Annotated in this window: 46 protein-coding genes and 2 tRNA genes (2 of these 48 cut by a window edge); 21 read left to right on the forward strand and 27 right to left on the reverse strand. The window is 61.8% G+C overall.

Annotated elements, in window-relative coordinates:
• Positions 1 to 513 carry the beginning of a glucan biosynthesis protein G gene (locus BTW07_RS09370; RefSeq protein WP_244158340.1) on the reverse strand. The gene continues 1,071 nt to the left of window position 1, outside the view, so 513 of the gene's 1,584 nt are visible here — the first part of the coding sequence; its start codon is at positions 511 to 513; its stop codon lies off the left edge, out of view.
• A gap of 313 nt (positions 514 to 826) precedes the next feature.
• Between BTW07_RS09370 and BTW07_RS09375 the strand changes: the two genes are divergently transcribed.
• The 4 genes from BTW07_RS09375 to BTW07_RS09390 all read left to right on the forward strand — a co-directional run bounded on the left by BTW07_RS09375 (position 827) and on the right by BTW07_RS09390 (position 6,800).
• On the forward strand, positions 827 to 2,383 hold the full coding sequence (locus tag BTW07_RS09375) for a glucosyltransferase domain-containing protein (RefSeq protein WP_075569915.1): 1,557 nt from the start codon (positions 827 to 829) through the stop codon (positions 2,381 to 2,383).
• A gap of 262 nt (positions 2,384 to 2,645) precedes the next feature.
• Positions 2,646 to 4,241 (forward strand): solute:sodium symporter family transporter, encoded by a 1,596-nt coding sequence (locus BTW07_RS09380; RefSeq protein WP_075569916.1) that lies wholly within the window; start codon positions 2,646 to 2,648, stop codon positions 4,239 to 4,241.
• A 130-nt stretch (positions 4,242 to 4,371) separates the two neighbouring features.
• Positions 4,372 to 5,763: a YcjX family GTP-binding protein gene (locus BTW07_RS09385; protein WP_075569917.1), complete on the forward strand. Its 1,392-nt coding sequence runs from the start codon at positions 4,372 to 4,374 to the stop codon at positions 5,761 to 5,763.
• Entirely contained in the window at positions 5,760 to 6,800 is a 1,041-nt protein-coding gene (locus BTW07_RS09390) for a YcjF family protein (protein WP_075569918.1), read from the forward strand. Before BTW07_RS09385 ends, BTW07_RS09390 begins: the two co-directional genes overlap by 4 nt.
• Before the next feature lie 43 nt (positions 6,801 to 6,843).
• Here the strand turns inward: BTW07_RS09390 and BTW07_RS09395 are convergent, their stop codons facing one another.
• The 6 genes from BTW07_RS09395 to BTW07_RS09420 form a co-directional block, all read right to left on the reverse strand.
• Positions 6,844 to 7,683: a Cof-type HAD-IIB family hydrolase gene (locus BTW07_RS09395; RefSeq protein ID WP_244158341.1), complete on the reverse strand. Its 840-nt coding sequence runs from the start codon at positions 7,681 to 7,683 to the stop codon at positions 6,844 to 6,846.
• A 238-nt stretch (positions 7,684 to 7,921) separates the two neighbouring features.
• The gene (gene nagE / locus BTW07_RS09400; protein WP_075569920.1) at positions 7,922 to 9,598 is read right to left on the reverse strand and encodes an N-acetylglucosamine-specific PTS transporter subunit IIBC; all 1,677 of its coding nucleotides are present in this window, start codon (positions 9,596 to 9,598) and stop codon (positions 7,922 to 7,924) included.
• Between the two features lie 10 nt (positions 9,599 to 9,608).
• Positions 9,609 to 12,395, reverse strand: a complete 2,787-nt coding sequence (gene ptsP / locus BTW07_RS09405) for a phosphoenolpyruvate--protein phosphotransferase (RefSeq protein WP_075569921.1) — start codon at positions 12,393 to 12,395, stop codon at positions 9,609 to 9,611.
• 105 nt (positions 12,396 to 12,500) lie between these two features.
• On the reverse strand, positions 12,501 to 13,520 hold the full coding sequence (locus BTW07_RS09410; protein ID WP_110661500.1) for an SIS domain-containing protein: 1,020 nt from the start codon (positions 13,518 to 13,520) through the stop codon (positions 12,501 to 12,503).
• Positions 13,520 to 14,698 (reverse strand): N-acetylglucosamine-6-phosphate deacetylase, encoded by a 1,179-nt coding sequence (nagA, locus tag BTW07_RS09415; RefSeq protein ID WP_083941726.1) that lies wholly within the window; start codon positions 14,696 to 14,698, stop codon positions 13,520 to 13,522. The genes BTW07_RS09410 and nagA overlap by 1 nt, the downstream gene beginning before the upstream one ends.
• Positions 14,699 to 14,720: 22 nt before the next feature.
• Positions 14,721 to 15,455, reverse strand: coding sequence for a GntR family transcriptional regulator (locus BTW07_RS09420; RefSeq protein ID WP_075569922.1), 735 nt, complete (start codon positions 15,453 to 15,455; stop codon positions 14,721 to 14,723).
• Positions 15,456 to 15,702: 247 nt separating this feature from the next.
• Here BTW07_RS09420 and BTW07_RS09425 point away from each other — a divergent pair, with 247 nt between their 5' ends.
• The 4 genes from BTW07_RS09425 (at position 15,703) to gpgF (ending at position 20,782) form a co-directional block, all read left to right on the forward strand.
• The gene (locus tag BTW07_RS09425; RefSeq protein ID WP_075569923.1) at positions 15,703 to 17,643 is read left to right on the forward strand and encodes an exoribonuclease II; all 1,941 of its coding nucleotides are present in this window, start codon (positions 15,703 to 15,705) and stop codon (positions 17,641 to 17,643) included.
• 193 nt (positions 17,644 to 17,836) lie between these two features.
• The gene (gpgS, locus tag BTW07_RS09430) at positions 17,837 to 18,970 is read left to right on the forward strand and encodes an N-acetylglucosaminyl phosphatidylglycerol synthase (RefSeq protein ID WP_075569924.1); all 1,134 of its coding nucleotides are present in this window, start codon (positions 17,837 to 17,839) and stop codon (positions 18,968 to 18,970) included.
• Complete coding sequence (gpgD, locus tag BTW07_RS09435; protein WP_075569925.1) at positions 18,963 to 19,778, forward strand: N-acetylglucosaminyl phosphatidylglycerol deacetylase; 816 nt, start codon at positions 18,963 to 18,965, stop codon at positions 19,776 to 19,778. Before gpgS ends, gpgD begins: the two co-directional genes overlap by 8 nt.
• Entirely contained in the window at positions 19,775 to 20,782 is a 1,008-nt protein-coding gene (gpgF, locus tag BTW07_RS09440) for a glucosaminyl phosphatidylglycerol flippase (protein ID WP_075569926.1), read from the forward strand. The genes gpgD and gpgF overlap by 4 nt, the downstream gene beginning before the upstream one ends.
• A gap of 169 nt (positions 20,783 to 20,951) precedes the next feature.
• Here the strand turns inward: gpgF and sucD are convergent, their stop codons facing one another.
• From sucD to sdhC, 9 genes are all read right to left on the reverse strand, one after another.
• Complete coding sequence (gene sucD / locus BTW07_RS09445) at positions 20,952 to 21,824, reverse strand: succinate--CoA ligase subunit alpha (RefSeq protein ID WP_075569927.1); 873 nt, start codon at positions 21,822 to 21,824, stop codon at positions 20,952 to 20,954.
• On the reverse strand, positions 21,824 to 22,990 hold the full coding sequence (sucC, locus tag BTW07_RS09450; protein WP_075569928.1) for an ADP-forming succinate--CoA ligase subunit beta: 1,167 nt from the start codon (positions 22,988 to 22,990) through the stop codon (positions 21,824 to 21,826). The genes sucD and sucC overlap by 1 nt, the downstream gene beginning before the upstream one ends.
• Positions 22,991 to 23,108: 118 nt before the next feature.
• Entirely contained in the window at positions 23,109 to 24,560 is a 1,452-nt protein-coding gene (lpdA, locus tag BTW07_RS09455) for a dihydrolipoyl dehydrogenase (RefSeq protein ID WP_075569929.1), read from the reverse strand.
• An 81-nt stretch (positions 24,561 to 24,641) separates the two neighbouring features.
• Positions 24,642 to 26,243: a 2-oxoglutarate dehydrogenase complex dihydrolipoyllysine-residue succinyltransferase gene (odhB, locus tag BTW07_RS09460; protein WP_075569930.1), complete on the reverse strand. Its 1,602-nt coding sequence runs from the start codon at positions 26,241 to 26,243 to the stop codon at positions 24,642 to 24,644.
• Positions 26,244 to 26,294: 51 nt separating this feature from the next.
• Complete coding sequence (locus BTW07_RS09465; RefSeq protein ID WP_075569931.1) at positions 26,295 to 29,126, reverse strand: 2-oxoglutarate dehydrogenase E1 component; 2,832 nt, start codon at positions 29,124 to 29,126, stop codon at positions 26,295 to 26,297.
• A gap of 260 nt (positions 29,127 to 29,386) precedes the next feature.
• Positions 29,387 to 30,097 carry a succinate dehydrogenase iron-sulfur subunit gene (locus tag BTW07_RS09470; RefSeq protein WP_075569932.1) on the reverse strand — a complete coding sequence of 237 codons (711 nt, stop codon included), beginning with the start codon at positions 30,095 to 30,097 and terminating at the stop codon, positions 29,387 to 29,389.
• Between the two features lie 15 nt (positions 30,098 to 30,112).
• Positions 30,113 to 31,885: a succinate dehydrogenase flavoprotein subunit gene (gene sdhA, locus BTW07_RS09475; RefSeq protein WP_075569933.1), complete on the reverse strand. Its 1,773-nt coding sequence runs from the start codon at positions 31,883 to 31,885 to the stop codon at positions 30,113 to 30,115.
• A 3-nt stretch (positions 31,886 to 31,888) separates the two neighbouring features.
• Entirely contained in the window at positions 31,889 to 32,236 is a 348-nt protein-coding gene (sdhD, locus tag BTW07_RS09480) for a succinate dehydrogenase, hydrophobic membrane anchor protein (protein ID WP_075562585.1), read from the reverse strand.
• Positions 32,230 to 32,607: a succinate dehydrogenase, cytochrome b556 subunit gene (gene sdhC, locus BTW07_RS09485; RefSeq protein ID WP_075569934.1), complete on the reverse strand. Its 378-nt coding sequence runs from the start codon at positions 32,605 to 32,607 to the stop codon at positions 32,230 to 32,232. Before sdhC ends, sdhD begins: the two co-directional genes overlap by 7 nt.
• A 496-nt stretch (positions 32,608 to 33,103) precedes the next feature.
• Here sdhC and gltA point away from each other — a divergent pair, with 496 nt between their 5' ends.
• Positions 33,104 to 34,390: a citrate synthase gene (gene gltA / locus BTW07_RS09490; protein WP_075569935.1), complete on the forward strand. Its 1,287-nt coding sequence runs from the start codon at positions 33,104 to 33,106 to the stop codon at positions 34,388 to 34,390.
• A 381-nt stretch (positions 34,391 to 34,771) separates the two neighbouring features.
• Here the strand turns inward: gltA and BTW07_RS09495 are convergent.
• The 3 genes from BTW07_RS09495 to gltX all read right to left on the reverse strand — a co-directional run bounded on the left by BTW07_RS09495 (position 34,772) and on the right by gltX (position 36,531).
• A tRNA-Glu gene (locus tag BTW07_RS09495) sits at positions 34,772 to 34,847 on the reverse strand.
• Between the two features lie 28 nt (positions 34,848 to 34,875).
• Positions 34,876 to 34,951 (reverse strand) — tRNA-Ala (locus BTW07_RS09500).
• A 101-nt stretch (positions 34,952 to 35,052) separates the two neighbouring features.
• On the reverse strand, positions 35,053 to 36,531 hold the full coding sequence (gene gltX / locus BTW07_RS09505) for a glutamate--tRNA ligase (protein ID WP_075569936.1): 1,479 nt from the start codon (positions 36,529 to 36,531) through the stop codon (positions 35,053 to 35,055).
• Positions 36,532 to 36,884: 353 nt separating this feature from the next.
• Between gltX and BTW07_RS09510 the strand changes: the two genes are divergently transcribed.
• Positions 36,885 to 37,445 (forward strand): helix-turn-helix domain-containing protein, encoded by a 561-nt coding sequence (locus tag BTW07_RS09510; protein ID WP_425272028.1) that lies wholly within the window; start codon positions 36,885 to 36,887, stop codon positions 37,443 to 37,445.
• Positions 37,446 to 37,470: 25 nt separating this feature from the next.
• On the opposite strand, the gene BTW07_RS09515 is transcribed toward BTW07_RS09510, so the two are convergent.
• Positions 37,471 to 38,664, reverse strand: coding sequence for an MFS transporter (locus BTW07_RS09515; RefSeq protein ID WP_075569938.1), 1,194 nt, complete (start codon positions 38,662 to 38,664; stop codon positions 37,471 to 37,473).
• Between the two features lie 631 nt (positions 38,665 to 39,295).
• Here BTW07_RS09515 and BTW07_RS09520 point away from each other — a divergent pair.
• From BTW07_RS09520 to putP, 6 genes are all read left to right on the forward strand, one after another.
• Complete coding sequence (locus BTW07_RS09520; RefSeq protein WP_075569939.1) at positions 39,296 to 39,688, forward strand: hypothetical protein; 393 nt, start codon at positions 39,296 to 39,298, stop codon at positions 39,686 to 39,688.
• A 382-nt stretch (positions 39,689 to 40,070) separates the two neighbouring features.
• The gene (locus tag BTW07_RS09525; RefSeq protein WP_083941728.1) at positions 40,071 to 41,099 is read left to right on the forward strand and encodes a Bug family tripartite tricarboxylate transporter substrate binding protein; all 1,029 of its coding nucleotides are present in this window, start codon (positions 40,071 to 40,073) and stop codon (positions 41,097 to 41,099) included.
• Between the two features lie 85 nt (positions 41,100 to 41,184).
• On the forward strand, positions 41,185 to 41,556 hold the full coding sequence (locus tag BTW07_RS09530; protein ID WP_075569940.1) for a hypothetical protein: 372 nt from the start codon (positions 41,185 to 41,187) through the stop codon (positions 41,554 to 41,556).
• Between the two features lie 24 nt (positions 41,557 to 41,580).
• The gene (locus tag BTW07_RS09535) at positions 41,581 to 42,351 is read left to right on the forward strand and encodes an AraC family transcriptional regulator (RefSeq protein ID WP_075569941.1); all 771 of its coding nucleotides are present in this window, start codon (positions 41,581 to 41,583) and stop codon (positions 42,349 to 42,351) included.
• A 247-nt stretch (positions 42,352 to 42,598) separates the two neighbouring features.
• Positions 42,599 to 45,790, forward strand: coding sequence for a bifunctional proline dehydrogenase/L-glutamate gamma-semialdehyde dehydrogenase PutA (putA, locus tag BTW07_RS09540; protein ID WP_075569942.1), 3,192 nt, complete (start codon positions 42,599 to 42,601; stop codon positions 45,788 to 45,790).
• Between the two features lie 224 nt (positions 45,791 to 46,014).
• Positions 46,015 to 47,505 (forward strand): sodium/proline symporter PutP, encoded by a 1,491-nt coding sequence (gene putP, locus BTW07_RS09545; RefSeq protein WP_075569943.1) that lies wholly within the window; start codon positions 46,015 to 46,017, stop codon positions 47,503 to 47,505.
• A 115-nt stretch (positions 47,506 to 47,620) separates the two neighbouring features.
• Here the strand turns inward: putP and BTW07_RS09550 are convergent, their stop codons facing one another.
• Positions 47,621 to 48,016: a GtrA family protein gene (locus BTW07_RS09550; RefSeq protein WP_075569944.1), complete on the reverse strand. Its 396-nt coding sequence runs from the start codon at positions 48,014 to 48,016 to the stop codon at positions 47,621 to 47,623.
• Positions 48,013 to 49,071 carry a glycosyltransferase family 2 protein gene (locus BTW07_RS09555; protein WP_244158342.1) on the reverse strand — a complete coding sequence of 353 codons (1,059 nt, stop codon included), beginning with the start codon at positions 49,069 to 49,071 and terminating at the stop codon, positions 48,013 to 48,015. The genes BTW07_RS09550 and BTW07_RS09555 overlap by 4 nt, the downstream gene beginning before the upstream one ends.
• A gap of 253 nt (positions 49,072 to 49,324) precedes the next feature.
• Between BTW07_RS09555 and BTW07_RS09560 the strand changes: the two genes are divergently transcribed.
• A complete protein-coding gene (locus BTW07_RS09560) occupies positions 49,325 to 49,879 on the forward strand; it encodes an OmpW/AlkL family protein (RefSeq protein WP_075569946.1) in 555 nt (184 codons plus the stop codon).
• Positions 49,880 to 50,014: 135 nt separating this feature from the next.
• Here BTW07_RS09560 and BTW07_RS09565 read toward each other — a convergent pair whose 3' ends face one another.
• On the reverse strand, positions 50,015 to 50,341 hold the full coding sequence (locus BTW07_RS09565; RefSeq protein ID WP_075569947.1) for a YqcC family protein: 327 nt from the start codon (positions 50,339 to 50,341) through the stop codon (positions 50,015 to 50,017).
• Between the two features lie 205 nt (positions 50,342 to 50,546).
• Between BTW07_RS09565 and BTW07_RS09570 the strand changes: the two genes are divergently transcribed.
• The 4 genes from BTW07_RS09570 to BTW07_RS09585 all read left to right on the forward strand — a co-directional run bounded on the left by BTW07_RS09570 (position 50,547) and on the right by BTW07_RS09585 (position 53,547).
• Positions 50,547 to 51,596 (forward strand): DUF3549 family protein, encoded by a 1,050-nt coding sequence (locus BTW07_RS09570; protein WP_075569948.1) that lies wholly within the window; start codon positions 50,547 to 50,549, stop codon positions 51,594 to 51,596.
• Positions 51,597 to 51,600: 4 nt separating this feature from the next.
• Entirely contained in the window at positions 51,601 to 52,038 is a 438-nt protein-coding gene (locus BTW07_RS09575; protein WP_075569949.1) for an ATP-dependent zinc protease family protein, read from the forward strand.
• Positions 52,039 to 52,085: 47 nt separating this feature from the next.
• Positions 52,086 to 52,994 carry a 30S ribosomal protein S6--L-glutamate ligase gene (gene rimK / locus BTW07_RS09580; RefSeq protein WP_075569950.1) on the forward strand — a complete coding sequence of 303 codons (909 nt, stop codon included), beginning with the start codon at positions 52,086 to 52,088 and terminating at the stop codon, positions 52,992 to 52,994.
• A 112-nt stretch (positions 52,995 to 53,106) separates the two neighbouring features.
• Positions 53,107 to 53,547, forward strand: coding sequence for a ferritin family protein (locus BTW07_RS09585; RefSeq protein WP_075569951.1), 441 nt, complete (start codon positions 53,107 to 53,109; stop codon positions 53,545 to 53,547).
• A gap of 88 nt (positions 53,548 to 53,635) precedes the next feature.
• On the opposite strand, the gene BTW07_RS09590 is transcribed toward BTW07_RS09585, so the two are convergent.
• The 4 genes from BTW07_RS09590 to sufD form a co-directional block, all read right to left on the reverse strand.
• A complete protein-coding gene (locus tag BTW07_RS09590; RefSeq protein WP_075569952.1) occupies positions 53,636 to 54,295 on the reverse strand; it encodes a SanA/YdcF family protein in 660 nt (219 codons plus the stop codon).
• Between the two features lie 271 nt (positions 54,296 to 54,566).
• Positions 54,567 to 55,130 carry a putative Fe-S cluster assembly protein SufT gene (gene sufT, locus BTW07_RS09595; RefSeq protein WP_075569953.1) on the reverse strand — a complete coding sequence of 188 codons (564 nt, stop codon included), beginning with the start codon at positions 55,128 to 55,130 and terminating at the stop codon, positions 54,567 to 54,569.
• 52 nt (positions 55,131 to 55,182) lie between these two features.
• Positions 55,183 to 56,424: a cysteine desulfurase gene (locus tag BTW07_RS09600; protein ID WP_075569954.1), complete on the reverse strand. Its 1,242-nt coding sequence runs from the start codon at positions 56,422 to 56,424 to the stop codon at positions 55,183 to 55,185.
• Position 56,425: 1 nt separating this feature from the next.
• Positions 56,426 to 57,671: the 3' portion of a Fe-S cluster assembly protein SufD gene (gene sufD / locus BTW07_RS09605; RefSeq protein WP_075569955.1), read on the reverse strand. It continues 92 nt past the right edge of the window; 1,246 of the gene's 1,338 nt are visible here — the last part of the coding sequence; the start codon falls outside the window, past its right edge — the gene reads right to left on this strand; its stop codon occupies positions 56,426 to 56,428.

The raw sequence follows: 57,671 nt of genomic DNA on the forward strand, positions 1-57,671 counted from the left end.
GCTTGCGCCGAGGAAAACCATCGTCTCGTCTTTACGATCCGCCTGATTGAGGGCGTAATTGACCTTGAAGCCCGCGATACCCAGGTTTTCATCATCGTTGACGCCATCCGGCAGATCGAGATTGCCGTAGGTGAAATCATCAGGCTTGTAGGTGAAATCGTGCACGCCCTGATCGTCGACGCTGTGGAGCTGGATAGCGCTGTCGTAGTGCATGCCTTCGTGGAAGAAGCTCAGGGTGAAAGGCACCCCGTCCCCGCTCCAGACATCCCGGTCACGCTTGTACTGGATCTGCTCGTACTGGCCATAATCCAGATTACGCAGCGCGTCCGGCAGGTTTTTTTCGGGTTCGCTATAACCCTGCTTTGAAAGGTCCTCGGCTTTCTTCGCGACATCATCGAAACCAAAAGCCAACACATTTTGGGCGATACCGCTGAGCAGCAACCCGGTCAGGGCTACTACCGGAAGAAGCGCCTTGCGTTTTTCAAGGTTACTCCGCCGGATCGATGCACTCACACTCATACTCCTGTCATAACTATCTTGGCCGATATCGACGAGCTCGAAGCGTTCAAGGCCGTACATACCGATACTGAGATGATTAGCCGTACTGAGCCAATTTGACCACGTCACTGGAACCCAGCGCGCGGACGCTACTCACGATGAAAGACGACGAGATAGCGAAGCCTCCGTGCTTCGTACTGCCGCAGTCTAGCATACGCTACACTACGGACACGGAAAGACCACCGTGCCGGCCTCGGATTGCGCTGACGCGCTGTTCACTCATGCTCCGCTAGTGCAGACCCGGTTCACCGATGGACGAGGCCGACGAATGCGTATCGAATCGTACCTCAATCAAGCGATCATGGCGGCCGGGGTACGTCGTTGGCTGGGCATAATGGCGTATCTGGTCATTTTCAGCTACCCCCTTACCCAAGCTGAACGCCTCTATCGCGATGATATCTGGCGGAGCTTTCATGGGGAAATGGGGTGGGTCTCCAATGGTCGCCCGCTCTCCAGCCTGTTCGCCCTGCTCGTCAATGGTGGCCCGCGCCTTGCCGATATCGCGCCGCTGCCGCTATGGCTGGGGCTGGCTGCCGTTGCCTCCTCGATTCTGTTGTGGCGCCGCCGCCTGCTGGCATTTGATACGGGTTATGCCTGGCTGGCGATGTTGATTCTGGTCGTACAGCCGTTTTTCCTACAAAACCTCTCCTATCATTTCGACGCGATGCCCATGGCGCTGGCATTGGCGTGCGCCATCACCGGGATTGCCTGCGCCCTGAATCCCCGCGAGCACCAGCGTTGGCAGGCACGATTTCGCTGGCTGGCCGGTGGGGCCGGTATCCTGGCATCGCTGTTTTTCTACCAGCCCGCGGCCAACGTCTACTTTGTCCTGCTCGCGTTTCACGTCCTCTTGAGCGTCTCCCATCAGGGCCGACCGGACTGGCCCCGACACCTGGGCGCCCTGGCCGCGGGGTTAATGGCACTGATGATATCGAAATTCGTCTCCGCGCTGCTGATTGCCGGCGACTACAGCGTGCAGCACAGCAAACTGGCGCCGCTCGACCAGCTGCCCTTGCATCTGGTCGCTCAGACCGGACGGTTCTGGCACTACGTCGCCAGCATGCTGGATCCGCCGACCGGGTGGCTGTTCCTCGGCTTGGCTGTCGTGGTGCCGCTCGGCCTGGTGATCGCCGCGGTTCGACAGCGCAACGCTGTCGGACTGGCGGTGATGATCCTGGTGCTGGCCTGTCTGCCCCTGGGCGGACTGGGTTTTCTCACGGCGCTCGCCAGCCCCATCTGGCAACCCCGGGTGATGATGGGCTTCGGCGCGGTATATGCCGGCCTGCTGTTCTGTGCGCTGCACTGGCTGTGGCGATCACGCCGACCCACCGCCGGATGGTCGCTGCTGGGCTGGCCGCTCGTGGTGGTGGCGCTCGGCACGCCTCTGACTCTCGCCTACGCCTACGGCAACGCACAGCGCCAACAGGCGCTCTTCGCCGACGACGTCTCGATGAGATTGATCGACGATCTCGCCACGCAGCCTTCTCCCGCAGCGCTGATCATCGAAGGGTCTTTGCCCCTCACGCGCGCGACGCGCAGCGCGATCACCGTACATCCTCTGCTCGGCGAGCTGATTCGCCCCTATCTCGATAACGGCTACTGGTGGGGCTATCAGGATCTCTATCGTCGCGGACTCTCCTCCGCTTTCGAACTGGGGGACGATCCGGCGCTGCGCCGACGCTTCGAAGTTCAATGCCGAGACTTGACGCCGCTGGCCCGGCGCGCCTGGTACACGCTCTATCGGTTCGAGCAGAGCTACGTGGTCTCCTTCGAGTCCCCCTGTCACCACACCCTGACGACGACGGAACTCCCGCTCGACGACTGAGCCGGTCCTGGCAGCGTCATCTTTTCGATGATCGATCTCTCGACCACGCCATCAGCGATAGCTGGTCTCTCGACGTGCCTTGACCTCGAGGGATCCACAAACGCCCAAGCTCAAAATCCACAAACGCCTAAACATTGGACGAGCTATGTCAGACAAATGGCGAATAGCGGTTTGACGCCAGTTACCTGAAACTGCCGGGGTAATGTGGCGGCGGCGTCTTGGAGAGCCGCCACCGGGATGCATTCAACAAGGACACCTTCCAATGCATGCATGGACTCTGATCTCGTTTTTGTTCTTTACGGGGTTGGTCGCCTTGATCACCTGGCGTATCACTCACCGTGACGATCTCAGCAATACGCGCGGCTACTTTCTCGCCGGGCGCAGCCTCAGTTTCCCGCTGATCGCGGGCTCTCTGCTGATGACCAACCTCTCGACGGAACAGATGGTCGGGCTGAATGGCGCAGCCTTCTCCGACGGGTTGAGCGTCATGGCCTGGGAAGTCGTTGCCGTCGTCGCTCTGGTGCTGCTGGCGCTGTTCTTTCTGCCTCGCTTCCTGCGCAGCGGTATCGCCACCGTTCCACAACTGTTGCAGGAACGGTTTGGCCCGACGACGCAACTGATCTGCAACGTCATCTTCCTGGTCGCCTACGCGGTCATCCTGTTGCCGATCATTCTCTACTCAGGTGCCGTCGGTCTTCAGGGCATGCTGGATCTGCCGGTACTCACAGGTATCGAGTCCAGCACCACGCTGCTGTGGCTGACGGTCTGGGGTGTCGGCATCATCGGCGCGATCTACGCCCTGTTCGGCGGCCTGCGAACGGTCGCCGTCTCCGATACCATCAATGCCATCGGCCTGCTGGTTGGCGGTTTCCTGATCGTTTATCTAGGTCTCAACGCCGCCGGCGACGGCAACGGTATCGCTGCCGGCTGGCAGGCTATCCAGCAGGCCCAGCCTGAACGCCTGAACTCCCTGGGTCGGCCGGATCAGCAGGTTCCCTGGCCGACACTGTTTACCGGCGTTTTCCTGATCAACCTGTTCTACTGGTCCACCAACCAGCAGATCATTCAGCGTACCTTCGCCGCCAAGAGCCTTTCCGAAGGCCAGAAAGGCGTGCTGCTGACAGGTTTCCTGAAGCTGCTCGGTCCGCTTTATCTGGTGCTCCCGGGCATCATCGCCTACCAGCTCTATGCCGATGAAGGCATCGCCGGCGATCAGGCCTATGGCTACCTGGTCTTCCATCTGCTGCCGCCCTGGCTGACCGGCTTCTTCGCCGCCGTCATGGTCGGCGCCATCCTGTCGTCGTTCAATTCGGCCCTGAACAGCACCACGACGCTCTTCAGCCTGGGTATCTACAAAGGGATCTTCAAGAAGGAAGCGAGCGAGCAGCAGGTGGTCAACGCCGGCAAGATCTTCGGTTGGGTGATGGCTGTCGCAGCCATGGTGATCGCCCCGCTGCTGGCCGGTCAGGACAGTCTTTTCGACTACCTGCAAACGATGAATGCGATCTACTTCATTCCGATTCTCGCCGTGGTGATCGTGGGTCTGCTGACCAAGCGAGTGCCGGAGTCCGCTGCCATCTTTGGCCTGATCGGCGGCATCGTGATGATTGCGGCTGGCTACTTCGTACCGCCCTTCAATGGCATTCTGGAGATCACCAACCAGTATCATTTCGTGGCCGGCGTCTTCGTGGTGCTGGTGCTCGGCATGCTAGTGATCGGCAGGATCGCGCCGCGCCGCGAAGCTTGGGTCCACGAGGACGTCAAGGCGGTCGATCTGACGCCCTGGAAAGGAGCGGTGCCGGTAGCGATCGTGCTGCTGATCCTGGTCTTCGCCATCTACTTCGCCTTCGCCGGCTAGACCGACCTTGCGCATGACCGCCGCCCCGCTTCTGCGGGGCGGCTTCATTTCCATTCGCGCTCTTGCCCCGCCCCCCTTCCGCCCGCACATATCGTTTACCATACGATCAGGTTTCATTCGGGAAGAAGCGATGCGCAGACAACTGACACATGAAGTTCAGAACCTGATCGACCGCGGGCGGGATCGTCAGCTGCGCCTGGCGGTCACCGGCCTGTCGCGTGCCGGCAAGACGGCGTTCTTGACCTCGCTGGTCAATCAGCTGCGTCATGCGGGTATCGACGCCCGTCTCGATCTGCTCAAGTCCGCCCGCGACGAGCGTCTGCTGGGCGCCCAGCGAGTCTCGCAACCCGATCTCGGCATCCCGCGTTTTCCCTACGATGAAGCCATGACTTCGCTCGGGTCGACACCGCCGCGCTGGCCGGAGCCGACCCGCGGCATCAGCGAGCTGCGCCTGCAGCTACGCTACAAGACGCGGCGCGTGCGTGGATTATTGGGCGATACCGCGACGCTGACGCTGGATCTGATCGACTACCCCGGTGAATGGCTGCTGGACCTGCCGCTGCTGGAACACGATTTCCTCAGCTGGAGTGCAGCCCAGCTTGCCAGCATGGGCCCGGAACGTCGGCAGTATGCCGAGACCTGGCAAAAATCCGTCGCCGAACATTCAGCCGACGAAACGGTGGATGAGTCGCGTCTGGCCGAACTCGCCGAGCGCTACGCCGTCTCCTTGCGCCAAGCGCGAGAGGCCGGATTCTCTCATCTGCAACCGGGCCGCTTTCTGTTGCCAGGCGATCTGCAGGGGGCGCCGGTGCTGCAGTTCTTTCCGCTACCCGGCGTCGGCGAAAGTGACCGCCAGAGACTGGAATCGCTGCCCGCCTCCAGCCTTTACCAGACACTGAAGACGCGTTTCCGCTTCTACCAGCAGCATGTGGTCAAACCCTTCTATCGCGACTATTTTCGCCGCTTCGATCGCCAGATCGTGCTGGTCGACGTACTCGGCGCGCTCAACGCCGGGCCGGAGCGCTTCGAGGATCTGTCGCGGGCGCTCGCGACCTTGATGCGAAGCTTCGACTACGGCAAGCGCAGTCTGCTGAACCGGCTGTTCTCGCCGCGCATCGATCGCCTGGCGATAGCCGCCACCAAGGCGGACCACGTCACGCCGGACCAGCACGCCAATCTGGTCACGCTGCTCGAATCGCTGCTAGCCGACCCGATCAAGGATCTGCGCTATGCCGATGTCCCGGTACGCGCTTTTTCGCTGGCCTCGATCCGAGCCACCGAACCGCGTGAAGTCGACAACGACGGCAAGCGCCAGCCGGCACTGCGTGGCCATGGTCTCGACGGAGAGCCACTGCTGGTCTATCCCGGCGACGTCCCGGCCAAGCTGCCGGAGCCGACGTTCTGGCAACGCCAGGGGTTCGCTTTCACGGGTTTCCGACCGCCGCCGTCAACAGCGGCCGCGCTGCCCCATATCCGTATGGATGCCGCCATGGAATGGCTGATAGGAGACAAACTGCGATGAGCGATCCACGCCCCGGACAACGCTTCGCCTTCGACGAGCCGCCGACGCCAGCCGACGACACCTCGCTCCACGGCGCCCAGGTCTACCTGCCCACTCAGGCCAGCGATCCGTATACCGCAGCCGACGACCAGGAATCACCCGCTCTCGACGCCGCCGTCAAACCACCGCGCAAACGGCGCTGGGGGTTGATGGCGATCGTGGGTGCCACGCTGGGCCTGGGCACGATCGAGGCGGTGCAGTCGCTTTACACTTCGGCTCTTGGCGGTGACTGGCTCTCAGGCGCCTGGAGCATGGTTGCGCTACTCGCAGTGGGGCTGGGCGCCAAGGCGCTATGCGGCGAACTGTGGCGGCTGCGCAAGCTGCGCCGGCATGCACGCCTGCGTCAGCAACTGGACGACGAGTGGGTCGACGACACGACGGATGCGCACAAGGACCCTGCTGCACTGGCCGATGAGCTCCGCAGCCAGATGGGGCTTTCCAAGGATCATCCGCACTGGCAATCCTTCCTGCATGCCCACGAGGCACACCACACCGCGCAGGAGACACGCGAACTGATCGCGTATCACATTCTCAACCCCCGCGATCAGGCGGCACGGCGACTGGTGACCCGGATGTCCAGCGAGACCGCCGTCATGGTGGCCGTCAGCCCGTTGACACTGGTGGACATGCTGCTGATGGCGTGGCGCAACATCGCCATGCTCGATCGGATTGCCGCGCTTTACGGATTGCAGCTCGGCTATGCCAGCCGTCTGCGGCTTTTCAGGGAAGTACTGCGCAACATGGCGTTTGCGGGCGCCAGCGAAATGATCAGCGACGCCGGCATGGATCTGCTGTCGATGAACCTGGCCGCCAAGCTATCCACGCGCGCGGGGCAGGGTCTGGGCGCCGGGTTGCTGACGGCACGCCTGGGCCTTCGCGCCATGCGCACCACCCGGCCGATCGCCTTCGCGCGCGACGAACAGCCGCGTCTCGCCGATCTTCGGCGCGAAGTGTGGCAGCAGCTACGCAGACTGGACGATGGCTCGAAAGCGGAGTGAGGCGATACCTTTCCGACGAGCTTTCGGGCGAAAGCGCCGTCCGTCAGTCGAGGACGAAAAACTGGCGTAGCGCACGCGCCACCGCCGATTCGTGATGGGCGCCGATGGTCCTGGCCCGAGGCAGTTGATCGATGACCTCGGGGTGCGCGTTGGAGACGACATAGGCGTTGCCCGCCAGCGTCAGCATCTCGATATCGTTGAAGTTGTCACCGAAGGCCAGTGCCCGCTCGATGGGGATGTCGAGCGCCTTCAGAGCGCGGCTCAACGCAGTCGCCTTGTTCACGCCCCGATACATGATCTCGAGCGAGTTGGCTGCAGAGTAGGTGATGTGCAGCATTTCCCCATGACGTTCGCGCAGGATGCGCTCCAACGGCTCCAGCAGTGCCGGCTCACCGATGTAGAGCACCTTGCCGACGTGCTCGTGTTCCAGGTGCTGCATGTCATCGACCTGATAGGTAAACCCCGACATCGCGTGAAGCGGCAGCAGCTCCGGCGCTTCGGCATCGATCAGCCACCGATCCTGGGTGTAGAGGTTGAGCCTGACCGTTGGCGGACGCGGCATGTCCACCAGCGCCTGAACCAGCGCGGTCGGCACCAACGTTTCATTGACGAGCCGATCCTCGGAATCGTGGAGGTGGGCGCCGTTGCTACTGATGATCCAGGCCGGGATCTCCAACTGACGCCGAATGGCCGCGATATCGTGGTAGTGGCGCCCGGAGGCCAGCACGATCACCTGCCCCTGGGCGGACAGCGTGCGCAGCGTGTCCCGGGTCAAGGCGTCGACGCGGTGCTCGGCATTCAACAGGGTGTTATCGAGATCGCTGGCGATCAGGTACTGGGACATGAAGTCTTCCTTGGGGAACGGCATCGAACTCTTTGTCATGCGCCCTTCGCGACGAGCCCTTCGCGACGAACCGGTTGCGACGAACTCGTGGCAGTGGGCTCTGGGCAACGAACGCTGGGCGGGAGACGCGCCGTGACGAACGCCTCACGGCCAGTTTACAGCCTGGAACCTTCGACCGCCTGTTGAGCGCATGGACGTTCAGTGTCACGGGCGGGGCAACGGGCGTCAATCGCCCGCTGACCCGACAGACCATCCGGTGCTGGCACCCGCGGCCGACTCAAGCCTTGAGACTATTGGCGACCGCACCAGCCTGACGCCCCATCACCAGGTGCACGACGCCTTGCCCGACTTCCTGGATGCCGGCGGCTCCCAGTCCCTGCAGCGCGGCGTCGTCCATCTGCCCCCGATCCTTCAGCTCCAGCCGTAACCGGGTCGTCGCCACGGCGGCGACGTTGCGAAGATTTTCCGCACCGCCCAGTGCCGCCAGCCACGCATGACGTGAGGCGTCATCGAGCGTGGCCTCGGTGAGGGCCGCATCGCTCTCGGTCGCGGCCGGGACCGTCAGCGTCTTGCCCTGATCGCGGACCGCCGCTCGAATATCGTCTGCGACGGCATCGGCGATCGGGCCCAGAATCACCTGCAGGCCACCGCCGCGCAGATGCAGAACGCCCCTGGCGCCGAGCGCCTTGAGCGACGGCTCGTCAATGGCGGCATCGTCCTGCATCACCAGCCGCAAGCGCGTGGTGCAGGCGCCGATGCTGACCAGATTGGTCGCCCCGCCGAGTGCCGTCACGAAGGCGGGCCCGCGCTCGCCGGGGTCGTGGCTGACGGTTGCCGTTGCCGCTTCCGGTTCGCGACCCGGCGTCGGCAGATCGAAGCGGACGATCGCCCAACGGAAGATGCCGTAATAGAGCGCGAAATAGCAGAGCCCTACCGGGATCATCATCCAGCCGTTGGTCGAGAGACCGTAGGAGAGCGCGTAGTCGAACGCCCCGGCCGAGAAGGTGAAACCCAGTTTGACGTCGAGCATGTTCATCAACGCCATCGAGATGCCGGTGAGAACCGCATGCATCGCATACAGGGCGGGTGCCAGGAACATGAACGAAAACTCGATCGGCTCGGTAACGCCGGTCAAAAACGCGGTCAACGCCAGTGACAGCAGCAGGCCGCCGACCTGCGCACGGCGAGACCTGGCGGCCGTGTGGTACATCGCCAGTGCGGCCGCCGGCAGACCGAACATCATCACCGGGAAGAAGCCGGCCATGAAACTGCCGGCCGTCGGGTCGCCGGCAAAGAAGCGATTGAGATCGCCCGTGGCGCCGTCGTAGCTACCGAACACGAACCACACGAAGCTGTTGAGCACGTGATGCAGCCCGGTCACGATGAGGACTCGGTTGAGCACGCCGTAGACGAACAGGCCGAGATCACCGGCATCGATCAGCCACTGACCCAGTTGATCGATGCCCTGCTGGATCGGCGGCCAGATCAGACCGAATATACCCCCGAGCACCACGGCGGAGAGCCCGGTGACGATGGGAATGAAACGGCGTCCGCCGAAGAAGGCCAGATAGTCCGGCAGCTTGATCGACTTGTAACGGTTGTAGAGCAATCCGGCCACGCTGCCGATGATGATGCCCGAGAGCACCCCCATGTTGATGTCGGGATTCAGCGTTTCCAGCACTGCCGTGAGCACCAGATAGCCGATCACCCCGGCCAGACCGGCAGCGCCGTTGTCGTCGTCGGCAAAGCCGACCGCCACGCCGATGGCAAAGATCAGCGCCAGGTTGGAAAAAATCGCGTTGCCCGCGTTGGCGATGAAGGCGATATCGAGCAGATCGGGCTGGCCCATGCGCAGCAATAGCCCGGCCACCGGCAGCACTGCGATGGGCAACATCAGCGAACGGCCGAGTTTCTGAAGACCGGCCATCAGCCGGGAACCGAAGGTCGTGGTCATGACGCGCTCCTCAAGATCTTGTTGTCGTATGGCTGGCGTCGGGATCCGCTGAGCCGGTGCCGGGTTTTGCCTCGCCGGGACTCGAATGCGCTGCTTCGACGCGCTGGCCGCTTGCACCCGTCACGCCATCGTCACCTGCCGGCGCTTCTTCCAGCAGGCTTCCCGACAGCTCCTGCAGCGCCTGTCTCACGGCAGCGGCGTCGGCCAACGCGAGCAGCGACGGGAGTCGTGCGGCCAGCGCGCCGGCATCCAGCCGACGCAGGCCCGCCTTGACCGCGGCGATACGCCCGGGTTCGACGGAGAGCTCGTCGACGCCCATGGCCGCGAGCAGAGCGCCCGCCAGCGGGTCCCCCGCCGCCGCACCGCACACGGCAACCGGACACTGACCGGAAGCGCCGTCGAGACACGAGGCGATGAGCCGCAGCACGCCGGGATGGAGAACGTCGCTGCGCAGCGCCAGCGACGCCACCTCTCGGTCCATCGCCAGCGCGTACTGGGTCAGATCGTTGGTACCGATGGAAAGGAAATCGGCTTCGCGCGCGAGATCGTCGGCACACAGCGCAGCCGTCGGCACCTCGATCATCACGCCCAGCGCCGGCAACCGCTCGATACCCAGGCTGGCCGCCCGGGACGCGAGTCGTTGCCGCACCCAACGCAGCTCGCCCACATCGGCAACCATCGGCACCATCAGTCGCAGCGCCGTCAGACCATCTTCGCAGAGCGGCAGATCGCGCCCGGCTTCGAGCAGCGCATCGAGCTGGGTCTCGAACAGCGCCGGCTGCGTCTGCCACAGCCTCACGCCCCGCTCTCCCAGCGCCGGGTTGGGCGTCGCCGGTAACCGCAGATAGGGAAGCTGCTTGTCGGCACCGATATCCAGCAGGCGGACGACCACCGGCTTGCCGTCCATCGCCTCGACGGCGGCGCGATACTCGGCCTGCTGTTCGGCGAGCGTCGGCGCCGTCTGCCGCTCCAGAAACAGGAACTCACTGCGCATCAGCCCCACACCGTCGGCGCCCGACCGTGCCGCCGACCGCGCTTCCGCACGGGTGGCGATATTCGCCGCGACGTGAAGCCGGCGTCCGTCTAGCGTCGTTACGGGCTCGAAGGCCGCTGCGCGCTCCGACTCGGTCTGTCGCCGCTGCCTGACCTGCTCGGCATCGATCGCCGCCAGACGCTGCGCGTCGGGCGCGAGCTCGAGTACACCGTGACGGCCGTCGCCACGACTATCGAGACAGGCGTTGTCGCTTCTGGCTTCCAGCAGCCCGTCGCCCATGGCCACCAGGCATGGCAATCCCCGTGCTCGCGCCAGAATCGACACGTGGGAGGTCAATCCACCGGAGGCCAGACATAGCCCGGCAATCCGATCCGCCACCGCAACGAACTGCGAAGGGGTGAGCTCGCGGGCGACCAGAATCGCGCCGTCGAGACCCGAGATGATAGCCGCCGCCTCGGTGGCGAAGAGCTGCATGACCTGACGCTGCAGATCGCGAAGGTCATCGGCCCGCGCCGCCAGCAGCGCATTGTCGCCATCACGCAGGCGTTGAATCTCGCGCTCCAGCGCCAGGAACCAGGCGCGTCCGGCGCTGCGCCCGTTATCAATTTCCGCTTCGGCCGCCCCGCGTAGATCGGGATCGTCCAGCCAGGCGCGGTGCGCCTCGAAGATTTCCGCCTCGGCCTGCTGTCCGCCTGCCTGGGCGGCCTGCATCGCCTGGACCAGCGTCGTGTCGACGTCCCGCAACGCCGACGTCAGCGCCTCGCGCTCCTGCTCGGTGTCGGCGGCGCTATCGGGCACCGGAGGCAATGCCATCTCGTAGCGAACCAAGGGCCCCACCACCAATCCCGCACTCGCGACCAGGCCGGTCAAGCCGCCGCCGCCGGACGTCCGTGACGCCTGCCGCTGACCCTCGGCCTGCGATTGCGGTGGTACATCACGCTGCGTGGCATCCGCTTCGGCGGTTTCCAGCAGCGTCGTTGCCGCATCGACCGCTGCCTGGGCGCTCGAACCCCGAGCGACAACCCGAACGCGATCCCCCTGAACCAGGCCCAGATTGAGCAGTGCGCTGAGGCTGGCAGCGCTGGCCTTGGCGTTATCGTTATCGTTGTCGTTGTCGTTGCCAATGTCGATGTCGATCTCGGCGGACTGGTCCTCGCCGGTCCGAATCAGCGTCAGTTCCACCGCGTGCTGCCGGGCGATGGCTCGCAGCCGCGCCGCCGGACGGGCGTGCAGGCCACTGGCACTGGCGATCACGGCTTCACCGCTGGCGAATTCTCCGTTCGCCGACGCCTCGCTGCCCGCGTCATCGAGCCCGGCAGTCGCCACGGCGGCGGAGGTCGCCTGCCACTGCAGCAGATCCTCGCCCATCTCGACGATCGTGCCCGGTGCGACCAGCGCCTCGAGCGTGGTGTCTGGTCCGTTGGTGAGCACGATGGGGGTGACCAGCGCCTTGGCACGTTGCGCCAGGCGATCGGCATCGAACCGGCATAGCGGGTCACCGGCAGAGACCCGCTCCCCGGTCGCGACCAGCAGCTCGAACCCATCGCCATCGAGATCGACGGTATCGAGGCCGATATGCAGCAGCCATTCATGGTTGGCATCGTCTCGCAGCGTGATCGCGTGCGCGGTTCTTGCGCACTGAATGATCTCTCCGTTGCAGGGCGCATGCAGCGTCTCCCCCAACGGATCGATGGCGATGCCTGGCCCCATGGCGCCTTCGGCGAAGACAGGGTCAGGCACTTCTGTCAGCGGAACCACTACCCCGCGCATCGGGGCCCTGAGAAACCGTAATGTGGATGACATGAAGACTCCCGGCTTGTTGTTGTTCCACTCCTGCTCCGGTCCGGCATGCGCCGAATTCCGGACACCTGGTCGCGCGACCCGCGACCGCAAGATAGCGTCGGCGATTCAGAGCGTACGGGTCACCTTCTGCAGGTGACGCGGCCGATCCGGATCGCCACCTCGGGCCACGGCCAGCCTGGCGGCCATCACGTAGAAGCTCTGGATCACCGACAGCGGCTGCAGGTCGTCGTGACCGGCGTCGATCAGCGGCAGCTGGCGCGCGCCGACACTATCGTCGGCAGCCAGCAGCACCCTGGCGCCGATACTCTCCAGCCAGACGGCCAGCTCCAGCAGCCCGGCCTGATCCGGCCCCGGCGGCGCGAACACCAGCACCGGATAGCCCGGCCCGATCAGCGCCATCGGGCCATGACGAACTTCGGCGGCACTGAACGGCTCGGCCTGGATGGCGCAGGTTTCCTTGAACTTGAGCGCCGCCTCCTGGGCCACGGCGAGTCCTGCACCCCGGCCGATCACCAGCAGCCGGTCGACATCGATCAGCGCGTCCACCGCCGGCTGCCAATCCAGCCGCGCCGCGGCTTCCAGTGTCGGCGGCAATGCTTCCAGCGCCGTCAGCAGTGTTTCGTCCTCGGCCCAGGCGCCGATCAGATGCGCACAGGCGGCCAGAGTGGCGAGATAGCTCTTGGTCGCCGCGACGCTTTTTTCGACGCCCGCCTGCAGCGCGATCTCGCACTCGGAGGCCTGCCCCAGCGGCGAATCCGGCGTATTGACCAGTGCCACGCTACGGGCACCGCCAACGATCAGTGCCTTCTGCGTCGCAACCAGATCGGGGCTGGCGCCAGACTGCGAGATGGCCACCGCCAATTGCCCCCGGACCCGCCAGGGCGCGTTGGCGACAGTGGTCAATGACGGCGGCACCGACGCCATCGGCAAGCCGAGATGTTTCATCCCCAGATAGGCGAAGTAGGCGGCGGCGTGGTCGGAGCTGCCCCGCGCCACCGTCAGCGCGCCACGCAGATCCGACTCGCGCAGCGTCCTGCCAAGCCCGGCGAGGTGGGCGGCATTGGCCTGCCATTGCGCCCGCAGGCATCCGGGCGCGCTCTGCGCCTCTTCCAGCATCAGTGACATCAGTGCCTCTCCCGCGGCGCAGCCGCCGCCTGTGGTGTCGTCCGTTGTTGCGAGCCCGTCTGTCCCTGTCCCGTCGACGAGGCGTGGTGGGCGAGCTCGCCCCCCACGTAGACGGCGTCGATCTCGAGTCGCGCGTTCATGACCACGACATCGGCGCGACAGCCGATATCCAACCGACCGATCTCGGTCTCGCCGAGAAAATCGGCGGGATACTGGGACAGTCGCCGGCAGGCGTCGTCCAGACCGAGACCGATCTGGACCAGATTGCGCAGTGCCTGGTCCATGGTCAGGGTACTGCCCGCCAGCGTGCCGTCGGCCAGGCGCACGCCCCCGAGGCATTTGGTCACATGCTGCTCGCCGAGACGGTATTCCCCGTCCGGCATGCCGGCCGCGGCCGTGGAGTCGGTCACGCCAAAGAGATGGGGAATGCAGCGCAGCGCCGTGAGGATGGCGCCGGGATGAACGTGAAGCAGATCGGGAATGATCTCGGCATAGTCGGCGTGCGCCAGCGCCGCGCCGACCATGCCGGGCTTGCGGTGATGGAGCCCGGTCATCGCGTTGAACAGGTGGGTGAAGCCGTGAGCGCCATGCTCGAGCCCGGCCACGCCCTCCTCGTAGCTCCCCAGGGTGTGGCCCATCTGCACCCGCACGCCACGCTCGCGCAGCTGCCCGATGAGTTCGGCATGGCCCGACAGCTCCGGCGCCAGCGTCAGCAGCCGGATCGGTGCCAGCGCCATTAGCGCTTCGACCTCGTCGATCACGCCGGGATGCGCATGGGGCGGCTGGGCGCCCAGCTTGCCGGGGTTGAGATAGGGGCCTTCGAGATGCACGCCCAGGAGCCGTGAAGCGCAGGATGGCGGCGCGGCGATCAGTCGAGAGATATCCCGCAACGCCTGCTGGATATCCGATACCGGTGCGGTCATGGTGGTGACCAGCAGGCTGGTGGTCCCGAAACGGACGTGGGTTCGCGCCATGGTCGCGGCGGCGTCGCCCCCTTCCATGGCGTCCGCTCCGCCCCCGCCATGCACGTGCAGATCGACGAATCCCGGCAGTAGCCGCGGATATTCGTTCGTGCCGGGATCGACCGCCTCGCCCTCGATGGCGGCGATTCGGCCATCGCGCCAGTGGAGCGTGCCGAGGCGCCATCCTTCGGGGGTCAGAATATTGCCGTAAAGCATGCTGCCTCCTGCTCGAGCGATCTCATTGCGTCAGTTCCACCATGAAGTCGTAGTAATCGGTTCGGCAGTAGGTCACCGTCAATTCCCCCGGCCGGCCGTCGGCGAGATAGCCGAGCCGCGTCATCATCAGCAGTGCGCAGGATTGCGGCACCTGGGCAAGCGTCGCCAGCTCGGCATCGGCATTGACCGCCGACACATGCTGCAGGGCCCGCACGATCGGCGTGCCCAGATGGTCGAGGTGGCGGTAGAGCGAATGGGTGACGCCCTGCGGATCGGGCAGTACCCGGCTCGGCAGGCAGCTCTCCTCGACCGCGACCACCACGTCATCGGCCAGCCGCAGGCGCTTGAGCCGTGACACCTGATGATCCGCGTTCAACCCCAGCCGCAGGCTCTCCTCCACCGTCGGCGTTCCCAGACTCCGACTCAGCCAGCGCGAGCTGGGGCGATGACCGCGCTGGGTCAAGAGCTCGGTAAAACTGGTCAATCGTGTCAGCGATTGATTGAGCCGCGGGGCAATGAAAGTGCCGGAGCCATGGGTTCGCTGAATCAGGCCCAGTGCCACCAGCCGATCCAGCGCCTTGCGTGCGGTAATGCGGGAAATATTGAGCGATTCGGCCAGCACTCGCTCCGAAGGCAGGGCCTCGCCGGTTTCCCAGTCACCCGCTTCGATCGCCTGGACCAGTTGCTGGGCCAATTGACGATAAAGCGGGGTCGACCGATCGGCATCCAGCCTGAGCCGCGATAGCGTTGATTCCATGGCAAGCCGGCTCCGGCGTCGCTGTGATCGATATCCGTCGCTAATACCACTTCAATACCACCAACATAACCACTCGCATACCAATCCACCAGACCCGCGACGACCAACTTTGGTCGAACCCGGAGCGCGATCGGTTCGGCCGGATCGAACCTGGCCCGACGACGAATGCCCCGGGCCGCCGCGCGATTGGCGTGCCCCTCGCGGAATCCGTATAGTGTCGCTCTCGTCCACCGACCGATCCGATCCGATGCTGCAGAACAACTCTCTTCTGGCCCAGTTGAAGCAAAACATTCGCGCCAGCACGCCGCGCGTCCAGGGCACCATCAAGGCGACCGACAAGGGTTTCGGTTTTCTCGAAGCCGAAGACGGCACGTCCTATTTCATCCCGCCGCCCGCCATGAAGCAGGTCGTCCATGGCGACCGCATCGAAGCGGTCATCAAGGAGGACGGCGACAAGAAACAGGCGGACCCCGAGACGCTGCTGGAGGCATCGCTGGATCGCTTCGTGGCGCGCGTGCAGAAGCGCGACGGACGCCTGGCGGTGGTCCCTGACCACCCCTCGATCAATCTTTCGCTCAAGGCACGCCTCAAGCGCTCGCTGGAAGAGTCCGACATCGCCGACGGCGACTGGGTCGTCGCCCGCCTGATCCGCCATCCGCTGCGACCGGACGACCGCGCCTTCTTTACCCAGATCGACGAGCTGGTGGTCAAGAGCGAGGACCCGGCCGTTCCCTGGCGCGTCACGCTAGCACGCCACGCGCTGGAGCAGGAGTGTCCGCCGGCCGCCGATGCCTGGCCGCTGAAGGACGAAGGGCTGGTCCGCGAAGATCTCACCGCGGAGCCGTTCTTCACCATCGATGGCGAGAAGACTCGCGACATGGACGACGCGCTGCGGGTCGAAGCCACCGACGACGGCTGGACCATGACGGTGGCGATCGCCGATCCCACCGCCTATGTGGACGAGTCCCACCCGGCGGACAAGGAAGCGCGTACCCGCGCCTTCACGGTCTACCTCCCGGGTCAGAACATCACCATGCTGCCGGAAGCGCTGGCCGACGATCTGTGCTCGCTGAAGCCGGATGTGGAGCGTCCGGTACTGGCATGCCGCCTCCAGGTGGGCCACGACGGCACGCTGGGGGAATATCGCTTCTTCGCCGCCACGATTCGCTCCCAGGCACGGCTGGTCTACGACGCGGTCTCCGACTGGATCGACGGCGAACCGAACGCCGAGGCGCCGGCGGCACCGATCGCCGAGCAGTTGACGGCGCTGGCCGAGCTCTCCCGCGCTCGCGCCGCCTGGCGCGAAGCCAACACGCTGGTGTTCAAGGATCGCCCCGACTACGCGTTCGATCTCGACGACGCCGGTAACGTGCTGGGCATCCGGGTCGAGGAGCGACGCATTGCCCAGCGCATGATCGAAGAGGCGATGATCGTTGCCAATGCCTGCTGCGCCGACCTGCTAGCCAAGGAAGTCGGCCACGGCATTTTCAACGTGCACCACGCCTTCGAACCGGAAAAGATCGATCAGGCGCTGGAATTCCTGGCCGCACAGGAGATTCCGGCAGAGCGCGAGCAGCTTTCCGAACTCTCTCGCTATCGCGAATTCCGCCGGGCGCTGGACGCTCGCGAAGACGCCTGGCTGGATGTGCGCCTCCGTCGCTTCCAGGGTTACACCAGCATGTCGGCCCGCCCCGGGCCTCACTTCGGCCTGGGACTGCCGGCCTATGCCACCTGGACATCGCCGATCCGCAAGTACGGCGACATGGTCAATCATCGCCTGATCAAGCGGGTCTTGAAGTCGGAAGTGGCCCCTGTGGAAGCCAGCCAGCAGCTGACCGAGCAACTGACCGAACGCCGTCGACTGAACCGAATGGCCGAACGTGACGTCAAAGACTGGCTTTACGTGCGCTATCTGGGCGCCACCCTCGACCAGGGCGAAGTGTACGATGCCGATATCATCGATATCCGCCGTGGTGGCATGCGGGTCCGCCTGATCGCCAACGGGGCGACCGCTTTCGTGCCGGCACCGTTGATCCACAGCGACCGCACTCAGGTCGCCATCGACGACAAGGAAGGCCGCATCCAGATCGCCGGCGAGCCGCGCTATCAGCTCGGTGGCTCCCTGCGCGTCAAGCTGGTCGAAGCGCGTGAAGCGACACGCTCGCTGGTGGCCACTCCCGCCGAGTGAGCGACGCAACGGCCCGGCAGCGCTGACGACGGCGCCGCCGGGCTACCACTATGGTGTGAACGCCCTGTGGCAGTAAAACGATATACTGCAATGTAGTCGGTCATCGATATCGTCAGTCATCGCCATTCTCGGGAATGTGCTTTTATCGACAGCGACGGTCTTGACAGGGAAAGTCTTTTAGAGGAGCGGCTCGTTGCATATTGCCGACGTCACGATGTTCTATGCCCCCGCCAGCGGCGGGGTTCGTACTTACCTCGATGCCAAGCATCGGCGCCTCGCCAAATTGCCGGGCATCACCTGCAGCCTGCTGATTCCTGGCTCGCAGCTGTTTTCCCACAACGGCATTCACGAAATTCCATCACCGCCGTTACCGTTCAGTCAGGGATACCGATTTCCGCTTCGTCGCCGCGGCTGGGAGCGGGAGCTCGTTCGCCTGGCTCCCGACATCATCGAAGCCGGCGATCCCTACGTGACCGGCTGGGCAGCGCTGCAAGCGGGTCGCAAGCTCGACGTGCCGGTGGTCGGTTTCTATCACTCCGATCTGCCACGGCTGATCAGCAACAGAATGGGAAGCGGCACCGACAAGCTGGTAGAGCGATATGTCTATCAGCTCTACCGCCGCTTCGATCAGGTGCTGGCGCCAAGCCGGGTGATGGCGGAGCGGTTGACCCGCCTCGGCATCGAGCAGGTCGCCATTCAGCCGCTGGGCGTCGATCTGGAAACGTTTCATCCCAGCCGCCTGAATCCGACTCTACGTCGACAGCTGAATCTCGACGACGACACCAAGCTGCTGATCTTCGTCGGGCGTGGCTCTCGCGAAAAGAATCTCCACGACCTGCTGGAAACCGCACGGCTGCTCGGCAAAGGCTACCATCTGCTGCTGGTCGGACCGAGCATGCCCAGCAACGTTCCCGATAATGTCAGCGTGATCGATCGCTACACGCCAACCGAAGAGGTCGCCAGCTGGCTGGCATCCAGTGACGCGCTGGTGCACGCCGGTACTCAGGAAACTTTCGGCCTGGTCGCGCTCGAAGCGATGGCCAGCGGTATTCCCGTCATTGCCGCGAGAGCCGGGGCCCTGGCCGAAAACGTGCCGCTGGGCTGCGGGCTGCTCAGCGAGCCGCACTCGCCGGCGGACATGGCGCGCGCCGTGAGGGAGCTGTTCTCCAACCACGATGCCGCGCAGGCCGGACGCCGCGCCCGCCGTTACGTGGAACGCAATCACGATTGGGACATCGTCATCGACGGCCTGCTGTCACACTATCGTCGCCTCACCAGCGCCACCGAAGGCGCGGGAGAGGCCCAGCAGGGCTCGCAGCATGGATGATCGCCATTTTTCGCTGGTGCTCCACGATATCGCGCCGGAGACCTGGCCGGATTATCGCGGTTTCGTCGAAGCCGTCGATCGTCTCGGTGAACGTCTTGGCCAGCGCATCCCCATCACCTGGCTCGTCGTACCCAATTTCCACGGGCGTGGCGAATGCCGCGACAGTGATACTCTGCGCCGGGTACTCGATACGCGTCTGGCGCTGGGCGACGAGTTGACGCTACATGGCTATTACCATCGGGATGATGCGCCGGCGCCCCGCTCGCTGCGCGATTTCTACATGCGCCGGATCTACACCTGGGAGGGGGAATTCTATTCCCTCGATCGCGCTCGAGCCGGGGCCCTGCTCGACGAAGGAATGGCTCAGTTCGAGTCCTGCGGCTGGCCACATGGCGGCTTCGTGGCACCGGCCTGGCTGATGAGCCAGGGAACGCGTGAAGCACTGAAAGAGCGTCCGTTCACCTACACCAGCGATCCCCAACAGCTCTACCGGCTACCGGCCTTCTCCCCGCTGGAAGCGCCGAGCATCGTGTGGAGCGCCCGCAGCGCCTGGCGACGCGGCATGTCGCGAGTGGTCAGCGCCATTCAATATCGCCGTTTCCAGCACGCCGGGATGCTGCGGTTGGCATTGCACCCCGTGGATATGCGCTATCAGCCCTCCTACGACTACTGGCTGCAGATGGTCGAGCATTTGATGCGGTCGGGACGACAGCCGGTGACGAAACAGAGCTGGCTGAACCACGCTGCCCCCGATATTGCCTCGGACAATCTCGCCCAACGGGCGAACAAGGATCGCTCCGCGGCATGAAGCGCATCCTGTGGTTATTGGCGCTGGGCCTGGTGGCAGCGCTGGCAATACCGATTCTGATTGGTGGGCGTGGCATCGTCACCGAACTGCGGGGATTCCCCACTTCCCAGCTGCTGCTGATGATGGGCATGATCCTCGTCTGCTGGAACCTCAACGCCCTGCGCCTGAGGTTGTTGCTGGCCGGGCGTGCCGGGAAACTTTCCCAGACCCGCGCCTTTTCGATCGTCATGGCCACCGAGTTCGCCATCTGCGCCACACCCGGTGGGACCGGCGGCCCGCTGACCCTGCTTGGCCTGCTGGCTCGACGCGGCATCCGGCCGGCTCAGGCGTCCGCCATCTTTGCCGTCGATCAGCTCACCGATCTGCTGTTCTTCCTGTCCGGCTTGATTGGCGTGGCTCTCTACGTATTGATCGAGGCCGTCGATCTGAAGCTGGGCTGGCTGGTGGGTCTTCCCACTCTGCTGCTACTGACCGCGCTGGTGATGCTATGGCTGACGCTCACCCATTACGCCCGGGTCATGCATGTCACGGGGCGCTGGCTGGCCAGGCTCAACGTCAAGCGCCGCTCGCGATTCGGCTTCGCCCGTCGTCTGCTGCATTTTCGCAACTCGCTGATCGAAACCCTGCGGCTACCGCGCTGGTTGCTGCTCGCCGTATTCCTGCTCTGCTGCGCTCACTGGCTGATCCGCTACAGCATTCTCTACCTGGTCGTCCAGGGACTGGGGCAGCATATCGACTGGGCGTGGACGTTCCTGGTGCAGATGGTATCGATGGCTGCCGGCCAGCTCAGCTTCCTGCCGGGGGGCGCGGGAGGCGCCGAGCTGACATCATCCGCTCTGCTGACGCCGCTGATCGGCGCGCAGAGTGCCGCCGCCGCCGTGCTGATCTGGCGCTTCGTTACCTACTACTTCTATCTGCTGGCCGGATTTCCGATATTCGTCGCCACCGCGGGAAAGGCCTTCCTGCGCATGATGAACAAGCAGCGGGCCGCGGGCAAACGCTGACATCGAAACGACAGACAGCGTCAATCATCGGCCTGGTCGAGGCTGAGCCAGAACATTTTTAAAGGAAAGGCGGAAAACTGGCAGGTACATGGAAACAGATCGCCCCGTCAGGCGAACCAGACGGGGCGATGAGCGAGACATATCGTCTCCAGCGGTACAGCGAGAAGACTTACCAGCCAGTGGCGGCCTTCAGCGCATCACCGATCTCGGCGAGCGAACGCACGGTCTTGACGCCGGCATCTTCCAGCGCCTTGAACTTCTCGTCCGCGGTCCCTTTGCCACCGGCAATGATCGCACCGGCATGGCCCATGCGCTTGCCCGGAGGGGCAGTGACACCGGCGATGTAGGAGACCACCGGCTTGGAAACGTTGGCCTTGATATAGGCTGCGGCTTCCTCTTCGGCGTTACCACCGATTTCACCGATCATCACGATGGCCTCGGTCTGCGGGTCCTTCTCGAACATCTCCAGGATGTCGATGAAGGAGGAGCCCGGGATCGGGTCGCCGCCGATGCCCACGCAGGTGGACTGACCGAAACCGTGATCGGTCGTCTGCTTGACCGCTTCATAGGTCAGGGTGCCGGAGCGCGACACGATACCGACACGGCCCGGCTTGTGGATATGACCCGGCATGATGCCGATCTTGGTCTCGCCCGGCGTGATCACGCCAGGGCAGTTCGGACCGATCAGGCGGACGCCCAGCTCGTCACACTTGACCTTGACGTCGAGCATGTCCAGCGTCGGGATGCCTTCGGTGATGCAGACGATCAGCTTGATGCCGGCGTTGGCGGCTTCGAGGATCGAGTCCTTGCAGAAGGCTGCAGGCACATAGATGACTGACGCTTCCGCGCCGGTCTTCTCGACCGCTTCCTTGACGGTGTTGAACACCGGCAGGCCCAGATGCTCCTGGCCGCCCTTGCCCGGCGTGACACCGCCGACCATGTTGGTACCGTAAGCAATCGCTTGCTCGGAGTGAAACGTCCCCTGGCCACCGGTGAAGCCCTGGCAGATGACCTTGGTGCTCTTGTCGATCAGGATACTCATTACTTGCCCTCCGCCGCTTTGACGACCTGCTGAGCCGCGTCAGTCAGGCTGGTAGCAGCGATGATGTTGAGTCCGCTGGAAGCCAGTTTCTCGGCACCCAGCTCGGCGTTGTTACCTTCCAGACGCACCACGACCGGCACGTTGACGCCGACCTGCTCGACGGCTCCGATGATGCCCTCGGCGATCATATCGCAACGCACGATGCCGCCGAAGATGTTGACCAGCACGGCTTTGACGTTGGTGTCGGAGAGGATGATCTTGAACGCTTCCGCCACGCGTTCCTTGGTCGCGCCGCCACCGACATCGAGGAAGTTGGCCGGGCTGCCGCCGTTGAGATTGACGATGTCCATGGTGCCCATGGCCAGACCTGCGCCGTTGACCATGCAGCCGATGTTGCCGTCGAGCGCGACGTAATTGAGTTCCCACTCCTGAGCGTGCGCTTCGCGCTCGTCTTCCTGGGACGGGTCGCGCATCGCCTGCAGATCGGGATGACGATACATGGCGTTGGCGTCGAGGTTGATCTTGGCGTCGAGGCAATGGAGATTGCCTTCGTCGGTGATCACCAGCGGGTTGATTTCCAGCAGCGCCAGATCCTTGTCGTGGAACAGCTTGGACAGGCCCAGGAAGATCTTGGTGAACTGCTTGATCTGTTCCTTGTTCAGGCCCAGCTGGAACGCCAGTTCACGCGCCTGATACGGCTGTGCACCGACCAGCGGATCGATTTCGGCCTTGAGGATCTTCTCGGGAGTTTCCTCGGCGACCTTCTCGATCTCGACACCACCTTCGGTGGAGGCCATGAAGACGACGCGGCGTGTGGAACGATCGACCACGGCACCCAGATACAGCTCGGTGGCGATATCGGTGCAGTTCTCGACCAGGATCTTGGCAACCGGCTGACCTTTCTCGTCGGTCTGATAGGTCACCAGGTTCTTGCCCAGCCACTGCTCGGCAAAGGCCTTGGCGGCTTCCGGGCTTTCGATCAGCTTGACGCCGCCGGCCTTGCCGCGGCCACCTGCGTGAACCTGTGCCTTGACGACCCACTTGTCGCCACCGATTTTCTTGCAGGCCTGTGCGGCTTCGTCCGGCGTGTCGACGGCGAAACCCTTGGAGACTGGAAGACCGTAATCGGCAAACAGCTGTTTGCCCTGATACTCGTGAAGGTTCATCGATTCATGCCATTAGGTTGCATGTGACTCGAATGGCAACGCGCCGAAAATCGGCGCGTCACCCCCGTGCCATTCCGCCAGGGAACGGCACCTATTGCAGGAAACGCGAGAGAGTGACTTACTTGCGCTTCTTGCGGTTGGCCATGTGAATGGCGTGTCCATCGACGGCCAGTGCCGCTTCGTGCACGGCTTCCGACAGCGTCGGGTGCGCGAAGCAGGTCAGTGCCAGATCTTCCGCGCTGGAGCCGAATTCCATCGCGATCACGCCCTGGGCGATCAGTTCGCCCGCGTGCTGACCCAGAATATGGACACCGAGAACGCGATCGGTTTCGGCATCGGCGATGACCTTGACCATCCCCTCCGGCGCGTTGTTGGCGAGCGCACGGCCGCTGGCCGAGAACGGGAAGGCACCGGTCTTGACTTCGATACCCTGTTCCTTGGCCTGCTGCTCGTTGATCCCCACCCACGCCACTTCCGGCGCGGTATAGATGACGCTGGGGATGGCGTCGTAATTCATCTCCGGCTTCTGGCCGGCGATGAGATCGGCGACCATCACGCCCTCTTCGGACGCCTTGTGCGCCAGCATCGGACCACGCACGACGTCACCGATGGCATAGACGCCGGAGACGTTGGTGCGGCACTGATCGTCGACGAAGATGAAGCCGCGCTCGTCGAGCTTGATCCCGGCCGAGTCGTCGAGAAGGCTTTCGGTATATGGCTTGCGCCCGACGCAGACGATCAGCTTGTCGAAAGTCTGCTCCTGTTCACCGTTACCGTCGGTGTACTTGACCACGACTTCACGGGAATCGCCCTTGCCCTTGATCTCGGACCCGGTCACGCGCGCGCCCATCTTGATATCCAGCCCCTGCTTCTTGAACAGCTTCTGGGCATCCTTGGCGATCGCCTGATCGACCATCGGCAGGAACGTATCGAGCGCTTCGAGAACGGTGACTTCGCTGCCCAGACGGCTCCACACGCTGCCAAGCTCGAGACCGATGACGCCGGCGCCGATCACGCCGAGACGCTTGGGCGCCTGGGCGAATTCCAGCGCGCCGGCGGAATCGACGATGATGTCGTCGGTCATCGGTGCCGGCGGAATGTTCACCGGCACCGAGCCGGAGGCGATGATGACGTTGTCGGCTTCATAGGTTTCAGCCTTGCCATCGTGGCCAGTCACTTCGACTTTCTTGCCGTCGAGCAGCTTGCCGGTGCCTTCCAGGGCCGTGACGCCGTTGGACTTGAACAGCATGCTGATACCGCCGGTGTTCTTGGCGATGACGCTGTTCTTGAACTCCATCATCTTCTTCACGTCGGTCGAGACATCGCCGACGTTGATGCCGATCTCGGCATAATGATCGCGGGTCTCGACGAACTTGTGCGACGTTTCCAGCAACGCCTTGGAGGGGATACAGCCCACGTTGAGGCAGGTGCCGCCGTGAACCGTCTTGCCTTCCTTGTTGACCCACTTCTCGACGCAGGCGGTCTTGAGGCCCAGCTGAGCCGCATGAATGGCGGCAACATAGCCTCCAGGGCCCGCACCAATGACGATCACATCGAATTTATCGGCCATGAAAAATTTCCTGTTCGCTTCGTTTGCCATTCGCCGGGCAAGCCCGGCGAATCGACAGTCGGATGGTTGAGTCGAATGCGCTTAGATGTCCAGCAGCAGGCGCGCCGGATCTTCCAGCAGCGACTTGATGGCCACCAGGAACTGGACCGCATCCTTGCCATCGATCATGCGGTGATCGTAGGAGACGGCGAGGTACATCATCGGACGAATCTCGACCTTGCCGTTCACCGCCATCGGACGTTCCTGAATCTTGTGCATGCCCAGGATCGCGGTCTGCGGCGGATTCAGGATCGGCGTCGACATCAACGAGCCGAAGATGCCGCCGTTGGTGATGGTGAAGGTGCCACCTTGCATGTCGTCGATGCCGAGCTTGCCGTCACGGCCCCGCTTGCCGAAGTCGCCGATCGCCTTCTCGACGTCTGCCAGCTTCATGCTGTCGGTGTCACGCAGTACCGGGACGACCAGCCCGCGCGGCGTGGAAACGGCCACACCGATGTCCTGGTATCCGTGGTAGACGATGTCGGTGCCATCGATGGAGGCGTTGACGTCCGGGAAGCGCTTGAGCGCCTCGGTCGCCGCCTTGACGAAGAAGCCCATGAAGCCAAGCTTGACGTCGTGCGCCTGGAGGAAAGTGTCCTTGTACTGGCTACGCAGGGACATCACCGCGCTCATGTCCACTTCGTTGTAGGTCGTGAGCATGGCCGCTGTCTGCTGGGCCTGGACCAGACGCTTGGCGATGGTCTGTCGCAGACGGCTCATCGGCACGCGCTGCTCCGGACGCTCGCCTTCGACCGCCGGTGCTGAAGCCGCCTTCGGCGCCGCGGCGGCCGGTTTGGCGGATTTCTTCGCCGTGCCGTCCTTGAGTGCCTTCTGAACGTCTTCCTTCAGGACGCGACCGCCCTTGCCGGTGCCTTCGAGCTTGCTGACGTCGAGATCGTTCTCGGCGGCCAGCTTGCGCGCGGCGGGTGCCAGAATCTTGCCGTCGACCTTGGCATCCTGCTCGCTGTCGGTCGTACTGTCCTGTCCGCCGGCAGAGTCGCTGGAGGCACCGCTGTCGCCCTCGCCGCCCGCGCCTTCGGAGAAGACCGCCAGCAGCGCCTCGGATTCGACGACGTCGCCTTCCTGGACCTTGATCTCGGAGAGCGCGCCGTCGGCCGGCGCCACGACTTCGAGAACGACCTTGTCGGTCTCGATCTCGGCCAGGACTTCGTCGCGCTTGACCGCTTCGCCGACTTTCTTGGTCCAGCTGGCAACGGTACCTTCCTGCACGGATTCCGGGAAGCTCGGCGCCTTGACCTCATGGCTCTTGCCCGAGGCGGCGGGTTTGGCAGCCGATTCAGCTTCGCCACCAGCGTCTTCTTTGTCGCCGGACTCGCCTTCGCTGCCCGACTTGCCTTCGCTCTTGGCGTCGCTGGCCGGCTTCTCTTCGCTCTTGCCACCTTCGGAGGCAGCCCCGAGAACACCCAGTACCTGCTCGGATTCGCAGGTATCGCCTTCCTCGACCTTGATCTCGGAGAGCGTACCCGCTTCAGGTGCCACCACTTCGAGGACGACCTTGTCGGTTTCGATCTCGACGATCAGTTCATCGCGCTCGACGCTGTCGCCCACTTTCTTGTGCCAAGTGGCGACCGTTCCCTCGGCAACGGATTCGGGAAAAGTCGGCGCTTTGATATCAGTAGCCATGTCGTATCCTTAGTCTCTATTCTCTCGCGCCTGTCTCAGCGGCAAGGCGCCTTACGCGTTGAAAGCGTCGTCGACCAGCTGGCTCTGTTGCGCCACATGGACAGACATGTAGCCAGCAGCTGGGGCGGCAGATGCCGGACGGCCAGCGAACTTGAGGCTGTGATCCAATCCCTCGCGCACCATGCCCGCCACCAGGCGCAGATGATGCTGACTCTGATACCAGGCGCCCTGATTGAGCGGCTCCTCCTGACACCAGACGACCTGCTCCAGATTCGGATAGGTCTTGAGCGCTTCCCACAGCTCGTCCTTGGGAAAAGGATAGAGCTGCTCGACACGAATGACAGCCGTGTCGTCACGCTCGTTTTCGGCGCGATAGGTCGCCAGATCGTAGTAGACCTTGCCTGAACAGAGCACGGCTCGCTTGACCTGCTGAGGATCCCGCTCGCCAATGTCGGGAATGACCATCTGGAAGCGGCCATCGGCCAGCTCTTCCATGGTCGAGGTCGCATCCTTGTGACGCAACAGGCTCTTGGGTGACATCACGATCAGCGGCTTGCGCAGCGGACGGATCACCTGACGCCGCAGCAGATGGAATATCTGAGCCGGGGTCGTCGGCACGCAAACCTGCATGTTGTGTTCGGCGCACAGCTGCAGGAAGCGCTCGAGGCGCGCCGAGGAGTGCTCCGGACCCTGCCCTTCGTAGCCATGCGGCAACAGCAACGTCAGGCCGCACAGCCGCGCCCACTTCGACTCACCGGAAGAGATGAACTGGTCGACAACGACCTGCGCACCGTTGAAGAAGTCACCGAACTGGGCTTCCCAGACGATCAGCGAGTTGGGCGCCGTCGTGGCGTATCCATACTCGAACGCCAGCACGGCTTCTTCCGAGAGGAAGGAGTCGTGAATGGCGAAGGCCGGCTGATCGTCCTTGATGTGCTGCAACGGCACGTAGGTCGACGCATCGGCCTGGTTGTGAACCACGGCGTGACGATGAGAGAACGTGCCGCGGCCGGTGTCCTGTCCGGTCAGGCGCACCGGATGACCAGCGTCGACCAGGGTGGCGTAGGCCAGTGTCTCGGCGAAGCCCCAGTTGAGCGGCTGATTGCCCGCCAGCATCTTGCGACGCTCTTCATAGACCCGCGCCACCTGGCGCTGAACCTCAACGCCGTTGGGAATCTCGCTCATCTTCTGCGCCAGCTGCGTCAGATGTTCGAGCTCGCAACGGGTATCGGTATCGCCGCTCCATTCATGACCGAGATATGGTGTCCAGTCGACGAACAGACCCGTGTTGGGCTGTTTGACCAGCGCGTTGGCGACGTGATTGCCGGCCAGCAGGTCATCGCGATACTGCTCGCCCATCTGCTTGGCCTGATCTTCCGTCAGCACGCCTTCCTTGATCAGCTGCTCTACATAGAGAGTGCGCGTCGACTTGTGCGACTTGATCTTGGCGTACATCAGCGGCTGGGTACCGGAAGGCTCGTCGGCTTCGTTGTGACCCCGACGGCGGTAGCAGACCAGGTCGATCACCACGTCGCGCTGGAATTCCTTGCGATAGTCGACGGCGACCTGGGTCGCATGCAGCACCGCTTCCGGATCGTCGCCATTGACGTGAAGAATCGGCGCCTGAACCATCTTGGCGATGTCGGTGCAGTATTCGGTCGAGCGCGCATCATCGGCGCGCGACGTGGTGAAACCGACCTGATTGTTGATCACGATGTGCAGCGTACCGCCGGTCTTGTAGCCCCGGGTCTGCGACATCTGGAAGGTTTCCATCACCACGCCCTGGCCGGCAAAGGCCGCATCGCCATGCACAACGATCGGCAGGACCTGCTTGCCCTCGTCGTCCTGACGACGATCCTGACGGGCACGAACGGACCCTTCGACCACCGGCGACACGATCTCCAGATGCGACGGATTGAACGCCAGCGCCAGGTGAACTTCGCCACCGGGCGTCATCACATTGGAGCTGAAGCCCTGGTGATACTTGACGTCACCGGAGCCCTGTTTGATCTGCTTCTTGCCGTCGAACTCGTCGATCAGCTCCGACGGGCTCTTGCCAAGAATGTTCACCAGCAGGTTGAGACGCCCGCGGTGAGCCATCCCGATCACCACTTCCTTGACGCCGTAGTTGCCGCTGCGCTGGATCACTTCGTCCATCATCGGGATGAAGGACTCGCCACCTTCCAGACCGAAGCGCTTGGTACCGGGATACTTCGACGCGAGGTAGCTCTCCAGACCTTCGGCGGCGGTCAATCGCTCGAGCAGATGCTCACGCTCGCTCTGGCTGTATTTCGGCTTGGAGCGCACCGATTCGAACCGCTGCTGTAGCCAGCGCTTCTCTTCGGTGTTGACGATGTGCATGAACTCACAGCCGATCGAGCGGCAGTAAGTCTGCTCCAGCGCCTCGACGATCTCCTTGAGCGGTGCCTCTTCCTTGCCCAGAAAGAACGAGCCGGTCTGGAACACGGTGCTCATGTCGGCCTGGGTCAGGTCGTGGAAAGAGAAATCGAGGTCCGGGACCGTATCCGGCTTGCGCAGACCGAGCGGATCGATGTCCGCACGCTGATGGCCTCGGAACCGATAGGCATTGATCAGCTGAAGAACCTTGACCTGCTTGCGGTTCTCGCTGCTGCCGGTAGCGGCCGATACGGTAGGACGACGCTCGCGCGCCAGCTGATAGAACTGTTCCCGAATGGGACTGAGAGGAACATCTTGGGAGGGAGTGCCTTCCAGGCGCGGTAGCTGGTCGAACGCTTGGCGCCATTCATCGGGGACAGTCGCGGGGTCATTCAGATACTGCTCGTAGAGCGCTTCCACATAGTGGGCGTTGCCGCCGCTCATATGGGAAGTGCGCCACATCAACTCCATTATGCCTTCTTGCATCTCTGGTTCACCCTACACTGATGGGGTGTTGTCGGCGCCGGTCGCAGCTGCGCGCCTCGGCGTCACTCCGGTACCGTCGCGAGACGGCCAACGACCATGCCACTCAAGGCGTCATCATGATCGTTAAAAGCCGGTGCACGAGGCACCGGCCAAAATCTCGAGCGTCGATCGGCTGCGACATCGCGCCGCAGCCGAATCGCGTGGCGACATGATAACAAGCCAAGCGCTACGATTTAAGTCGTAGATGTCGCCTTTGACGATCAGGTCGCGTTGGACAGCAGCATTTCGCGAATTTTTCCGATCGCCCGGGTGGGGTTCAACCCCTTGGGGCAGACCGCAACGCAGTTCATGATGCCGCGACACCGGAAAAGACTGAACGGGTCTTCCAGCTCGGCAAGACGCGCCTGGGTGGCGTTGTCGCGGGAATCGGCCAGGAAGCGGTAAGCCTGCAGCAGGCCGGCGGGACCGACGAACTTGTCAGGGTTCCACCAGAACGACGGGCAGGAGGTCGAACAGCAGGCGCAAAGAATGCACTCGTACAGCCCATCCAGCTTGTCACGCTCTTCCGGAGACTGAAGACGCTCGATGGCGGGCGCCGCGGAGTCGTTCTGCAGATACGGCTGCATGCGCTCGTACTGCTTGTAGAACAGCCCCATGTCGACCACCAGGTCGCGCATGACAGGCAAGCCCGGCAGCGGCCGCAGCACCAATTTATTGGCCTTTACCACGGCCGACAGCGGCGTGATACAGGCCAGGCCATTGGTACCATTCATGTTCATGCCGTCGGAGCCGCAGACACCTTCCCGGCAACTGCGACGAAACGCCATCGAACTGTCCTGGTCCTTGATCATGGTCAGGATGTTGAGAACCATCAGATCGCGACCTTGAGTGTCGATCTGAAATTCCTGCATGTACGGCGCGGAATCGGTCTCAGGGTTGTAGCGATAGACGGAAACCTGAAGATTGGACATCGTTGACAACCCCCCTTAGTAGGTACGGATTTTCGGCTCGAAGGTATCGACCGTCTTGGGCGTGAAGTTGACTTCCCGCTTGGTCACGGTCTTGTCGCCCGGATGGAAGAGCGAATGCTTGAGCCAGTTGACGTCGTCGCGATCGGGATAGTCGTAGCGGGAGTGAGCGCCACGACTCTCTTTGCGCTCCAGCGCCGCGACCGCGGTGGCTTCGGCCACTTCCAGCAGATTGTCGAGCTCGAGAGCCTCGACACGCGCGGTGTTGAAGACGTCGGACTTGTCGCCCAGGTGCGCCTGACCGATACGCTCGCGCAGCTCCGCCAGCTTCTTGACGCCTTCCTGCATGTTGTCTTCCTGACGGAAGACGCCGAAGGCGTTCTGCATGGTGTTCTGAAGCTCCGTCTTGAGCTCGGAGACCGACTCGCCGCCACTGGACTCGTTCCAGCGCGCCAGGCGACTCGTGGCCCGATCGATATCCGAGGCGGAGGCGTCGAGATAGTCGATCCCTTCGCTGAGCGCCTTGTCGATATAGATACCGGCGGCACGACCGAACACCACCAGATCGAGCAGCGAGTTGCCGCCCAGTCGGTTGGCACCGTGCACCGAGACGCAGGCGGCTTCGCCACAGGCGAACAGACCGTTGACGATCTGATCGTTGCCGTCGCCATCCTGGGTGATGGCCTGGCCGTGCACATTGGTCGGAATCCCGCCCATCATGTAATGACAGGTCGGGGTGACCGGAATCGGCTCCTTGACCGGATCCACGTGAGCGAAGGTCTTGGAGAGCTCGACGATACCCGGCAGGCGCTTCATCAGCACCTCTTCACCCAGATGGTCGAGCTTCAACATGACGTGATCGCCGTTCTCGCCGCAGCCACGCCCCTCCAGCACTTCCATGACCATGGAGCGCGCCACCACATCGCGACCCGCGAGATCCTTGGCGTTGGGCGCATAGCGTTCCATGAAACGCTCGCCGTCCTTGTTGATCAGGTAACCGCCTTCGCCACGGCAGCCTTCCGTCACCAGGGTTCCCGCACCGTAGATCCCGGTCGGGTGGAACTGCCACATTTCCATGTCCTGCATCGGGAAGCCGGCGCGCAGCGCCATGCCAATACCGTCACCGGTATTGATCAGGGCGTTGGTAGTCGAGGCAAAGATACGCCCCGCACCGCCGGTCGCCAGCACCGTCGCCTTGGATTTGACGTGCACGACTTCGCCGGTTTCGATGCACAGTGCGATGCACCCTACGACGTCGCCGTTGGCGTTTTTCACCAGGTCGATGGCGTACCATTCGTCCAGGAAGACGGTGTTGTTTTTCAGGTTGTTCTGATAAAGCGTGTGCAGCAGCGCATGGCCGGTACGGTCGGCCGCCGCACAGGTGCGAGCCGCCTGGCCGCCCTTGCCGAAATCCTTGGACTGGCCGCCGAACGGACGCTGATAGATACGGCCGTTATCGAAGCGCGAAAACGGCAGCCCCATGTGCTCGAGCTCGAATACGGCCTTGGGGCCTTCGGAGCAGAGATATTCGGCGGCGTCCTGGTCGGCGATATAGTCGCCGCCCTTGACGGTGTCGTACATGTGCCAGCGCCAGTCGTCATCGGGATCGGCCGAGCCGATGGCGCACGTGATGCCGCCCTGCGCGGAAACCGTATGTGAACGGGTCGGGAACACCTTGGACAGGACCGCGGTCTTCTTGCCGGACTTGGCCAGCTCGAGCGCCGCTCGCAGACCGGAACCACCACCACCGATGATGATGGCGTCGAATGTCAGGTTACGCATGGTAGACATGGATCAGGCTCCCCAGAGGACTTGAACGCCCCACACCAGAAAAACGAAGATGGCGAGAATCACGACGGCCTGAAAGCCGAAGCGAACGCCGGTGTGCTTGAGATAGTCGGTGGAAACCGTCCACAGGCCGACCCAGGCGTGAGCCGCCATGGAAATGAAGGCCAACAAGGAGAAGATACGCATCCAGGTCTGCGCGAACAGACCACTCCAGGTGGCGTAATCCAGGTTGGGATGGAACAACAGATAGGCCACGACGAACAGCGCGTAGAGCGCCAGAACGACGGCAGACACTCGCTGGATGAGCCAGTCTGAAAGCCCGCTGCGACCCAGATTCGTGATATTGGTTACCATACCCAGACTCCCGCCAGAACCACCAAGACAGCACTGATCACGACCGTGATCTGCGCCTTGCGATTGCCACCCTCAAGATCGACACCGTAGCCGGTATCCATGAGCAGGTGCTTGATTCCCGCGACAAAATGAAAACCGAGCGCCGATAGCAGGCCCCAGGCGATCAGTTTCGCCAGCACATTGTTCGCCAGCGCGTCGCGCACCGATTCGAACCCCTCGGGGGAGGACAGCGATGCGTCCAGCGCCCAGAAGCCGAAAATCAGGCCGACGAACAGAATGACGCCGGTAATGCGATGTGCGATCGAGGTGAGTGCGGGAAGTGGAAAATGGATGGTGGATAGGTCGAGGTTTACTGGACGTTTGCTATTCACGGCTCTTAAACACTCTCTTAACCCTGAAGGGTTATGCCCGTTCAGGGGCGGTGGTTTTTAGAAGCAGGATCACGGTCGCAAAAGCAGTTCCGATGCGGCCCAAACCGGCTGACGATGCCAAATCGTGCGGTAGCAGATTATAGGGTTTGGGTAACCGTATGACAAATCGCCTCACGACGCGAAACCGGCCAAAAAGCCGCGAAACCCTCTCCGGCACGCCCTCCAGGTTGTCGACAGTCGATTCAAATTCTTTCGTTACTGTCAGCCTGCCCCACTCAATGGGTATGATGACGACTCGACCCGCCGGCCAATGTACCCCTTTCGCGCAAGCCCTGACGCCACCAGCCTTTCGCAAACGGGGAACAGCGCCGCAGCCACGGCATCACGAGGATTTGGGCGAATTGACAATCCCTTGCGGAAATCTATAGTGGGCGAACTATTTTTTGTCCGCACGGCAGTAAAGACAAAGGCTTATGTCACGATAAAGGAGGCCATCATGGCTGACAGAAAAGCGAAATTATCGGTCGATGGTGTCGACAATGCCATTGAGCTACCGGTTTATCCCGGCACCATTGGCCCCGACGTCATCGACGTCCGCAGCCTGACCGCAGAAGGCCTGTTCACTTACGACCCCGGCTTCGTTGCTACTGCCTCGTGCGAGTCCGGCATTACCTATATCGATGGCGCTGCCGGCATGCTGCTTCACCGCGGCTATCCGATCGATCAACTGGCGGAAAACTCCGACTACGTCGAGCTCTGTTACCTGTTGATGTTTGGCGAGCTGCCCTCCGACGAGGAGTACGAGACATTCAGTGGCACGATTGCTCGCCACACCATGGTTCACGAGCAGATCGTCAACTTCTACAAGGGCTTCCGCCGTGACGCGCACCCGATGGCCGTTCTCTGCGGCGTCGTCGGTGGCCTGGCCGCCTTCTATCACGACAATCTCGATATCACGCAGGCCGATCAACGCCATGTCAGCGCCATCCGCCTGATTGCCAAGATGCCGACCCTGGCCGCGATGTGCCACAAGTACAATATCGGCCAGCCGTTCATGTATCCGCGCAATGACCTCAATTACTCGGAAAATTTCCTGCACATGATGTTCGGCAATCCGTGCGAGAACTACGAGGTCAACCCGGTCATCGCCAAGGCCATGGATCGAATCTTCATGCTCCATGCCGACCACGAACAGAACGCGTCGACATCCACCGTACGCATGGCGGGCTCCACCGGCGCCAACCCCTTCGCCTGCATCAGCGCCGGCATCGCCGCCCTCTGGGGTCCGGCCCACGGTGGCGCCAACGAAGCGGTACTGGCGATGCTGGACGAGATCGGCGACGACTCGGAAGAGAACATTCAGCGCTTCATCGACAAGGCCAAGGACAAGGATGACCCGTTCAAGCTGATGGGCTTTGGTCACCGGGTCTATCGCAACTTCGACCCGCGCGCCAATGTGATGAAGGAAACCTGCGACGAGGTGCTGGGTGAACTGGGCCTGGGTAACGACCCGCAGCTACAGATCGCCAAACGGCTCGAGCAGATCGCGCTGGAGGATGAATACTTCATCGAACGCAAGCTCTACCCCAACGTCGATTTCTACTCGGGCATCATTCTCAAGGCCATCGGCATCCCGACCAACATGTTCACCGTCATTTTCGCGATGGCGCGGACCGTCGGCTGGATCTCTCACTGGAACGAAATGATCACCAACGGCTACCGTATCAGCCGGCCTCGCCAGCTCTATACAGGCCATGACAAGCGCGATTACCCGCAGAAGTAGGCCTTCCCGACGCGATGCCGACTTCCGAAACCGCCGACACCCGTCGGCGGTTTTTTTGTGCCTGACTAGCGACGCGGAAGATTTCCACACTTCCTGTGGATAAGCCTGTTAAAAACCCTTCGATAATGTCACGAAACCGCCTCCAGAGGCGCCTCGGCAACAGATTGTCTAATTTTTAACCAATGCTAAATGTTTGATTTACATAGTTTTTATTTTACACGTACGGTTTTTCAGCGAGTTAGAAGCATCACAAGGAAAGAGAAAGCAATCGGTGGAAAAGCGCGACGAATGTCAAGCGTCGTGAGCACCGAACAGAAAGGTTATCAACAACCACGCGAGTGGGTGGGTATCGATATCAGAGAGGGATAGAGAGGAAGAAGATGGCGTCCCATAGGGGGTTCGAACCCCTGTTACCGCCGTGAAAGGGCGGTGTCCTGGACCACTAGACGAATGGGACGCTGAAAACAGCCCGAAAGCCGGTTCTTTGGTGGAGCCTAGCGGGATCGAACCGCTGACCTCAACACTGCCAGTGTTGCGCTCTCCCAGCTGAGCTAAGGCCCCGTTCCAAGAACGGGGCGAAATATACGGTCATCTCACTGATAAGTCAACGCTTTAACGCGAAGAAATTGCGACTGCAGGGCTAGCGTCGTCGCCCTCCTGCCTCAGAGTTCGCGATACGCCTTTTCCAGCCGCTTGGCCTGCTTCTTGGACACACCGCCCAGCACTTCGATGGCATGCCGAAGACGAGCCCGAGTCATGTCCGAACCGAGAATTTCCATGGCATCGAGCACCGAGGTCGAATGAGCGCTGCCCGTGACGGCGACGAATACCGGCGCGAGAAAAGCCTTCATCTTCAGCTCGAAGTGCTCGGCGAGACGCTTGACCTGAGCCAGCAGCTCCTCTTTTTCCCAACGCGTCACGGACTCCAGGCGCCAGACCAGGAATTGCAGCAATGCCAGCAGGGTATCGCGCTCGAGGTTGATATCGGCGAAGCTAGCCTCACGAACGTCAGGCAGGCCCGCAAAGAAATGTCCGGCCAGCGGCATGGCATCCGACAGCGTCGAGATCCGCGGGCGGATTTGCGGCAGAATCTGGCCGACATAGGCCTCGTTGAAAGCCCAGTCACGCAACGCCTTCAGCAATGCCTCGTCATCGAGATCTTCGCGGATGTAGACGCCGTTGAGCCAGGTCAGCTTGTCGAGATCGAATACCGGGCCGCCCAGCGAGACCCGCTGGATATCGAAATTCGCCATCATTTCATCGAGCCCGAATTTTTCCCGCTCGTCCGGCATCGACCATCCCATTCGCCCCAGGTAGTTGGTCACGGCCTGCGGCAGGAACCCCATGCGACGGTAGTAGTTGATCGACGTCGGGTTCTTGCGCTTGGAAAGCTTCGATTTGTCCGGGTTGCGAAGCAACGGCATATGGCACAGTCGCGGCATGGGCCAGCCGAAATATTCGTAGAGCAACTGATGCTTGGGTGCGGAGTTGATCCACTCCTCGCCTCTCAGCACATGACTGATGCCCATCAGGTGGTCGTCAACCACGTTCGCCAGATGGTAGGTCGGCATCCCGTCGGACTTCATCAGGATCTGCGCATCAACCTGTGCCCAGTCCACCTCGATTCGACCGCGAAGCATGTCGTCGACTTCGCACACACCTTCGGAAGGTACATTCATCCGGATGACATAGGGAAAACCTTCGGCCTCTCTACGCTGTTGCTCTTCCGGTTCCAGCGCCAGATCCTGAGGCTTCAACGCCAGATGGAGCCCCGCGGCCTTGCGTGAATCCCGCAGCGCATCGAGCTCCTCGCTGGTGCGATAGCACTTGAACGCATGGCCCAGTTCGAGCAGACGATCGGCGTGCTCGGCATAGATATCGCCGCGCTCGCTTTGCCGATAGGGACCGTGGGGGCCGCCGACATCCGGGCCTTCGTCCCAATCCAGCCCCAGCCAGCGCAGCGAATCGAGAATCATCTGCTCCGACTCGGCAGTGGAACGCTGGCGATCCGTGTCCTCGATGCGCAGGATGAATTGCCCGCCATGCTGACGAGCAAAGCAGAGATTGAAGAGGGCGATATAAGCCGTGCCGACGTGCGGATCGCCGGTGGGCGAAGGCGCAATACGCGTGCGTACCGTCATGTAATCCATTCCGTTGATGAACGAGCCGCCACATTATACGCTCCCAAAGCGATGGGCTGCAGCGCCCGACCAGCTCTCTTCCAGGCTTTTCGGTGGTGTCGCTGCAGATGACGAACTACGCTCAAGCAGTCGGCCATGGCTCAGCGACGCTGATCGTCTGTCCGATAACGCACTCGGAAAACCTCGATTCTCTTCAACGACACGATTTCCCACGAGATTTCGGAACGACAGGGTCGTAACCCGAAACATACTTCGGCAGCGAGTGGATATCCTCACTGCACCAATTACGCAGGCGAGATTCATGGATGGACGGGTTAGGACCACGAATCAAACAACTCCGCCTTCAGGCCGGCATGAGCAAGGCCGCGCTTGCAAGACGGGTGGGCGTCTCTGACGTCACGATTTCCTATTGGGAATCAGGCACCATCAAGCAGATCGGTCATGAGCGCCTGGTCGCGCTGACCTCGGCGCTGAACTGCTCGATCAAACAGCTGCTCGATGATGACTCGTTGAATGCCATATCGGCCACTTCTCGGACGTCGAGCACCGCCGTGCTCAGTCTTCAGGCGCACCTTGGCGTGCCTTGGGAACAGCAGGAAACCGAAACAGGCGGGATGTCTACCCTGCAGATGCTGACTCGGGATTGCCATCTGGTGACGCCGGCAGAGAACGAGTCATTCGATTTTCTGTTCGAGGGAGACTTGGCTGCGATCGCGACTTGCGACAGGTTCCAGCAGGATGGCTTGTATCTACTGGAGCGCGAAGGCTTGCTGCAGATCCAGTACCTGGAACACCTCGCCTCCGGCCGAATGCGCGTCAGCGGCGAGCAACTTCAGGGTGTGACCGTCGAGAGCGTTCGCCACCCACCCTTTCGCATCGTCGGTTATGTCAGAGCCCGCTGGTGTCGCCAGTAGTCGACCAATACGCGGGCGATCGGATTCAGCCATGACGCCGCTGTTGGCGATAGGCGAAAAAGAACACGATCAGGCCACCCGCCGCCGTGGCCGCCCCCACATAACCGGTAATGGTCCAGCCGAAGCCAGCCCCGATGGCAATTCCGCCCAACCATGGCCCCAGCGCATTCGCCACATTGAAGGCCGCGTGATTGGAAGCGGCGGCCAGCGTCTGCGCATCCGCGGCCACGTCCATCAAGCGCGTCTGCAGTGCCGGAGACAGTGACACCATGGTGCCGATCGCCACGCAGATCAGCAGTACCGACCAGAGAGACTGCGCGGCGAGCGGGAACAGCAGCAAGATCGCAATGCACCACACCAGCAGCCAGCCGACACCCTTGAGCTGCATACGATCATAGAGCTTGCCGCCGACGATGTTGCCGATGATGGCACCCGCGCCGAACGCCGCCTGGGCAACGGGTATCCAGTAAGGCGACACCTGAGTCACGTTGATCAGCACCGGAGCCAGGTAGCTGAACACGCAGAACATGCCGGCGAAACCGATCGCCCCCACCCCCAAGGTCAGCCAGACCTGAGAACGCTTGAGCGCCGTCAGTTCCTGCGCGGGGCTGTTGCGTTTCTCCTGCCGGTTCAACGGCAGGTAAATGAACACTAGAATCACGGTCAGAATGGCGATACCGCCGACCATCGCGAAGGCCAATCGCCAACTCAGCAGTTGACTCAACCAGGTGGCGAAGGGATTGCCCACCAGCATGGCGATGGTCAAGCCCGACATGACACGGCTGACGGCCTGCGCCCGCTTGTGCGAAGGAACGAGCGACGCCGCGACCAGAGAGGCCACGCCGAAATAGGCACCGTGCGGTAACCCCGAGATGAAACGGAAGACCATCAAGGTGTGATAGTCAGGAGCGAAAGCGCTGGCAATATTGCCCAACGCGAAAAATGCCATCAGCATCAGCAGGAGGTGACGCCGGTAGAAATGCGATCCCATGACCGCTATCAACGGTGCGCCGACTACCACACCCAGCGCATAGGCACTGATGACGTTACCGACCTGCGGCTCCGAAATGTTCAGCGCTTCGGCGACATTGGGCATCAGCCCCATGATGGTGAATTCGCCAACCCCGATGGCGAACCCACCCACGGCCAGCGCCAGCTCGATCAGTAACGCATATCGCCGCGAAGGCTTCGCAGCAGTGGACCCGGACGCATTGGCCACGAAACCCTCCTACTTTAGTCTAATACCGTAAAAGTCGTCATTATTCACACCTCGCCAGCGAATGGAACCATTGAGACCACTTCTTTTGGCCACTTTCCCTCTGCGCTCGGCAATCGACGCCACAGGAAAACCGGAAAAATGAACTGACGAAATGGCGGCGAACAGTGGCCGACAGCCCACCCCATGCCGATCTGCGGTATCACTGACAAACAAACGATCGTATTAAACCTTGGATTTAATATTAAAAAAGCACAATCTTAACTAATGAAAGATATCACGAGACAAGGTTGGCCTCATTGGACACCGTTAGCTGCCAACTCAGCCCTCCCCATCAAGCCGACAAACAGAACGAAACTCGAAACCTTCGAAATAAATCATTAAAAACAATAATTTATCTGATAATATCCACACCGATACCGTCACTAGGCAGTCAAAAAAGCCAAAAAACATTCATCATGCAAAATAGACGCGGCCCTATACCAACTACGCATCTATCGGCATATTGAGCTATGTTAACCTTAACATGACCGTATCATGATCGAGACGTACCGCGTCATTTCATAACATCAAAAAAATTTATGACAGGCTTATGGCAACCGACAGTATTACTCATGATCACGTGGTAAACGCCATGTCCGACTGGCTCCGCGTCAATGGCTATCAGTGCGGCAGCAGCCGCCTGGGTACACGCTCGCAAATCGACCTCGAAGCCACCCCGGTATTTGGACAGCGTCGGCTGATCGTCGACTGTCGCGGAGAAGACAGCCATCGCGAGGGCCACGATCCCTGGATGGAGATTACGCAGGCATTCTTCTATCTCATCCAGGACACTGAAATACCCGATGGGTCGACTCGGGTCTCATTGGCACTACCCGACACGACAGAATTTCGTCGCCGGATGGCGGGAATGAAAGACTTCTGCCTGCGTCAGGGCATCACGATATTCTGGGTCGCGAAAACCGGCCGTGTCAGGCAGTGGGCCGAAGATGCCTGGTTTGCCGAGGGCATCAGGGCCCTGCCCTAGCAGGACGCGATCACGAACCAGCACCGACTTTCAAGCTTGATTTCCATGGTCAAGGAACTTTTCGGGCACCGACTGCTCTCAGTAAGCAAGAGATTCGACACAGCAGTTGCTATGCGGTTTCTCGAGCTCACTGTAATGATCGTTATCGCCGCGCTCTGCGCGGCGTTTTTTTGTCTGGACGTTAGCGCCCTATTCCCTCTCTTTTGACCTATCCCGTTGCTGCCCACGGTCAGCCCCCGCCAAAGGCCAATGGCGAACGCGGGGCCAATCCGTTACTGTCTCGCGATCGCCGATGCCACGAATTTGGCGCCCCAGAATAACGACATCGATAGCTCGATGGAGATTCGATATTTCGCTGAAGACACCGTACGGATCCTTGCCCATGCACCCTTTTGCCATTTCCGCCTGCACGACTTCTATCTCCCTGACCAAGCTCGTCAAACGGGTCTGCCGAACGATGCCTCTGCTGGCAGTCATGCTCGTCACGCCCGTGCACGCCGCCCCTCAGGGCAAGGTCGATTGCATCGCGCCAGCCCAACCGGGCGGTGGCTGGGACTTCACTTGCCGTTCCGTGGCCAGGGCATTGCAGGAGCTGTCGATGATTCCTGCCGCAATGCAGACGATCAACGTGCCCGGCGCCAGCGGCGGCGTTGCTTTCAGTCACGTACAGGCGAAGCGGTCCGGCGATGATGACCTGATCGTGGCGGCATCGACCGCCACGACCACGCAACTGGCATTGGGCAACTATCCCGATGGCGATGCCGACCAGGTCCGCTGGGTGGCGACCCTGGGCGCTGACTATGGCGTCATCGCCGTTCCCGCCGACTCTCCTTATCAGTCACTGCCGCAGCTTCTGGATGCCCTCAAGGCTGATCCCGGCAGCGTGACGTTCTCCGGGGGCGATGTCGCCGGCGGCTTCGATCATATCAAGGTCCTCATGGCGGCCCGTAAAGCGGGCGTTACCCACATTCGCGACATCAAGTACCTGGCCTTCGATTCCGGATCGGTCGCAATCAGCCAGTTGCTGGGCGGGCATATCGATGCGTTTACCGGCGATCTCAGCGAAGCCAAGAGTTTCGTCGACAGCGGGGATTTGCGCGTTCTGGCGATCTTCGCCGAGGAGCGCCTGCCCGGCAATCTGGCAGACATCCCGACCGCGAGAGAGCAAGGTATCGATGTGGTTGCCCCCAACTGGCGAGGCTTCTACACGCCAGCGGGCGCTTCTCAGAAAAGTTACGACTGGTGGAAACGGACCCTGGACGAGCTCTACACGTCGCCGCAGTGGAAGCAGATCATGACGCAAAGCGGGCTACTGCCATTCCACAAATCAGGCGACGACCTGGATCGTTTCGTCGACCAGCAGATCACTGACATCCGGGAGATCGGCAGCGAGCTGGGCATGCTTCGCTAGCGCCCCACTTTCCCGTCCGTTTGGGAGACGCGGCAACCGGCATGGTAGACTGACACGGTTGCCGCGCACTGGAGAGAGCGCCTGAATGTCCTTGTTTCTTCTGGTCTTCGCCGTCTGCCTGCTGGTCAGCCTGGCCACCGTGGCAGCGTTGATGCTGTCGCGAACGCCGCGCTATCGCACCCAGGCACAGGATCTACTGGATCTCTTCGACGCCGTGCTCGATAACCGTGCCAGCGAAGCGCGCTGGAATACGCTGATCGGTTATCCGATCCGCCACGATGCCTTCCTGGAAAATCTGCGTCGGCGGAGCCAGCATCTGATGGAAACCCACGGTCGCCCATGGCAAGCCGCTCAGGGAGGATCGCTCTTTTCCCGCAGCGGCCGTGAAGAGATTGCCGCGCTGCGTGATCATCTGGCCACTCATCAGGCGCTCGAAGGGCGCGAATACCGTGCCTGATCCGGGTCGGCCGAGGCAGGGCGCATGACCGACACGATTCGGCTGGCGCCGCTCGATAATGCCATTCAGCATCACCATCACGACTATCATCAGATCGTGATCGGTCTCTCTGGCTATGCGGAATTCGAGATTGCCGGACAAAGCGGGATCGTGGCTCCACTCTCCGGCTGTCTGGTACCGGCCAATATCGAACACTACTACGAAGGGATCGGCGACAATCGGCAGCTGATCATCGATCTACCGGACGACGCCAGTGCCTTGACCGGCATGCATCGCCGATCGAGAAGCCTGTTCGATCGCCCGGGCTATTTTTCGCTGGACGAGTCGCTGCAGCACTATCTCCAGTTTCTGATCCAGGAGATGACTCGGGCCAATCACGCCTCAGGGGATCTGCTGGTCACGACGCTGCTCAGTTCGCTACATGCGCGTCTTGGCGCCACGCTGTGTCCGCCGACTCTGACCAAGCGAGCCGGCCGGTCTCTGGATATTCCACGACTCGAGCAGTTCGTTATCGCGAGGCTGGATCGACGCCTCAGCGTATCCGATCTGGCCAACCTCGCCTGCCTCAGCGAGGCGCACTTCGCCGAGCGCTTTCGTGATCAGACGGGAATTACGCCTTATCAGTTCGTGATGCGACTGCGATTGACTCGAGTCCGTGAACTGACGACGTCCACCGACATGCCGCTGGCTGATATCGCGGAACGTACCGGGTTTGCCAACCAGAGCGCGCTGAGCCACGCCTTCAGGCGCCACTATGGCCACTCGCCGATGCAGCTGCGTCGTCTCTCCCGATAAGCCGTCTTTCCCGAGAAGCAGCCGCTCCTGATAAACCACTATCCCGGTAATAAACCACTATCCCGGTAATAAACCACTATCCTGTCCGTCATCCCGGTCTTTTGACAAATCTCCCCGGATAATTGGCAAGAACCCCCAGGCTGTTTCACGCTAGAGTCAGATGCCAAGACTTTCCATTTGGTGCCGGCCATCAGCGTGTTTCACGCGCAGACGCTGACACCAACGCTGAATACCCAGGGATTGAACGATGCTAAGAGCCGACCAAATGCTGGACGCTGCCACCTGGCAGACTTCGCTGGATGAACTGTTCATCCGCGTCAGCGATCATTACATCGTCGACGAAGACGCCTATCTGACCGAGCTCTGCACGTTGTTGAATGCCGGCGAGGCCGATTTTGCGCGCATTGGCGACAACACCGCGCAGCTGGTTCGCGACGTGCGCGCCATGGATACCGCTGTCGATTCCATCGATGAACTGCTTCAGCAGTACAGTCTCGACACTCAGGAAGGCGTGCTGCTGATGTGTCTGGCCGAAGCGTTGCTGCGTATTCCCGACAAGACCACCGCCGATGCACTGATCGAAGACAAGCTGGGGGTCGCCGACTGGAAGCGCTACCTGGGCCAAAGCGAGTCCTGGTTCGTCAATGCCTCGACCTGGGGCTTGCTGATGACCGGCAACGTGATCCAGCTGGACAAGCCGAGAGAAGGCAAGCCGGCCAACTTCATCAATCGCATGGTCAATCGCATGGGCGAGCCGGTCATCCGCAGCGCGATGTATCAGGCGATGAAGATCATGGGGCAACAGTTCGTGCTGGGGCGCACGATCGACGAGGCGCTCAAACGCTCGAAGCCGCTATTCAACAAGGGCTACACCTACTCCTACGACATGCTCGGCGAGGCGGCACGCACCCGGCAGGATGCCCAGCGCTACTTCGACGACTACGCCTCGGCGATTCGTCAGGTCGGCGACACCAGCATGAAGCTGGATGCGAAAACCCCGGCGCCGTCCGTGTCGATCAAGCTTTCGGCGCTCCACCCGCGCTATGAATTCGGTCGTCGCACCCAGGTACTCGAAGAGCTCGTTGGCACCGTCAAGCAGCTCGTCGAGATGGCCCGCGAGCGCCAGGTCGCACTGACCATCGACGCCGAAGAGGTCGATCGCCTGGAGCTGTCGCTCGAAGTCTTTCGTGCCGTGTTCGAAAGCGACGTCTGTCGCGGCTGGGGCCACTTCGGACTCGTCGTGCAGGCTTACGCCAAGCGCTGCCTGCCGGTGCTGCACTACATCAATCGACTGGCCGATCAACAGGGTGACGAGATTCCGCTGCGTCTGGTCAAGGGCGCCTACTGGGATACCGAGATCAAGGAGTCGCAGAAGCTCGGCGTCGACGGCTATCCCGTCTATACCCGAAAGGCCTGCACGGATGTCGCCTACCTCGCCTGCGCCCGGTTTCTGCTCTCCGAGAACACCCGCGGCCGCATTTTCCCCCAGTTCGCGACCCACAACGCGCACACCATTACCAATATCCTGGAACTATCCAATAACGCTGGCCGTGCGTTCGAATTCCAGCGCCTGCATGGCATGGGCGAGGCGCTCTATGACGCCGCACTCAAGCGTGCCCCGCAAGGCACTTACTGTCGCATCTACGCCCCTGTCGGCGCGCACAAGGATCTTCTGCCTTACCTGGTTCGCCGGCTGCTCGAGAACGGCGCCAACTCGTCCTTCGTTCATCAACTGGTCGATCCGCGCGTTCCCGTGGAATCGCTCTGCGTTCATCCGATCGCGGCGCTCAAGCCCTATCCGACCTTCGCCAATACCCGGATTCCATTGCCGCAAGATATCTATGGTCCAGCACGCAAGAACTCCAAGGGCGTCAACTTGAACATCAATAGTGAATATCAGCCGCTCATCGATCGCATGGCAGCGTTCATGGATCGGGAATACCACGCCAAGCCGCTGCTGGGCATCGATGTCGCCGACGACGATAGTCAGCGCCAGCGCGTCACCAGTCCATACGACCGTCGTCAGGCTGTGGGCAGCGTACAGTGGACGACGCGTGAGCAGACAGAGCAGGCAGTGGACATCGCCTGGCAAGCGTTCCCGCGCTGGAGCGAAACGCCGGTCGAAGCGCGCGCGGCCATCCTCGAGCGTCATGCCGATCTGATGGAAACGCATCTGGCGGAGCTGATGACACTCTGCTCCCGCGAAGGTGGCAAACTGCTCACGGACGGTGTCGACGAGATTCGCGAGGCGGTGGATTTCTGCCGCTACTACGCCGCTCGGGCAAGAGAGCTGTTCGCCGAGCCAACCGCGTTGCCCGGGCCGACCGGCGAGTCCAACGAACTGATGATGAGCGGCAAGGGGGTCTTCGCCGCGATCAGCCCGTGGAACTTCCCCGTCGCCATCTTTACCGGCCAACTGGTCGCGGCCGCCGTCGCGGGCAATACCGTGCTGGCCAAGCCCGCCGAACAGACTTCGCTGATTGCCAACCGCGTCATCGAGTTGCTCCACGAAGCCGGCATGCCACGCGATGTCGTACAGCTCCTGCCCGGCGACGGCCCGACCGTGGGCAGCGTCCTGAGCAGCGACCCTCGGATTACCGGTGTCGTCTTCACCGGCTCCACCGATACCGCACAGATCATCAACCGGGCCCTGGCCGCCAGGGAGAACGCCGCCCTGCCGACGCTGATCGCAGAGACCGGCGGCATGAATGCGATGATCGTCGATTCTACTGCCCTGCCCGAGCAGGTGGTGGCAGACGTGGTTCACTCTGCCTTCCAGAGTGCCGGCCAGCGCTGCTCCGCGCTTCGCGTGCTCTATCTGCAGGAAGACATTGCCGACCGTGTCATCGAGATCCTGCGCGGGGCGATGGAGGAGCTGCGGATCGGCGATCCCCGGGATCTGGGCACCGATGTCGGTCCGGTCATCGACGAAGACGCCCGCAAGGGTCTACTCGAGCATGTCGAGACGATGAAAGCCGAGGGCCGCTTGATCGCCGAGGCCCGGCTCGATCCTGAGCAGACCGGCAACGGCACCTTCGTCGCTCCCATGGCATTTCGCATCGACGGCATCGAATCGATGCAGACCGAGCAGTTCGGCCCGTTGTTGCACATCGCCCGCTACCGTGCCGATCAGATCGATGCCGTCATCGACGCCATCAATGCCAAGGGGTTCGGGCTGACATTCGGCGTTCACAGCCGCAACGAGAACTTCACCAATCACGTCGCCAGTCGCATCCGGGTCGGCAATGTCTACGTCAACCGCGACATCATCGGTGCCGTCGTCGGCGTGCAACCCTTCGGCGGACAAGGCTTCTCGGGTACTGGCCCGAAGGCAGGCGGACCGCACTATCTGTTACGCTTCGCCACCGAAAAGACGCGCACCATCAACACGGCGGCGCTGGGAGGGAACGCCTCGCTGCTCGCCATGGGTGACGAGTGATTCCCGCTCGTCCCCGGCGACAGCAAACCGCAGGAAGCGGCTCATGGTGACAACAGTGGTTGAAAACGGTGGTTGAAAACAGTGTTTGAAAACAACGCCAATACAGGCTGCACGCGGGAACGCTCTCTGATCGTGATGCTCGACATCAGCGCTGCGGCCCGCCTGCGCCCCCATACCCGCCGGCGCCGCGTCCGGCCTAACAATTAAGAGACAGGAGACGTTTTATGGCTATTGGTGTCTGGATAAGCCTGTTTGCCTACTTTGCGCTCATGATCGCCATCGGCCTTTATGCCATGCGCACGTCCACATCCACGTCCGAAGATTACATGCTGGGTGGCCGAACCCTGAGCCCGCAGGTGGCGGCGCTATCAGCAGGCGCCTCGGACATGAGCGGCTGGCTGCTGCTGGGTCTGCCCGGAGCGATGTTCGTCTCCGGTCTGGGCTCGGCATGGATCGGTATCGGCCTGTTCGTTGGTGCCTTCTTCAACTGGCTGCTGGTCGCGCCGCGTCTTCGCGAGCAGACGGTGCACTATGGCAACGCGATCACCATTCCTGCCTTCCTGGCTAACCGGTTCCCCTCTCGGGCGATGTCGCTGAGGACGGTTTCCGCCATCGTCATCGTCATCTTTTTCGCGATCTATACGGCGTCGGGGCTGGTGGCAGGCGGCAAGCTCTTCGAGAGCGCGTTTTCCGGCGTCATCAATCTTGGCGGTCTGAGCGATTACGCGGCCGGCGTCGTCATCACGCTCGGCGTGGTGCTGGCCTATACCGTCGTCGGCGGTTTCCTGGCAGTGAGCATGACCGACTTTGTCCAAGGCTGCATCATGATGCTGGCTCTGGTGATCATGCCGGCGGTCGTCATCTTCGGGGACGGGGGCGGCGGTTTCTCGCAGGCCTCCCAGACGCTGAATGAAGTCGACCCGACGCTGCTGTCGTGGACGGACGGCCTGACCTTCATTGGATGGCTTTCGGCGGTGACCTGGGGACTGGGTTATTTCGGGCAGCCGCACATCATCGTGCGCTTCATGGCAATTCGATCGCTGAAAGACGTTCCCGTGGCTCGCAACATCGGCATGAGCTGGATGCTCATCTCTCTGATCGGCGCGATCTCCCTAGGCATATTCGGCCGCGCCTATGCGATCCGCAACGGGATGGAGGTCCAGGACCCGGAAACGATCTTCATCATCCTCGCGAACCTGCTGTTTCATCCGCTAATCACCGGCTTCCTCTATGCGGCGCTGCTCGCTGCGATCATGAGCACCATATCCAGTCAGCTTCTGGTGGCATCTTCGTCACTGACCGAAGACTTCTATCGCCTGTTCCTGCGCAAGCAGGCCACGGAGAAGGAAACGGTCGCCGTGGGCCGGATCAGCGTCGTGCTGGTCGGCGTCGTGGCCGCCATCATTGCGTCCGATCCGAACTCTCAGGTTCTGGGCCTGGTCAGTAACGCCTGGGCAGGCTTCGGCGCGGCATTCGGCCCGCTGATCATCTTGTCCCTGATGTGGTCACGCACGAACGGCGCCGGCGCCATCGCGGGCATGGTCGTGGGCGCGCTCACTGTCATGGCGTGGATTGCGCTGGGCTGGAGCAACGAGTTCCTGGGTGGCCCCGGCGTCTACGAGATCATTCCCGGATTCATCGCCTCCTTCGTTGCCATTCTGGTGGTGAGCCGCATGACTGCCGATGCCGGTGAATATAAGCAGATCACCCGTTAAGGTAGCGCATTCAACGTGGTCGACGTCGCCAAAAGGGCTCCTTCGGGAGCCCTTTTCGATGCCACCGATTCATCCTTTCGCAGCCTGATACGACTACCGGTGGAGCTCGCGACGCTCACGAGTGCCTGGGTTCGCGAAATGCCCATACCCGCGAACCGACGTAGGTGATCAGCGGCACGGTGAGTGTGGCGATACCGATGGCCCAGAAACCGGCAATCTTCGTGGAGGCCAGCAATACTGCCAGCACTCCGTTGTTGAGCAAAAACCCCAGCACTGCCAGCGTGAAAAAGCGTCTCGCCCGCCCGCGGCGGCGGAAGGTCAGCCGCCGGTGGCCAATCAGGGATATCTGAAAGGCGACCAGAAAGCCGCACAGATTGACGACGAATTCCGACAGGGTCGGCCACGAGGCGCTGAGGATGGCAGCCACCCCGAGATGAGATGCCGTCGCCACCCCACCTACCAGTCCAAACCGCGCCGCGGTCTTGGCCTCTCGTTTGAGTCGCCGTTTCATGAGGCGTCGGGCGCGGTGGCTATCGAGCCATCCCCGTCCCTTTTCCGGCCTTCCGCGCCCCCTGACTCTTCGTCGGCCACACGCTCTTTCGCCACCAGACGGTCCTCGGCTACCAGACTGTCCTCGGCCACCAGATAAAGTGGCCGCTGCTTGGTTTCGATGAATAATCTTCCCACGTACTCCCCCAGTATGCCGACCGACAGCAGCTGCATGCCGCCGAAGAACAGGACCGCCGTCATCAGCGACGCGTAGCCGGGTACGTCGTTGCCGACAACGATCACCCTGCCGACCAGAAGCAGAATGTAGAGAAAGGCCAACCCCGCGATGACGGCGCCGAAGTACATCCAGATACGCAGGGGCCAGGTCGAGAAACTGACCAGACCGTCGATAGCGAAGTTCCAGAGTTTCCAGAAGTTGAACTTGCTGGCTCCGCTCGCTCTCGCCGGCCGGTCATAATAGACGCCGATCGAACGGTATCCGGGCCAGCTGAACAGCCCCTTCATGAAGCGGTTGCGCTCGGGCAGGCGCTTGATCGCCTCGACGACGCGGCGATCCAACAGCCGGAAGTCTCCCGCATTGCTGGGAATATGCGTCTCCGCCAACCGGTTGAAGAAACGATAGAAGAGCCCCGCGGAGGTGCGTTTCGCCTGGGTGTCCTCATCCCGCGACCCGCGAATGCCATAGATCATGTCGTAACCGCCATCCTGCCAGAGGCGAATGAATTCCAGAATCACCTCCGGCGGGTCCTGCAGATCGACGTCCATCGGCACCACCGCGTCGCCCCGAGCATGATCAAGGCCTGCCGTCATAGCGGCTTCCTTGCCGAAATTGCGCGTCAACGAGATCACCCGAACGCGGGGATCCAGCGATACCCTCTGCCGCAGCCTGACGAGCGTCTCGTCCGTGGAGCCGTCATCGACGAACAGAATTTCCAGCCTCGGCACGACGTCGCCCAGCGCACGATCCACCGCCTCGAGGAAACGCTCGATGGCAGCCTCCTCGTTCATGACCGGTACCACGATCGACAACATCCAGTCCCTTCGACGACTATCCACGAGCACTTCCTGCGCAATTGTGATCTTCGGCCCGACTTGCATTGGCAACCGGCGCCATCACCGACTAGGTTAATCCTAGCTGCTCGTCGATGGTTGCGCACAAACAGGCGCAAACCCTGCCCCGGCATAAAAAAACGCTGTTTCAAAATTTTACTGGACATAAAAAACAGCGTTTCCTATCATGACGACGTTGTCTCATAGAATGTGAAGACCGGTAACACGGCTTCATGATGAAAGAAAAGGAGTCCTTATCATGACCAAGACCAAACTGTTCTCTGCAATGGTAGTTGCCGGCACTTGCGCATTCGGAGCCCAAGCTGCCTTCGCCTACGGCGCTGGTGATTTCTACGGCCGTCTGGGTGTTGCCAAGACCGATACCGACGACGGTTATGCCGGCGACAGCGACAAAGGTGCCTACCTGGGTCTGGGCTACATGGTCCACGACAAGATCGGTGTCGAGCTGAGCTCCATGACCGAAACCAAGGTTCACGCCGAAGGCGGGGACTTCAAGCAGGTGCCGATCAACCTGATGGCGCAGTACTATCCGCTGGGCGGGATGGATTCGCGCGTTCAGCCGTACGCTGGCGTCGGTGTCAACTACACCACGTTCTCTGACGAGAGCGGCGTTGGCAGCATCGATGACTCCTGGGGCGCCGCTGGCCAACTGGGTGTCGATCTGAACGTGACTGACAACTTCGGCTTCAACGCCTTTGCTCAGTACACCGATGTCAGCGCTGACATCAGTGGCGGCCGCGACCTGGATCTCGATCCGGTCACCGTTGGCGCCGGCGTCACGGCTCGCTTCTAAGCGAACATCGACAGGTAGTCATGACCGGGCCCCTGGGCCCGGTTTTTTGTGTCTATGGTTTAGAGAGGCTTGATTTAAATAGACGTGGTTTAGAGAAACCTGGTTCAGCGAACTCAAGACGAATGCGTCCCTCTCTCATGCTTGGGTGACGATCCGGTCGACAGCCGCCAGCTCGCGCACCACCGGCTCTCTGCGGGAAGCAGGCACGTCCTTGAGCCAGACCTCCATCGCCGGTGCAACGGCACAGCTGGCAGGTAGCGTGGCACGAGCATCGACCAGTGCCTGCAGACGGGCCATGAAGACGTAACGCAACCACTGCGGCAGCACCATGGTGTCGACGCAAAACGGCTGCTGACTGTCGAAGGCCTGAGGATCCGGTGGCGACACCTCCCAAAGCTCGGCTTCGATCAGAGTGGTTTTCAACTCGCGCAGGGCACGAGCCAATTCATCGTGCGAACTCATTCTTTCTCCTGTTGATAGCTTGATGCGGCTCTTCAGGGTTGCTCACAGAAACGCTGAAAGAGCCTGTGGATAAACTTGGGACACCTCGTCCCGGGCGCCGCAGCCCGTACCTCAGCGAAGACTGTTCAATTTTTGGTCAAACCCTGTTCAGCGTCACTGGCGCAAGTTACAGTGCGCGCCTCGAGGAACACGGCGACCGCCTATCATGCAAACGCTGAGCGATTTTTTCACGCAGAGTGGCGCGGAACTTGCGCTGTCGACCCTGGGCCGGCGCGTGGAACCGATGCGTCAGGACACCTTCGCCGCTTTCGAACAGCAGCGCGAGCCGTGGCCAATGCCCTGGAACGGTCAGGCGCAGGTCGCATGCGCCCTGCGCTGGCCGGCCACGTTCAAGGATCCAGCGATCTGGTTTCTGTCGCTACCGCTCGATGAGCAGGGTCTGCTGGTTCCAGCCGCACGCGACGAATTTCTCGATCGCTTGCTGCAGACGTTGAGTACCCCGACCTCGGATACGCCAATCACCGATCCGTCAGTGAATAATAATGTCACTCAGGACTCGCTGGAAACGCGTAATCTGATGCAGGACAACCCGCTGGCGTTCGAACCGGAGCTGCATCAACGAGCGCTGCTGCATGCTCGCCTGTCTCGTCATTTCGGGCAACCGCCGTCGATGCATTCGGATATGGCGCGCCGCTATCTGATCGGTGACGACGCGCTAGATTGGCAGATGCTCGGACTCCAGGGATTGGCCGATCAGGTGGTCGCCAAAGAGCCGGCCGTCATCGAGGCATTGGCAAGCCGTCTGACCACCCTGCCACGTGCCATGACGCTGCCGCTCTGCTATCTGATGGAACATGGCGATACGCCGGTCGAGCTGCTTCCCGTCGTGTGGCAAGCCATGGCCAACGCTCGCGAGGCCCAGGACATCGAGGCATTCTGCGCGCTGTTGAGAGCCTTGCTGGGCAGTGATTCGCCCCAGGTCGGCGAGTGGCTCGATCATATTCTCGCCGATGATGATCTCATGGCCGCCGACTGCCTTGCAGCCATCGCTGCGCGCGGCTGGCAACATCTCGAGCATGAAATTCGACTCGGACGGTTTCTGGAGCGGCTGGCAAACTGCAAGGACGCCAACTTTCGTCCTGTGGTGCGCGATTTGGCATTGATCCCTCGCCTGCGCCTGCCCATATTGATGATGCTGCGTCAGGCACCGGCGGACTCTTCCGTGGGACGGCTCGTCAGAGAATGGAACGCTTGAACCCATGAAAGCACTACCCTATCAGGCCAAGGCAGTCATCGGCCGGCGCGAGATGATCACGCTGCCGGATCTACACCTCACGCTGTGCTGCAAGGCAGACACCGGTGCGCGAACCTCGGCCTTGCATGCAGAACAGATAGAACCCTATGAAGAAGACGGCCATCCGTGGATCCGGTTCATCACTCGCTCGAGTGGTCAACAGAGCACCCACCACGAATGCCAGCTGCCGTTGCACGACCGCCGGAGAGTGAGAAGTTCCAATGGCCAGCAGGAGTGGCGCTACGTCATTCGTACGCGCCTCATCCTCGGTGGCCTGGATTTTCCCATTGAACTGACACTGACCGATCGCAGTAACATGCGTCACCCCATGCTGCTGGGAAGGCGCGCCATGCGACGCCTGCTGGTTGCCCCGGGTGCCGCATTCCTGCACGGTGAACCCTGACCGCTGTTCGCCACGCCTTCTCACTTACGCTCCGGAGCTCCCCGCGCATGCATATCGGCATCTTGTCACGCAATCGCAACCTTTACTCGACGCGCCGCTTGATCGAAGCCGCCGAGCAGCGTGGTCATAGTGTCAGAGTCGTCGACACGCTGCGCTGCTACATGAGCATTGCCTCGCATCGCCCCTCGATCCATTACAAGGGCGCCGAACTCGAGCCTTTCGACGCCATCATCCCGCGTATCGGTGCCTCGGTCACATTCTACGGCTGCGCGGTCCTGCGCCAGTTCGAGATGATGAGTACCTACGTGCTCAACGACTCGGTCGCGATCACGCGTTCACGCGATAAATTGCGCTCTCTGCAGTTGCTCTCGCGCAAGGGGCTGGGGCTGCCGGTCACTGGCTTTGCTCATTCACCCGATGACATTCCCGATCTGATCACCATGGCCAAGGGCGCACCTCTGGTGATCAAGCTGCTGGAGGGCACGCAGGGGATCGGTGTCGTACTGGCAGAAACCAACCAGGCGGCCGAATCGGTCATCCAGGCATTCATGGGCATGAAGGCGAACATCATGGTCCAGGAGTACATCAAGGAGGCCAAAGGCGCCGATATCCGCTGTTTCGTCATCGGTGACAAGGTCGTGGCATCGATGAAACGCCAGGCTGCCGAAGGCGAATTTCGCTCCAATCTGCATCGAGGCGGCACCGCCAGCGTCATCCGTATCACGCCGGAAGAACGCTCCACCGCCATTCGCGCGGCCAAGGCGATGGGGCTTGGCGTGGCAGGCGTTGATCTGCTGCGTTCCAACCATGGTCCGGTGATCATGGAGGTCAATTCTTCTCCCGGCCTGCAGGGCATCGAATCCGCCACCGGCAAGGACATCGCGGGTCAGATCGTGGAGCATCTGGAGAAAAACGCCACCCCTCCGCGTAAAGCGCCGCAGAAGCCGAAAGGCTAGTTTGAGGAAAAATTGAACAAATAGCCGGAAATACTAGATTTTTCTGCACTCAGGGGTAGCAAAACAGTGTTTCCGGCCGCACAATTTGTGTCACCTCAGGAGGTGGCCGCATATGTTTCTCGACAATCGCCAAGTGGCGATGGACAGCGTACTCGAGGCGCTGGCCGACAGTCTCGATTACTTTCAGGACAATCTCGATCGCCTGCGCCCGGCGCTGCGTAATGCCCTGAAACCCCATTACGAGGAACGTGGGGTGGCCATGCGCGAGCTACAGCAACTGGTCCGCGAGCACCTCGATATCCTGCCCCGCGATGCCGACGTCGAGCGCGACGACTATCTCTGGCTCTGGAGCCGCATCAAGAGTTTCGTAGGTAACGACAGTGCCGTGCTGCTTGGCGAGCTGCTCGAGCAGGAACGCGTGCTGATGCAGGCGCTGGGCAACGCCTTCACCCACCCGCTACCGGAAGCGCTGGAACCTACCCTGGAACGGTGCTGGAAAAACTGCCGCGCACTGATTCGCGAGATCAACAAGCTGCAGCAGCGTCAGCGCTGACCGGCAGACTACGGTCTACTGGACCGCCCTACCCCGCCAGCCTCGCCAATTCGGACCCCCTGGATCACCGGGAAACGGAGCAACCCGCTCACGGCGGTGAAAGCCGAATCGGCTCCAGAGGACCCAGAAAATAGGGTTCCCGCCCCCAGACGTAGAGATCGCCGAAGGTCGCAGCGCGGGCGAGCCACTCGCGCAGGCGAAGCCGCCATTCGCCCTCGACGCCGTCATCGGGCACGGCGCAACCGGTGGCCTCGACGCCGAGAGCGTCGGCGATGAACAGTGCCCGCGGCAGGTGCCAGCCCTGAGAAATCAGCATCAGTCGATTCGCGCCAAACACCTCCTTGGCCCGGACAACGCTGTCGAAAGTACTGAAGCCGGCATAATCGAGCGTCAGCAGAGCATCGTCCACGTTGCGATGACGCAGAGAACGCCACATGCTGATGGGCTCGTTGTAATAGCGCGTGCGGTTGTCGCCGGAAAGCAGCAGATGCCGAACACGGTGAAGCCGCAGCAGTTCTGCCGAGGCTTCCATTCTGGCCTGATAGTAAGGATTGGTGCCGCCCGCTCGCAGCCACTGAGCAGTGCCGAAGACCAGGCCCACCGGCTGTGTGGTGCACAGTGGCAGCTCGTGCTCGATGCGATCCTGGGTCTTGTGAAGTATCCACAGATTGATCGCCGCGACACCGATCACCAGCAGCAACAGGCCCGCCATCACCGCCTTGACCAGCGCTTTCAGAACCCCAAGCATGAATCGACGACACCGTTAGCGTGGGGGAAAGGTAGGCATGAGACGCTCCAGCCAGAAATCGAATGGCGAGCAGGAAACGGAATAGAAGTGTCGATCTGCATATCGCTTTCGCTTGCCCAGACGGCGTTAAAAATCGGCTGGTGCGCCAGCCCGGTCAAGATGCTCATTGACATCGCGTAAACTGGTACGCCAGCCCGGTCCGTCTGCGCCGATTTTTGCCTTGGCTACGCGCCCCGGCCTTGCCTTCGCTCGTCGACTTTTCAGACAAAGCCTAGAACATCCCCAGCTCAAGGCGCGCCTCTTCGCTCATCATCTCACGCCCCCAGGGCGGGTCGAAAACGATTTCGACGTGAACCTTGGAGAACTGCGAGGCCCCGAGAATCTTGCGCCGTGCATCTTCGGCGATGACATCTCCCATGCCACAACCGGGGGCCGTCAACGTCATGCGAATGGTCACCATCCGCTCGCCAGTGAGAAGCCGCTCGATGCGACACCCGTAGACCAGTCCCAGATCGACGATATTGACCGGTATCTCCGGGTCGAAACAGGTCCGCAGCTGATCCCAGATGAAGGCTTCCATCTCCGCCTCGTTCGCATCGGGATCCAGCGTCGGACGTTCTAGCGCCTTGAGTCCCAGTGCGTCGAGATCATGCCCCTCGATCAGGTAGAGACGTCCTTCGTAGCTGACGCTGATCGAGCTGCCCTTGGCCTGCATCACCACCACCGTGCTGTCTTCGGTCAGCGTGATGGTCTTGCCGAACGGAATCGAAATGACATCGACATCCCGTTGCAGCGGCATTTCCTGGCCCTTGTAGACCTCGTTGAGAGGATCCATCATTGCTCCTGACAGAATTGCCGGCCCGGACATGCCGGGAGCCGGAACCGGCTCAGCGCAGCATGCCCAGCACGCGCCGCAAGGCCTCGACGAATGCGTCGACTTCCTCCGGCGTGTTGTAGACCGCCAGCGACGCGCGACAGGTCGCTTCGACACCAAAATGATTCAGCACGGGTTGGGCACAGTGGTGTCCGGTGCGAATCGCCACGCCCAACTGATCGATCAGCAGACCGATATCCTGGGAATGTGCGCCGTCGACGACGAACGAGATCACGCCGGCCTTCTGCGGTGCCGTGCCGATGATCCTCAGCCCGTCGACCTGCTCGAGTTCCTGGGTGGCATGATCGAGTAACCACTGTTCCCAGGCCGACAGTCGCTCGATCCCGAGCGCATTGACCCAGTCCAGCGCCGCGCCCATGGCGATGACGTCCGCCACCGATGGCGTCCCGGCCTCGAAACGGTGCGGGACCGCCGCAAACTCGGTGCCACGCTCGAAGGAGACCCTCGATATCATCTCCCCGCCGCCCTGCCATGGCGGCATGGACTCGAGAAGGGATGCCTTGCCATAGAGCGCTCCGGCGCCCATCGGCCCGTAGACCTTGTGCCCCGAGAAGGCATAGAAGTCGGCATCCAGCGCCTGCACGTCGACCGCCTGATGCGGCACCGCCTGGGCACCGTCGACCAGAATCCGCGCGCCACACGCATGCGCGTCACGCGCCATCTCGGCGATGGGGTTGATCGTGCCCAAGGCGTTGGAAATGTGGTTGACGCAGACCAGTTTGGTCCGCTCGCCCAGCATCCCGCGATAGGCGTCCTGATCCAGCACGCCTCGCGCATCGACGGGGATGACCTTGATCGCGATACCCAACTCACGCTCGAGCAACTGCCAAGGCACGATATTGGAGTGATGCTCCATCAGCGAGACCACGACCTCATCGCCGGCCTTCAGATTGGCTCGTCCCCAGCTGTTGGCCACCAGATTGATCGCTTCGGTGGTGCCACGGGTGAACACGATCTCCCGCGGCTCGAACGCATTGAGGTGGCGTTGCACCTTGCTCCGCACACCCTCGAAGGCGGCCGTCGCTTCGTCCGCCAGCGTATGCAGCCCACGATGGATGTTGGCGTTGTAGCGGCGATAGTAGTCGCTGAGGCTATCGATGACCGCCACCGGCGTCTGGCTGGTGGCCGCATTGTCGAGATAGATCAGCGGCTGGCCATGGACTTCCCGATCGAGAATCGGAAAATCCCGTCGTACTGCCGCCAGGTCCAGCGTCAGATCGGTAATCGCGGTCATCTCAGGCCTCCTGAATCGCCTCGGCGGTTTCCACCAGATCCGCCAGATTGAAGCGCTCCGGCAAACGACCGGCGACAGCTCTTTCGACTCGCTCGGCGATGACGTTGAGACGGACCTTGTCCATTACCTCGCCGACAAACGCCAGTGTCAGCAATGCCCTGGCCATCGGCTCATCGATACCGCGACTGCGCAACGCATAGACCGCGTCTTCGTCCAGCTGGCCCGTGGTGGCGCCGTGAGAGCACTTGACGTCGTCTGCGTAGATCACAAGCTCCGGCTTGGTATCGATCTCGGCGCGATCGGACAGCAGCAGGTTGGCGTTGTTCTGATACGCCTCGATCTGCTGAGCGTCCTTCTTGACGAAGACCTTGCCGTTGAACACACCGCGAGAGCGATCATCGAGAACGCCCTTGTAGTTCTCGTTGGAGAACGTGCGCGGCGCGTTGTGATTGACCAGCGTATGGTTGTCGACGTGCTGACGCCCCTGAACGAAGAACAGCCCGTTATAGGCGGCTTCAGCGCCCTCGCCATTGAGATCCGTCACCAGATCCGTGCGCACCAGCGCACCACCGAGGTTCATGTTGTACGAGTTGAAGCGGCTATCGCGCCCCTGATCGACATGAATGCTGGCCACGTGCAGATCCGTCAGTGCGGCTTCCTGCAACTTGTAGTGATCGATGATAGCGCCGCGGTCGAGCAGCACCTCGGTCACCACGTTGGTGAAGTTGGCCGCCTCGGACTCACCCGAGTAGTGCTCGATGATCGTCGCCTCGGCGCGTGCGCCCGCCTCGATCAGTATCCGCGGATGACTCATCACCGGCTGTCCGTTGGCCCGCGACAGCAGCAGCACATAGATCGGCTTGTCGACTACCGTTCCCGACGCCAGGCGCACGATGGCACCTTCGTCGGCAAAGGCCGTGTTCAAGGCGGTAAAGGGCGAGAAGTCGACGCCCGCCAGACGGCCCAGCGAGCCTCCGACCGCTTCGTGATTGGCGACTATCGCCTGGGATAACGGCTCGATGGAGACACCGGACGGCAGCCCGTCGAGCTCGGACAATGCCGGGCTGAACAGACCGTCGACCAGTACCAGCCGGTAGGCATCGATATCCAGACGCTGCTCGTCGAAGCGGGCGGAATCGAACTCGGCGTCGGTCGCCAGCGCGAAGTCACCCTCAGCTATACGGCGCACGTCGGTATATTTCCACTGCTCGTCACGGCGGGTCGGGAAGCCCATGGCCTCGAAGCGC

It is taken from the genome of Salinicola socius, assembly GCF_001937195.1.
Lineage (GTDB): Bacteria > Pseudomonadota > Gammaproteobacteria > Pseudomonadales > Halomonadaceae > Salinicola > Salinicola socius.

Excerpts from the sequence above, each read along its gene's own strand:
- BTW07_RS09600 (WP_075569954.1), bottom strand. The coding sequence starts at position 56,424 with ATGACCGCGATTACCGATCTGACGCTGGACCTGGCGGCAGTACGACGG.
- gpgF (WP_075569926.1), top strand. The coding sequence starts at position 19,775 with ATGAAGCGCATCCTGTGGTTATTGGCGCTGGGCCTGGTGGCAGCGCTG.
- gltA (WP_075569935.1), top strand. The coding sequence starts at position 33,104 with ATGGCTGACAGAAAAGCGAAATTATCGGTCGATGGTGTCGACAATGCC.
- BTW07_RS09420 (WP_075569922.1), bottom strand. The coding sequence starts at position 15,455 with ATGGAATCAACGCTATCGCGGCTCAGGCTGGATGCCGATCGGTCGACC.
- gpgD (WP_075569925.1), top strand. The coding sequence starts at position 18,963 with ATGGATGATCGCCATTTTTCGCTGGTGCTCCACGATATCGCGCCGGAG.
- rimK (WP_075569950.1), top strand. The coding sequence starts at position 52,086 with ATGCATATCGGCATCTTGTCACGCAATCGCAACCTTTACTCGACGCGC.
- BTW07_RS09465 (WP_075569931.1), bottom strand. The coding sequence starts at position 29,126 with ATGCAAGAAGGCATAATGGAGTTGATGTGGCGCACTTCCCATATGAGC.
- lpdA (WP_075569929.1), bottom strand. The coding sequence starts at position 24,560 with ATGGCCGATAAATTCGATGTGATCGTCATTGGTGCGGGCCCTGGAGGC.
- BTW07_RS09410 (WP_110661500.1), bottom strand. The coding sequence starts at position 13,520 with ATGTCACTGATGCTGGAAGAGGCGCAGAGCGCGCCCGGATGCCTGCGG.
- BTW07_RS09380 (WP_075569916.1), top strand. The coding sequence starts at position 2,646 with ATGCATGCATGGACTCTGATCTCGTTTTTGTTCTTTACGGGGTTGGTC.
- BTW07_RS09395 (WP_244158341.1), bottom strand. The coding sequence starts at position 7,683 with ATGACAAAGAGTTCGATGCCGTTCCCCAAGGAAGACTTCATGTCCCAG.
- BTW07_RS09385 (WP_075569917.1), top strand. The coding sequence starts at position 4,372 with ATGCGCAGACAACTGACACATGAAGTTCAGAACCTGATCGACCGCGGG.
- sufT (WP_075569953.1), bottom strand. The coding sequence starts at position 55,130 with ATGGATCCTCTCAACGAGGTCTACAAGGGCCAGGAAATGCCGCTGCAA.
- BTW07_RS09525 (WP_083941728.1), top strand. The coding sequence starts at position 40,071 with ATGCACCCTTTTGCCATTTCCGCCTGCACGACTTCTATCTCCCTGACC.
- gltX (WP_075569936.1), bottom strand. The coding sequence starts at position 36,531 with ATGACGGTACGCACGCGTATTGCGCCTTCGCCCACCGGCGATCCGCAC.
- BTW07_RS09425 (WP_075569923.1), top strand. The coding sequence starts at position 15,703 with ATGCTGCAGAACAACTCTCTTCTGGCCCAGTTGAAGCAAAACATTCGC.
- putP (WP_075569943.1), top strand. The coding sequence starts at position 46,015 with ATGGCTATTGGTGTCTGGATAAGCCTGTTTGCCTACTTTGCGCTCATG.
- sdhD (WP_075562585.1), bottom strand. The coding sequence starts at position 32,236 with ATGGTAACCAATATCACGAATCTGGGTCGCAGCGGGCTTTCAGACTGG.
- BTW07_RS09565 (WP_075569947.1), bottom strand. The coding sequence starts at position 50,341 with ATGAGTTCGCACGATGAATTGGCTCGTGCCCTGCGCGAGTTGAAAACC.
- sucD (WP_075569927.1), bottom strand. The coding sequence starts at position 21,824 with ATGAGTATCCTGATCGACAAGAGCACCAAGGTCATCTGCCAGGGCTTC.
- sucC (WP_075569928.1), bottom strand. The coding sequence starts at position 22,990 with ATGAACCTTCACGAGTATCAGGGCAAACAGCTGTTTGCCGATTACGGT.
- BTW07_RS09520 (WP_075569939.1), top strand. The coding sequence starts at position 39,296 with ATGTCCGACTGGCTCCGCGTCAATGGCTATCAGTGCGGCAGCAGCCGC.
- BTW07_RS09570 (WP_075569948.1), top strand. The coding sequence starts at position 50,547 with ATGCAAACGCTGAGCGATTTTTTCACGCAGAGTGGCGCGGAACTTGCG.
- BTW07_RS09470 (WP_075569932.1), bottom strand. The coding sequence starts at position 30,097 with ATGTCCAATCTTCAGGTTTCCGTCTATCGCTACAACCCTGAGACCGAT.
- BTW07_RS09575 (WP_075569949.1), top strand. The coding sequence starts at position 51,601 with ATGAAAGCACTACCCTATCAGGCCAAGGCAGTCATCGGCCGGCGCGAG.
- BTW07_RS09390 (WP_075569918.1), top strand. The coding sequence starts at position 5,760 with ATGAGCGATCCACGCCCCGGACAACGCTTCGCCTTCGACGAGCCGCCG.
- BTW07_RS09560 (WP_075569946.1), top strand. The coding sequence starts at position 49,325 with ATGACCAAGACCAAACTGTTCTCTGCAATGGTAGTTGCCGGCACTTGC.
- ptsP (WP_075569921.1), bottom strand. The coding sequence starts at position 12,395 with ATGTCATCCACATTACGGTTTCTCAGGGCCCCGATGCGCGGGGTAGTG.
- nagE (WP_075569920.1), bottom strand. The coding sequence starts at position 9,598 with ATGACCACGACCTTCGGTTCCCGGCTGATGGCCGGTCTTCAGAAACTC.
- odhB (WP_075569930.1), bottom strand. The coding sequence starts at position 26,243 with ATGGCTACTGATATCAAAGCGCCGACTTTTCCCGAATCCGTTGCCGAG.
- BTW07_RS09585 (WP_075569951.1), top strand. The coding sequence starts at position 53,107 with ATGTTTCTCGACAATCGCCAAGTGGCGATGGACAGCGTACTCGAGGCG.
- nagA (WP_083941726.1), bottom strand. The coding sequence starts at position 14,698 with ATGCTTTACGGCAATATTCTGACCCCCGAAGGATGGCGCCTCGGCACG.
- BTW07_RS09550 (WP_075569944.1), bottom strand. The coding sequence starts at position 48,016 with ATGAAACGGCGACTCAAACGAGAGGCCAAGACCGCGGCGCGGTTTGGA.
- sdhA (WP_075569933.1), bottom strand. The coding sequence starts at position 31,885 with ATGTCTACCATGCGTAACCTGACATTCGACGCCATCATCATCGGTGGT.
- putA (WP_075569942.1), top strand. The coding sequence starts at position 42,599 with ATGCTAAGAGCCGACCAAATGCTGGACGCTGCCACCTGGCAGACTTCG.
- BTW07_RS09510 (WP_425272028.1), top strand. The coding sequence starts at position 36,885 with ATGAGCAAGGCCGCGCTTGCAAGACGGGTGGGCGTCTCTGACGTCACG.
- BTW07_RS09530 (WP_075569940.1), top strand. The coding sequence starts at position 41,185 with ATGTCCTTGTTTCTTCTGGTCTTCGCCGTCTGCCTGCTGGTCAGCCTG.
- BTW07_RS09590 (WP_075569952.1), bottom strand. The coding sequence starts at position 54,295 with ATGCTTGGGGTTCTGAAAGCGCTGGTCAAGGCGGTGATGGCGGGCCTG.
- BTW07_RS09535 (WP_075569941.1), top strand. The coding sequence starts at position 41,581 with ATGACCGACACGATTCGGCTGGCGCCGCTCGATAATGCCATTCAGCAT.
- BTW07_RS09375 (WP_075569915.1), top strand. The coding sequence starts at position 827 with ATGCGTATCGAATCGTACCTCAATCAAGCGATCATGGCGGCCGGGGTA.